The sequence below is a fragment of the Streptomyces sennicomposti genome (assembly GCF_019890635.1).
In the GTDB taxonomy this organism is placed as follows: Bacteria; Actinomycetota; Actinomycetes; order Streptomycetales; family Streptomycetaceae; genus Streptomyces; species Streptomyces sennicomposti.
Genome location: NZ_JAIOAB010000018.1, coordinates 1 through 55,782, shown reverse-complemented (window position 1 = coordinate 55,782; position 55,782 = coordinate 1). Strand labels below are relative to the sequence as shown.

At 70.6% G+C, this 55,782-nt stretch carries 54 protein-coding genes, 1 tRNA gene and 4 pseudogenes; 32 read left to right on the top strand and 27 right to left on the bottom strand.

Annotated elements, in window-relative coordinates; genetic code table 11:
* The first annotated feature begins 106 nt into the window (after positions 1-106).
* Positions 107-760, top strand: coding sequence for an RraA family protein (locus K7787_RS13210; protein ID WP_223001508.1), 654 nt, complete (start codon positions 107-109; stop codon positions 758-760).
* A gap of 61 nt (positions 761-821) precedes the next feature.
* Here the strand turns inward: K7787_RS13210 and K7787_RS13205 are convergent, their stop codons facing one another.
* From K7787_RS13205 to K7787_RS13195, 3 genes are all read right to left on the bottom strand, one after another.
* Complete coding sequence (locus tag K7787_RS13205) at positions 822-2,858, bottom strand: trypsin-like serine peptidase (protein WP_247720839.1); 2,037 nt, start codon at positions 2,856-2,858, stop codon at positions 822-824.
* A 179-nt stretch (positions 2,859-3,037) separates the two neighbouring features.
* The gene (locus K7787_RS13200) at positions 3,038-3,925 is read right to left on the bottom strand and encodes a hypothetical protein (protein WP_247720838.1); all 888 of its coding nucleotides are present in this window, start codon (positions 3,923-3,925) and stop codon (positions 3,038-3,040) included.
* 196 nt (positions 3,926-4,121) lie between these two features.
* A complete protein-coding gene (locus K7787_RS13195; RefSeq protein ID WP_223001507.1) occupies positions 4,122-4,988 on the bottom strand; it encodes a hypothetical protein in 867 nt (288 codons plus the stop codon).
* 368 nt (positions 4,989-5,356) lie between these two features.
* Here K7787_RS13195 and K7787_RS13190 point away from each other — a divergent pair, with 368 nt between their 5' ends.
* The 3 genes from K7787_RS13190 (at position 5,357) to K7787_RS13180 (ending at position 7,392) form a co-directional block, all read left to right on the top strand.
* Entirely contained in the window at positions 5,357-6,010 is a 654-nt protein-coding gene (locus tag K7787_RS13190; protein ID WP_223001506.1) for a helix-turn-helix domain-containing protein, read from the top strand.
* Between the two features lie 123 nt (positions 6,011-6,133).
* Positions 6,134-6,856 (top strand): hypothetical protein, encoded by a 723-nt coding sequence (locus K7787_RS13185; protein ID WP_223001505.1) that lies wholly within the window; start codon positions 6,134-6,136, stop codon positions 6,854-6,856.
* A 188-nt stretch (positions 6,857-7,044) separates the two neighbouring features.
* Positions 7,045-7,392: a DUF2516 family protein gene (locus K7787_RS13180; protein ID WP_037725164.1), complete on the top strand. Its 348-nt coding sequence runs from the start codon at positions 7,045-7,047 to the stop codon at positions 7,390-7,392.
* 116 nt (positions 7,393-7,508) lie between these two features.
* Here K7787_RS13180 and K7787_RS13175 read toward each other — a convergent pair whose 3' ends face one another.
* From K7787_RS13175 to K7787_RS13165, 3 genes are all read right to left on the bottom strand, one after another.
* Positions 7,509-8,930: a PP2C family protein-serine/threonine phosphatase gene (locus tag K7787_RS13175; RefSeq protein WP_372456642.1), complete on the bottom strand. Its 1,422-nt coding sequence runs from the start codon at positions 8,928-8,930 to the stop codon at positions 7,509-7,511.
* 178 nt (positions 8,931-9,108) lie between these two features.
* Complete coding sequence (locus tag K7787_RS13170; protein WP_223001504.1) at positions 9,109-10,254, bottom strand: C40 family peptidase; 1,146 nt, start codon at positions 10,252-10,254, stop codon at positions 9,109-9,111.
* A gap of 252 nt (positions 10,255-10,506) precedes the next feature.
* Positions 10,507-11,328: a class I SAM-dependent methyltransferase gene (locus K7787_RS13165; protein WP_223001503.1), complete on the bottom strand. Its 822-nt coding sequence runs from the start codon at positions 11,326-11,328 to the stop codon at positions 10,507-10,509.
* Between the two features lie 291 nt (positions 11,329-11,619).
* Here K7787_RS13165 and mshA point away from each other — a divergent pair, with 291 nt between their 5' ends.
* A complete protein-coding gene (gene mshA / locus K7787_RS13160; RefSeq protein ID WP_043260996.1) occupies positions 11,620-12,957 on the top strand; it encodes a D-inositol-3-phosphate glycosyltransferase in 1,338 nt (445 codons plus the stop codon).
* Positions 12,958-12,961: 4 nt separating this feature from the next.
* A complete protein-coding gene (locus K7787_RS13155) occupies positions 12,962-13,468 on the top strand; it encodes a type III secretion system chaperone family protein (RefSeq protein ID WP_009189333.1) in 507 nt (168 codons plus the stop codon).
* A gap of 114 nt (positions 13,469-13,582) precedes the next feature.
* On the opposite strand, the gene K7787_RS13150 is transcribed toward K7787_RS13155, so the two are convergent.
* Positions 13,583-14,470, bottom strand: coding sequence for an AraC family transcriptional regulator (locus tag K7787_RS13150; RefSeq protein WP_247720837.1), 888 nt, complete (start codon positions 14,468-14,470; stop codon positions 13,583-13,585).
* Here K7787_RS13150 and K7787_RS13145 point away from each other — a divergent pair.
* Entirely contained in the window at positions 14,469-14,939 is a 471-nt protein-coding gene (locus K7787_RS13145) for a DUF2000 domain-containing protein (protein ID WP_223001502.1), read from the top strand. The genes K7787_RS13150 and K7787_RS13145 overlap by 2 nt on opposite strands.
* Before the next feature lie 179 nt (positions 14,940-15,118).
* On the opposite strand, the gene K7787_RS13140 is transcribed toward K7787_RS13145, so the two are convergent.
* Positions 15,119-16,453 carry an MDR family MFS transporter gene (locus K7787_RS13140; protein WP_223001501.1) on the bottom strand — a complete coding sequence of 445 codons (1,335 nt, stop codon included), beginning with the start codon at positions 16,451-16,453 and terminating at the stop codon, positions 15,119-15,121.
* 219 nt (positions 16,454-16,672) lie between these two features.
* Here K7787_RS13140 and K7787_RS13135 point away from each other — a divergent pair, with 219 nt between their 5' ends.
* The gene (locus K7787_RS13135; protein WP_009189329.1) at positions 16,673-17,434 is read left to right on the top strand and encodes a phosphoglyceromutase; all 762 of its coding nucleotides are present in this window, start codon (positions 16,673-16,675) and stop codon (positions 17,432-17,434) included.
* 78 nt (positions 17,435-17,512) lie between these two features.
* On the opposite strand, the gene K7787_RS13130 is transcribed toward K7787_RS13135, so the two are convergent.
* Positions 17,513-18,301 (bottom strand): GntR family transcriptional regulator, encoded by a 789-nt coding sequence (locus tag K7787_RS13130; RefSeq protein WP_223001500.1) that lies wholly within the window; start codon positions 18,299-18,301, stop codon positions 17,513-17,515.
* A gap of 110 nt (positions 18,302-18,411) precedes the next feature.
* Here K7787_RS13130 and K7787_RS13125 point away from each other — a divergent pair, with 110 nt between their 5' ends.
* The 4 genes from K7787_RS13125 to K7787_RS13110 all read left to right on the top strand — a co-directional run bounded on the left by K7787_RS13125 (position 18,412) and on the right by K7787_RS13110 (position 20,587).
* Complete coding sequence (locus K7787_RS13125; RefSeq protein ID WP_223001532.1) at positions 18,412-18,819, top strand: NUDIX hydrolase; 408 nt, start codon at positions 18,412-18,414, stop codon at positions 18,817-18,819.
* A gap of 46 nt (positions 18,820-18,865) precedes the next feature.
* Complete coding sequence (locus K7787_RS13120; protein WP_223001499.1) at positions 18,866-19,294, top strand: ATP-binding protein; 429 nt, start codon at positions 18,866-18,868, stop codon at positions 19,292-19,294.
* Entirely contained in the window at positions 19,288-19,665 is a 378-nt protein-coding gene (locus K7787_RS13115; protein ID WP_223001498.1) for a hypothetical protein, read from the top strand. Before K7787_RS13120 ends, K7787_RS13115 begins: the two co-directional genes overlap by 7 nt.
* Positions 19,666-20,062: 397 nt before the next feature.
* Positions 20,063-20,587: a hypothetical protein gene (locus tag K7787_RS13110; protein WP_223001497.1), complete on the top strand. Its 525-nt coding sequence runs from the start codon at positions 20,063-20,065 to the stop codon at positions 20,585-20,587.
* Between the two features lie 181 nt (positions 20,588-20,768).
* Here K7787_RS13110 and K7787_RS13105 read toward each other — a convergent pair whose 3' ends face one another.
* From K7787_RS13105 to K7787_RS13100, 3 genes are all read right to left on the bottom strand, one after another.
* Positions 20,769-21,947: a DUF2326 domain-containing protein gene (locus tag K7787_RS13105; protein ID WP_223001496.1), complete on the bottom strand. Its 1,179-nt coding sequence runs from the start codon at positions 21,945-21,947 to the stop codon at positions 20,769-20,771.
* Between the two features lie 541 nt (positions 21,948-22,488).
* On the bottom strand, positions 22,489-22,734 hold the full coding sequence (locus K7787_RS32430; protein ID WP_372456641.1) for an ABC-three component system middle component 6: 246 nt from the start codon (positions 22,732-22,734) through the stop codon (positions 22,489-22,491).
* Entirely contained in the window at positions 22,712-23,506 is a 795-nt protein-coding gene (locus tag K7787_RS13100; protein ID WP_223001495.1) for an ABC-three component system protein, read from the bottom strand. The genes K7787_RS32430 and K7787_RS13100 overlap by 23 nt, the downstream gene beginning before the upstream one ends.
* 570 nt (positions 23,507-24,076) lie before the next feature.
* On the opposite strand from K7787_RS13100, the gene K7787_RS13095 reads away from it, so the two are divergent.
* Positions 24,077-24,448, top strand: coding sequence for a GIY-YIG nuclease family protein (locus K7787_RS13095; RefSeq protein WP_247720834.1), 372 nt, complete (start codon positions 24,077-24,079; stop codon positions 24,446-24,448).
* A 230-nt stretch (positions 24,449-24,678) separates the two neighbouring features.
* Here the strand turns inward: K7787_RS13095 and K7787_RS13090 are convergent.
* Both K7787_RS13090 and K7787_RS13085 read right to left on the bottom strand, forming a co-directional pair.
* A pseudogene (locus K7787_RS13090) lies at positions 24,679-25,056 on the bottom strand (UTRA domain-containing protein); the annotation flags it as partial.
* A 35-nt stretch (positions 25,057-25,091) separates the two neighbouring features.
* Positions 25,092-25,505, bottom strand: coding sequence for a hypothetical protein (locus tag K7787_RS13085; protein WP_247720833.1), 414 nt, complete (start codon positions 25,503-25,505; stop codon positions 25,092-25,094).
* A 226-nt stretch (positions 25,506-25,731) separates the two neighbouring features.
* Here K7787_RS13085 and K7787_RS13080 point away from each other — a divergent pair, with 226 nt between their 5' ends.
* Complete coding sequence (locus K7787_RS13080) at positions 25,732-26,142, top strand: VOC family protein (protein WP_009189313.1); 411 nt, start codon at positions 25,732-25,734, stop codon at positions 26,140-26,142.
* A 40-nt stretch (positions 26,143-26,182) separates the two neighbouring features.
* Here the strand turns inward: K7787_RS13080 and K7787_RS13075 are convergent, their stop codons facing one another.
* The 4 genes from K7787_RS13075 to phoU form a co-directional block, all read right to left on the bottom strand.
* Positions 26,183-26,563: a hypothetical protein gene (locus K7787_RS13075; RefSeq protein WP_223001493.1), complete on the bottom strand. Its 381-nt coding sequence runs from the start codon at positions 26,561-26,563 to the stop codon at positions 26,183-26,185.
* Between the two features lie 222 nt (positions 26,564-26,785).
* Positions 26,786-27,331 (bottom strand): lamin tail domain-containing protein, encoded by a 546-nt coding sequence (locus tag K7787_RS13070; protein ID WP_050790737.1) that lies wholly within the window; start codon positions 27,329-27,331, stop codon positions 26,786-26,788.
* A 566-nt stretch (positions 27,332-27,897) separates the two neighbouring features.
* Positions 27,898-28,053: a hypothetical protein gene (locus K7787_RS13065; RefSeq protein WP_169439427.1), complete on the bottom strand. Its 156-nt coding sequence runs from the start codon at positions 28,051-28,053 to the stop codon at positions 27,898-27,900.
* Between the two features lie 209 nt (positions 28,054-28,262).
* Positions 28,263-28,973, bottom strand: coding sequence for a phosphate signaling complex protein PhoU (phoU, locus tag K7787_RS13060; RefSeq protein WP_009189310.1), 711 nt, complete (start codon positions 28,971-28,973; stop codon positions 28,263-28,265).
* Positions 28,974-29,482: 509 nt separating this feature from the next.
* Here phoU and phoR point away from each other — a divergent pair.
* Together phoR and phoP are read left to right on the top strand one after the other, a co-directional pair.
* Positions 29,483-30,760, top strand: coding sequence for a two-component system sensor histidine kinase PhoR (phoR, locus tag K7787_RS13055; protein WP_043260991.1), 1,278 nt, complete (start codon positions 29,483-29,485; stop codon positions 30,758-30,760).
* Between the two features lie 5 nt (positions 30,761-30,765).
* Positions 30,766-31,437 carry a two-component system response regulator PhoP gene (phoP, locus tag K7787_RS13050; protein WP_465201975.1) on the top strand — a complete coding sequence of 224 codons (672 nt, stop codon included), beginning with the start codon at positions 30,766-30,768 and terminating at the stop codon, positions 31,435-31,437.
* A 267-nt stretch (positions 31,438-31,704) separates the two neighbouring features.
* Here the strand turns inward: phoP and K7787_RS13045 are convergent, their stop codons facing one another.
* Positions 31,705-32,400, bottom strand: coding sequence for a copper chaperone PCu(A)C domain-containing protein (locus K7787_RS13045; protein ID WP_009189307.1), 696 nt, complete (start codon positions 32,398-32,400; stop codon positions 31,705-31,707).
* A 912-nt stretch (positions 32,401-33,312) separates the two neighbouring features.
* Here K7787_RS13045 and K7787_RS13040 point away from each other — a divergent pair.
* The 7 genes from K7787_RS13040 (at position 33,313) to K7787_RS13010 (ending at position 40,709) form a co-directional block, all read left to right on the top strand.
* The gene (locus K7787_RS13040) at positions 33,313-33,795 is read left to right on the top strand and encodes a CarD family transcriptional regulator (RefSeq protein ID WP_003953493.1); all 483 of its coding nucleotides are present in this window, start codon (positions 33,313-33,315) and stop codon (positions 33,793-33,795) included.
* Positions 33,796-34,325: 530 nt separating this feature from the next.
* On the top strand, positions 34,326-35,090 hold the full coding sequence (ispD, locus tag K7787_RS13035) for a 2-C-methyl-D-erythritol 4-phosphate cytidylyltransferase (protein WP_043260990.1): 765 nt from the start codon (positions 34,326-34,328) through the stop codon (positions 35,088-35,090).
* Entirely contained in the window at positions 35,080-35,601 is a 522-nt protein-coding gene (gene ispF, locus K7787_RS13030; protein WP_223001492.1) for a 2-C-methyl-D-erythritol 2,4-cyclodiphosphate synthase, read from the top strand. Before ispD ends, ispF begins: the two co-directional genes overlap by 11 nt.
* A gap of 104 nt (positions 35,602-35,705) precedes the next feature.
* On the top strand, positions 35,706-36,110 hold the full coding sequence (locus tag K7787_RS13025) for a PPOX class F420-dependent oxidoreductase (protein ID WP_009189305.1): 405 nt from the start codon (positions 35,706-35,708) through the stop codon (positions 36,108-36,110).
* Between the two features lie 154 nt (positions 36,111-36,264).
* Positions 36,265-37,665 carry a cysteine--tRNA ligase gene (gene cysS, locus K7787_RS13020; RefSeq protein ID WP_223001491.1) on the top strand — a complete coding sequence of 467 codons (1,401 nt, stop codon included), beginning with the start codon at positions 36,265-36,267 and terminating at the stop codon, positions 37,663-37,665.
* A gap of 122 nt (positions 37,666-37,787) precedes the next feature.
* Positions 37,788-38,732, top strand: a complete 945-nt coding sequence (rlmB, locus tag K7787_RS13015) for a 23S rRNA (guanosine(2251)-2'-O)-methyltransferase RlmB (RefSeq protein WP_164393666.1) — start codon at positions 37,788-37,790, stop codon at positions 38,730-38,732.
* Between the two features lie 207 nt (positions 38,733-38,939).
* A complete protein-coding gene (locus K7787_RS13010) occupies positions 38,940-40,709 on the top strand; it encodes a DoxX family protein (protein WP_223001490.1) in 1,770 nt (589 codons plus the stop codon).
* 132 nt (positions 40,710-40,841) lie between these two features.
* On the opposite strand, the gene K7787_RS13005 is transcribed toward K7787_RS13010, so the two are convergent.
* The 3 genes from K7787_RS13005 to K7787_RS12995 form a co-directional block, all read right to left on the bottom strand.
* A complete protein-coding gene (locus tag K7787_RS13005) occupies positions 40,842-41,576 on the bottom strand; it encodes a nucleotidyltransferase family protein (protein ID WP_164393455.1) in 735 nt (244 codons plus the stop codon).
* A gap of 116 nt (positions 41,577-41,692) precedes the next feature.
* Positions 41,693-42,142: a hypothetical protein gene (locus K7787_RS13000; RefSeq protein ID WP_043260988.1), complete on the bottom strand. Its 450-nt coding sequence runs from the start codon at positions 42,140-42,142 to the stop codon at positions 41,693-41,695.
* Between the two features lie 228 nt (positions 42,143-42,370).
* Positions 42,371-43,507 carry an ABC transporter ATP-binding protein gene (locus K7787_RS12995; RefSeq protein ID WP_223001489.1) on the bottom strand — a complete coding sequence of 379 codons (1,137 nt, stop codon included), beginning with the start codon at positions 43,505-43,507 and terminating at the stop codon, positions 42,371-42,373.
* A 232-nt stretch (positions 43,508-43,739) separates the two neighbouring features.
* Here K7787_RS12995 and K7787_RS12990 point away from each other — a divergent pair.
* Positions 43,740-43,813: transfer RNA gene (locus K7787_RS12990), tRNA-Thr, on the top strand.
* A gap of 45 nt (positions 43,814-43,858) precedes the next feature.
* Here K7787_RS12990 and K7787_RS12985 read toward each other — a convergent pair.
* Together K7787_RS12985 and K7787_RS12980 are read right to left on the bottom strand one after the other, a co-directional pair.
* Positions 43,859-45,532, bottom strand: coding sequence for a site-specific integrase (locus K7787_RS12985; RefSeq protein ID WP_223001488.1), 1,674 nt, complete (start codon positions 45,530-45,532; stop codon positions 43,859-43,861).
* Complete coding sequence (locus K7787_RS12980; protein ID WP_223001487.1) at positions 45,529-46,212, bottom strand: helix-turn-helix domain-containing protein; 684 nt, start codon at positions 46,210-46,212, stop codon at positions 45,529-45,531. The genes K7787_RS12985 and K7787_RS12980 overlap by 4 nt, the downstream gene beginning before the upstream one ends.
* A 141-nt stretch (positions 46,213-46,353) precedes the next feature.
* Between K7787_RS12980 and K7787_RS12975 the strand changes: the two genes are divergently transcribed.
* From K7787_RS12975 to K7787_RS12950, 6 genes are all read left to right on the top strand, one after another.
* Positions 46,354-46,548, top strand: a complete 195-nt coding sequence (locus tag K7787_RS12975) for a hypothetical protein (protein WP_360084043.1) — start codon at positions 46,354-46,356, stop codon at positions 46,546-46,548.
* A gap of 311 nt (positions 46,549-46,859) precedes the next feature.
* Positions 46,860-48,113, top strand: coding sequence for a DUF3631 domain-containing protein (locus tag K7787_RS12970; protein ID WP_223001485.1), 1,254 nt, complete (start codon positions 46,860-46,862; stop codon positions 48,111-48,113).
* Positions 48,114-48,602: 489 nt separating this feature from the next.
* Entirely contained in the window at positions 48,603-49,403 is an 801-nt protein-coding gene (locus tag K7787_RS12965; protein ID WP_223001484.1) for a DUF2637 domain-containing protein, read from the top strand.
* Positions 49,404-49,748: 345 nt separating this feature from the next.
* Positions 49,749-50,309 (top strand): plasmid mobilization relaxosome protein MobC, encoded by a 561-nt coding sequence (gene mobC / locus K7787_RS12960; RefSeq protein WP_223001483.1) that lies wholly within the window; start codon positions 49,749-49,751, stop codon positions 50,307-50,309.
* Positions 50,306-52,021, top strand: a complete 1,716-nt coding sequence (locus tag K7787_RS12955; protein WP_223001482.1) for a relaxase/mobilization nuclease domain-containing protein — start codon at positions 50,306-50,308, stop codon at positions 52,019-52,021. Before mobC ends, K7787_RS12955 begins: the two co-directional genes overlap by 4 nt.
* A gap of 295 nt (positions 52,022-52,316) precedes the next feature.
* Positions 52,317-53,246 carry a hypothetical protein gene (locus K7787_RS12950; protein WP_223001481.1) on the top strand — a complete coding sequence of 310 codons (930 nt, stop codon included), beginning with the start codon at positions 52,317-52,319 and terminating at the stop codon, positions 53,244-53,246.
* A 161-nt stretch (positions 53,247-53,407) separates the two neighbouring features.
* Here K7787_RS12950 and K7787_RS31715 read toward each other — a convergent pair.
* Positions 53,408-53,521 (bottom strand): annotated as a pseudogene (locus tag K7787_RS31715) (transposase); the annotation flags it as partial.
* 279 nt (positions 53,522-53,800) lie between these two features.
* On the opposite strand from K7787_RS31715, the gene K7787_RS12945 reads away from it, so the two are divergent.
* Together K7787_RS12945 and K7787_RS12940 are read left to right on the top strand one after the other, a co-directional pair.
* Positions 53,801-54,256: a hypothetical protein gene (locus K7787_RS12945; RefSeq protein ID WP_223001480.1), complete on the top strand. Its 456-nt coding sequence runs from the start codon at positions 53,801-53,803 to the stop codon at positions 54,254-54,256.
* Between the two features lie 85 nt (positions 54,257-54,341).
* Entirely contained in the window at positions 54,342-55,325 is a 984-nt protein-coding gene (locus K7787_RS12940; RefSeq protein WP_223001479.1) for a DUF4238 domain-containing protein, read from the top strand.
* Between the two features lie 22 nt (positions 55,326-55,347).
* On the opposite strand, the pseudogene K7787_RS12935 reads toward K7787_RS12940, so the two are convergent.
* A pseudogene (locus K7787_RS12935) lies at positions 55,348-55,506 on the bottom strand (transposase); the annotation flags it as partial.
* A 2-nt stretch (positions 55,507-55,508) separates the two neighbouring features.
* A pseudogene (locus K7787_RS12930) lies at positions 55,509-55,726 on the bottom strand (transposase); the annotation flags it as partial.
* Positions 55,727-55,782: the final 56 nt, after the last annotated feature.

Sequence of the window (55,782 nt, the reverse complement as noted above, 5' to 3'; positions counted from 1 at the left end):
GGTGGCCGTGGGGTCCTTAGAGTCCCGGTAGCCGCAGTCCTGCAGGGACGGTAGTGGCGCGGGCGGGCCTGGAGCAACGGGATTTCGCCGCACTAGGGTCGCGGACGTGATCACTTCGAGCACGGGAACCGGCCCCGCCGTCGGCGGCTTCCGGGACGTCCCCACCACGACCCTCGCCGACCTGCTGGGCCGCGCCCACGTCATGGACATCGGCATCCGCCCGCTGTGGGGGCCGGTGCCGCGCGTGGCCGGACCGGCGTTCACGGTGCGGTGCCCGCCCGGCGACAACCTGATGCTGCACGCCGCCATCCACCGGGCCGCCCCCGGCACGGTGATCGTGGTGGAGTCCGGCGACCTCGACTACGCGCTGGCCGGCGGCAACGTGTGCGCGGTGGCGCAGCGCCGGGGCGTGGCCGCGTTCGTCGCCGACGGCCTGATCCGCGACCTCGGCGAGGTACGGGACGCGGGCTTCCCCGTCTTCGCCCGCGGGATCATCCCCATCCCGGGCGCCAAGTCGGCCGTGACCCCGCTGAACGAGCGGGTGCGCTGCGGCGGGGTCGAGGTCGAGGCGGGTGATGTCGTGGTGGCCGACGAGGAGGGCGTCGTCACGGTCCCGGCGGCCCGCGCCGAGGAGATCCTCACCGCCGCCCGCACCCGCCTCGCCAAGGAGGCCACCCAGACCCTGGACGACTGGGAGACCTCCCACCGAGCCCGCATCGACGCCCTCCTGAGCGAGGGCGGCCACGAGGACAAGGCCTGACGCGTCGACGCGGGCGGTTCGCGGCCGCCCCCGGTGATGCCGGGGGCGGTGCTGAGCGCGGTTACTTCGGGGCGACGAGCATGTGTTCGGCGCCGAAGGTGGCGCCGGTGTGGGTGTACATGGTGGTCTCACCGTCGGACCAGCGGACGACCAGGTCGTCAGGCCAGCCGTTGGAGTCGTAACTGCCCGCCGTCATCACCGAGTCGTGGGACCAGATGCTGCCGGACGGAGCCATCCGGACCTCCTTGCCGACGCCGCCGGGGCCGGTCTCCTGGAACTGGGAGATCCTTCCGTCGGACCAGCGCACCAGGGTGTCCCAGTTGTTTCCGCCGGTGAAGTCGCCCGCGGTCACCAAGGTGGCGTCCTTCCAGGCGCTCTTCGGCTTCATCAGCTGGTGTTCGGTGCCGAAGCCCTTGTCGCCGACGGCGGTGTAGTCGGTGACCTCACCGTCGCTCCAGCGCACGAGCAGGTCGGAGACGTACTTCGCCGTTCCGAAACTGCCCCCGGTGATCTGGTCGGCATGGCTCCAGACGGATCCGGCGCCGGCCAGTTCGATCCCGCCGTCGACTCCTCTGGCGCCGACGTCGGGCAGGAGCCTGACCTCGCCGGAGTCGAACACCACCAGCAGGTCCGAGCCGTTGCCGCCGGAGAAGTCCCCGCCGGTGAGGGACTTGGCGTCCTTCCACCTGCCGTGGGGCGCGGCCAGCCGGCGCTCACCGGTGAAGCCGCCGTTGCCGTCGCCCGTGTACAGGGTGACCTCACCGTCGGTCCAGACCACGATCAGGTCGCCCTTGCCGTCACCGGTGTACTCGCCCGAGGCCATCAGCTTGGCATGGGACCAGGTGTCACCGCCGCCCATGGAGTACGGCAGCGGCGGCTGGACGTAGGGGGTGTCGCGCCGGACGGGACGGTCGTTCTTCGCCTCGTCGTAGAGGCGGAAGAACCAGTCGCCGTGCATCGGGCTGTACGTGAGCCAGTCGACGTTCGCGTCGTTGCCGCCGCCGTTGTACCCGCCGACGTTCCCGATGATCTCACCGGTGCCCTTCGCCCAGTCCACCTTGGAGAACCAGGGGCCGCCGGAGACGCCGCCCCACATGCCACGGCACTTGGCCTGGATCTGGTAGAAGCCGGGCAGCGCCTCCGTCTGCGTCGGGCAGCGGACGGGGTGGTCCTCGGGGTCGTGGCTGGAGGGGTAGCCGACCATCGTGACCTTGTTCAGGTAACCGGGCGTGCGCACCAGTGTGTTGGCGCCCACCACATCCTGTGCCTGCTTGCCGCTGCTGGACTTGGCGAGCCGGCCGAAGGCGAAGTCCAGGTCCGAGACAGGCTTCTTGGTGTTGTGCTCGTACCGGTTGTCGGAGAACCAGCCGGTGATCCGGTAGAAGCCGAACGGCTGCTTGTCCAGGGTCCGTTCGGCGGTGTACATGGGAACGAAGACGGCCTTCTTGCCCCCGGAGCAGTGCCCGGCGGTCAGGATGAGGTCGTGGCCCGGGCTCTCCACCACGCTGGCGGAGCAGGAATGGGCGTGCATCGTCTCGGTGGTCGGGTCCGTCGTGTACGAGAAGGTCGCGCCGACGGACTTCAGCCCGAGGACGTGCTCCGCGGTCGGCATGGCGGCCGCCGCCGCGGCGGCGGAGCCGGCCGGAGCGGATCGGCGCGGCGGGGCCTTGGGGCTCTGGCGCAAGCCGTGTGCGGGCAGGGCCGGGTCGGTGGCCGAGGCCATCCGCTCAGGCGTCCAGAAGCGGACGGCGTCCGCGTCCGACCAGTCGCCGTCGCCGCCCTCCGCGCCGTCGCCGTCCTCCGCGCCGGTGGGGCCGCCGCTCGGGCTCGCCGACGCGGACGCGGAGGCGGAGGGGGAGGGGGAAGCGGTCTGGGCAGTGGAGGGCGCGTGCGGGGCGGCGGAAGCGGTCCGGGCGGTGGACGGGGCGTCCGCCGAGGGGGGAGCGGTCGGGTTGGTGGACGGCGCGTGCGAGGAGGCGGCCGACGGGACGGCCGGGGGCGTGGACGCCGCGGATGACCGCGGTACGTCCCCGGGCTGGGCGTGGGCGACCGCCGTTCCGCTCGTCAGGAGCAGGGCGACTCCGGCCGCCGTGGCCATCAGACCCGGTATTCGTCTGGGAAAGGTGTGCAAGAGAACGCTCTCTGGATCATGGGACGACTACAGCCCGCTCCGGATCGCGAAGACCGGGGCGGGCGAAGGAAGGCCGAGCGGACCGGCGCGCCCCGGAGGACCGCGGGAACCGGCGTCCCGGCGGCGGGAAGCGGCCGGAGACCGCACTACGCGGTGGCTTCGGACCTGCGGGCGCGACGACGGAGCACGAACGCGCCGCCGCCCATGACGAGGGCCGCGCCCCCGGCCGCGACGGCGCCGATGACCGCCGGGGAGGGACCTTCGGCGACGGGATCGCCCACGATGGTGACGTGCTGCCGGGTGGTCTGCCGGCCGTGATGGCTGACCACGGTGAGCGTGTAACGGCCCTGGGGCACGTCGGCCCGCAGCCGGGCGTGACCGGCGTAGACCGTGCCGCCGTCGTCGCACTTGCATCCGGGGTCGTCCGCGCTGTGGGTCCGGATGGTCACCGGAGCGTCGAAGAGGGGCGAGGTGACGGTCAGCGAGTGTTCCCCGTCATCCGCCCTGAGGTCGGTGAGGACCAGCCGGACGTCACTGCCCGGCCGCAGGGAGGCGGGGGTGTCGCCGCCGGGGAAGGCGTCCGCCGGGCCGATGACGAACCGGTGGATCTCACCGGTGCCCTCGGCCGCGACCTTCATCCGCGCGGTGGCGACGACACGACCGTGGCTGGTCGCGGTGACCGGGTAGGTGCCGGCGCGCAGGCCGGAACGGACGTGGTGGTCCGATCCCACCTGGGCGGCCTGCGCCGAGCCCTTCTCCACCGGGACCAGGGTGATCGGCTCCCGCAGCGCCGGGGAAGTGACCTCGACCTCGTCCCACCCCGGCGGCATTCCCCGGACGCTGAACGCGACCGAGTCGCCCGCCTCCAGGATCCTGTTCTGGGGCGTGAAGTAGGTCAGGCGGACGGCTGCGGACGCGTCTCCGTCCCGTACCGGGCCCGCCTCCGCGGCCGACGCCCCCGAGGCCGCTCCGCCCAGCAGGGCGGCTGAGACGAGACCGGCGGCGCCCACAGCCCGCACTGCGTTCCGGAACAACGTTCCCCCTTCGACTCCCCTGGGACCGAGAAGCGGCTGAGTTGGTCCGGCTCATCGCTCGCACAGTCGCCCAGGAAGAGGGCGAAAGCCCCCCGAGGGTTGCCCGCGAACACGGGCCGGGCGGCAGGACGCGGCCGACCCGAAGGCCCTGTCGGCGGCCGACCGCCACCCCCCGTACACGATCGGTTGCCGGCTATCAGCTGCTGAGGTCGAACACGCCCCACGCGGTGAACGGCTCGGCCTGGACGTAGATCCTGCTTCCTCGGCTGACGACCCGGCGGTGGCCGGGAGCGGGGCCGTCGGGCAGGGTGAGCAGGCCGACGTCCGTCGGCTCGACAGAGGTTTCGGTGAGTTCTCCGCGGGCGAGCCGGTCCCGCTCCTCGCGGTAGCCGCCGTAGAAGGCGACTCGCTCGCCGTGGACGGCCACCGCCTTGGCGCCCCGTACGCGGTTCGCCCGCACGGTCACGGGCCGGTCGGGCCGGTCGGGGCGTATCTCGACGAGCGGGAAGTCCGTGTAGGGGCACGCCCAGGCGGCGGTGCCCGACACGTTCAGGGCGTAGCAGTCGTAGAGACCGGGGATGTGGGCGTCGTCCGACGTCCAGGTGAGCCGGCCCGTGGAGCTCCAGCGGCGGATTCCCTCCGGGTTCTCGTCGAAGTGCCCGACCCAGATATGGCCGGCCTCGTCGACGAGCAGGTGCTCGATGGCGTCCCCGACGGAGAAGGACGAGGTCTCGCGCCCGAGCGCGTCGAAGACCTGGACCTGGTCCGCGTCCTCGTACCGGCGGGTGCGGGACGTGGCGACGACGAACCCGCCGTCCGGCAGGCGGTCCAGGTGCGGCCAGCGGGCGCGCACGGCGCTCAGCTCGGTGAGTTCGACGTCGCCGCCCGGATGGACGGAGACGACCAGCGCGTCGAAGGGCGCGACATCGCCGCCGCGTTGCGGAGCACGTTCGGCAAGCAGCCAGTGTGCGGCGCCGAAGACGTCGACGGTGCTGGTCAGGACGTGGCGGTCGTGGTGCGCTCGGGGGAGGTGGGCGTAAGGGATTAGGGCGGTCTTCTGCACGGGCGGGCTCTCCTTGGTGGGCGGTCACGGCCATCGGGTTGCGGTGAGCGGCGGCCGGCGGCCCGCGAGGGGTGGAGAGCGGGGCGGGGCGCCTAGACGGCATGGCCCTTTCTGATCGTCATGGGCTGATCATCGCCAACCTCCGAGCCCATGACAAACCCTTTCAGCGCCCGCCCTCACCGATCGACGAAACCGCCCAGGTCAGCCCGACGAGCGCCGCCCTGCCCGCCAACTCGGATACACAGCACGACAAGTCCCGTGCTGCTCGGACAGAGCCGGTGCTCAGTCACAGGCCGGCCGTGTGCGGGCGCGCGCTGTTGCAAGCGGTGTGCTTGCAATTGTTAGCGGGGTGGGTGCATGGTGGAGGCATGGCATCGCTCAACGTCGGCAATCTCGGTGAGTACCTGCGCGAGCAGCGGCGCAACGCGCAACTGTCGCTGCGGCAGCTCGCCGACGCCGCCGGCGTGTCCAATCCGTACCTGAGCCAGATCGAGCGCGGGCTGCGCAAGCCGAGCGCGGAGGTGCTCCAGCAGGTCGCCAAGGCGCTGCGGATCTCCGCCGAGACGCTGTACGTACGGGCCGGCATCCTCGACGCCGAGCGGGACCGGGACGAGGTGGAGACGCGCGCCGTCATCCTCGCCGACCCCACGCTCACCGAGGGGCAGAAGCAGGTGCTCCTCCAGGTCTACGAGTCCTTCCGCAAGGAGAACGGGTTCGGGGCCGGCAAGGCCGCCCGCGGCGACGGCGACGGCGCGGCCGGGACGGGCGCCGCATCGCCCGGCGTTCCCGGCGCCGTCCCCGGCGATGCCTCCGTCGGCGGCGACGGCGCCACCGACGGCGACGTGACCGGCGTGACCGGCGTGACCGACGACGTGACCATCGAGAGCGGCGGCGACGGTCGCGGCGGCGTCATACGGTCCGCCGCCGTCCCCGAACCGGACGGCGGCCGTTCCGGGGCCGGGGCCGGGCGCCGGGACCGTAGATCCGGCGGCGGCGCCGGGCCGCGGGAGGCCGCCGGCTGATCCGCCGGCCCGCCCCGCCGAGGCGGCCGGTGCGGCGGCCGGGCGGACCACCACGGCAGACCACCGCAGCGCACCACGCAGACCACAACCCTCAGCCGAAAGCGATCCGGGAGGATCATCACCATGGCCATCACCGACGACCTGCGCAAGACCCTCAGCGACCCCAAGCCGCTCTACTTCGCCGCGGGCACCGCGGACCTGGCCCTGCGACAGGCCAAGAAGGTGCCCGCCCTGGTGGAGCAGCTGCGCGCCGAGGCCCCCGCGCGGATCGACGCCGTGCGCAACACCGACCCGAAGGCCGTCCAGGAGCGGGCCGCCGCGCGCGTCAAGGAGACGCAGGAGACCGTCCAGACCCGGGTCACCGGCTTCCTGAACTCCCTCGACACCGATCTGAAGAAGTTCGGCACCAACTTCGACGCCGACCTGAAGAAGCTCGGCGAGACCGCCCAGGATCTCGCCCTGCGCGGCGTCGGCGTCGCCGCCGAGTACGCCGTCAAGGCCCGCGAGACCTACGAGAAGCTCGCCGAGCAGGGCGAGCAGGCCGTGAAGACCTGGCGCGGCCAGGCCGCCGAGGGCATCGAGGACATCGCCGAGGGCGTCGAGGAACTCGCCGTCGCGGTCGAGCCCGAGCGCGAGCCGAAGCCGCGCCCCGCGGCCGCCGCCGCCCCGGTCCAGCCGGTCAAGGCCGAGGAGTCCAAGGCCGCCGCGGCCAAGGTCACCGAGGTCAAGGCCGCCACCGCCCCGACGGCGAAGAAGGCCGCGACCGCGCCGGCGGCCAAGAAGGCCCCGACCCCGCGCAAGAACGCGGCCCCGGCCGCGAAGAAGACCACGCCGCCCGCGAAGTAGGCGCCGGTCCTCGCCCGGCCGCGGGGACGGTGCGTCCCGGGCGGTCGGGGGCGGCGTCTCCCCGGCGGTCGGCGGGGGCGCGTCACCCGTACGGGCGACAGGTGTGCGGGTCGGGCACCCTCGGGGTGCCCGGCCCGTTCTACGGGTACGGTGACGGGACGAGTCGGAGAGAACGGGCGGTGGACGGCATGCTGATGTTGGGCTTCGCGGGGTTCCTGGGGATCATCAAGATCGTCCTCATGGCCCTGGCCGCGTTCGGGCTGTTCGACGCGGCGTTCCGGCGCGAGGACGCCTTCCGCGCGGCCGACAAGCAGAACAAGGTGTTCTGGCTGGTCATCCTGGCGCTGGCGCTGCTCGTGAGCTATCTGTTCTCGATCATCGGCATCCTGCCGGCCATCGGCGCGGTCGCGAGCATCGTCTACATCGTGGACGTACGCCCCGCGCTCAAGCAGGTCTCCGGCGGCGGCAACCGCTGGGGCCGCAGAGGCGGAAGCAGCAGCGACGGCCCGTACGGCCCGTACAACGGCGGTCGCTGAGCCGGCTCGTACGAAGCCCGTACGGGCCGTACGACGGCGGTCGCCGCCACCCCCGCACGGGCGGCGACGGCGACCCGAGCCGGCCCGCCCCGGCGACCCTGCGGGAGCGGCTTGCGCTACGGCTCCCGGTCCAGGAGGACCACCGCCACGTCGTCGGTGAGTTCGCCGCCGTTGAGCGCGCGGGCCTCGTTCACCGCCTCGCGCAGCAGTTCCTCGCCGCGCAGGCCCTGGTCCAGCTGGCGGCGGACCATCTCCAGCATGCCGTCCTGGCCGAGCCGTTCGCCGTCCACGCCGCTGCGGCCCTCGATCAGGCCGTCGGTGTAGAGCATCAGGCTCCACTCGGCGCCCAGCTCCACCTGGGTCCGGGGCCAGCGGGCGCCGGGCAGCAGGCCGAGGGCGGGGCCGTTGTTCTCGTACGGCAGCAGCCGGGCCGGCCGGCCCGGGGTGATGACCAGCGGGGAGGGGTGACCGGCCAGGCACAGCCCGGCGCGCCGCCCGTCGGGCGCGATGTCCACCGTGCACAGCGTCGCGAAGATCTCGTCGTCGGCGCGCTCGTGCTCCAGCACCTGCTGCAACGTGTTCAGCAGCTCGTCCCCGCACAGCCCCGCGAGCGTCAGCGCCCGCCAGGCGATCCGCAGCTCCACGCCGAGCGCCGCCTCGTCGGGACCGTGCCCGCAGACGTCGCCGATCATGGCGTGCACGGTGCCGTCGGGGGTGCGTACGGCGTCGTAGAAGTCGCCGCCGAGCAGCGCGCGGGAGCGGCCGGGGCGGTAGCGGGCGGCGAAGCGCAGCGCCGCGCCGTCCAGCAGCGGCGTCGGCAGCAGCCCGCGCTCCAGCCGGCGGTTCTCCTGCGCCCGCAGCTTGCCCTCGGCGAGCCTGCGCTCGGCGGTGTCGGACCGCTTGCGCTCCACCGCGTACCGGATGGCCCGGCTCAGCAGCGGCCCGTCCAGCTCGTCGCGCAGGAGATAGTCCTGCGCGCCCACCCGGACCGCCTCGGCGCCCCGCTCGGCGTCGCCGGACGCGGTGAGCGCGAGGACGGCGTGCCGCGGCGCGAGTTCCAGCACCTGCTTGAGCACGGCCAGCTCGTCGTCCGCCCCGCCCGCCCGGCCCGGCGCGGGCAGCGCGAGGTCGAGCAGGATGCAGTGGACGTCGTCGGTGAGGAGCCGCCCGGCCTCGGTGAGATTGCGGGCGGTGCGGATGCGGATCGGCTTGCCGGAGGAGTCGATCAGTTCGGGCACGATCGGCGAGCCGCCGGGATCGTCCTCGATCAGCAGCAGGGTCAGCGGTGCGCTGCCGTGGGCATGGTGGCCGCCGGTGCGGCTGTCCTTCTCTACCGTGGTGTCCTTCGTGGCTTCCCCGTGCGGGGCCGGTGCCGCGGCGGGGCCGGCGGCGCCGTGGGACACGGTCTGCGCCTGGCCGCTCTCCGCGGCCGGGATCGCTCGCTGCCGGGGTACGGGCACGGGCATCGTCCTGGGTTCCTTCCCTCCCCCCGAGGGCGTGGTGGGCACGAGGGACCTCGCCCCACCGACGGGGACCATAGCGGTAGTCGGCGCCGCAGCGGAATGGTGTGAGGCACGTCGCTCCCGCCACGGCCGCTGTCATATGCCGCGATCCCTACCGGAGTTGGACAGCGCGACCGCCGCCACGGGATGACGTAGGTCACGCCCGCCCCGGGTTTGCCGGGGACTTGGGGTGCGGTGCGTCACATGGTCCAGGTCACCGGGTGGCGGACGCCTTGGAATCCGCCCCCGCGTCCGGCCGTACCACGCCCAGGATCGGCATCTCGCCCGCGCCCGCGAGGGTGACCGTGCGGCCGGGGCGCGGGGCGTGCACGATCTTGCCGCCGCCGACGTACATCGCGACATGGCTGGCGTCGCCGAAGTAGATGATCAGATCACCGGGGCGCATGTCCTGCACGGCCACGTGCGGCAGTTGCCTCCACTGCTCCTGCGAGGTGCGCGGGATGGGCCGCCCCGCCGCCGCCCAGGCCTGCGAGGTCAGCCCGGAGCAGTCGAACGTCTTCGGCCCCTCGGCGCCCCACTCGTAGGGCTTGCCGATCTGCGCGGTGGCGAACCCCACCGCCTTCGCGCCCGCCTCGGTCGCCTTACCGCTGACGTCCTTGAGGACGCCGGTGCCCAGCCAGGCCGTCTGCGCCTGCGCCGCGGCCTCCTTCTCCAACTGCGCCAGCCGCTCCCGCTGCCGCTTCTCCAGCGTGTCCTGGAGCTTCTCCGCCTCCTTGATCCGCTCCTGGATGCGCTTCTGCGCGGCGGCCTTGGCCTCGCGGCCCGCCTCCAGGTCCTTCAGGCGCTCGGCGGCGTCGTCGGCGTACTGCCGCAGATCCTGCTGGGTGCGGGTCATGTCGTCGATCAGGCCGCTGGTGGCCCGCTGCCCCTGGATCATCAGTCCGGCGCTGTCGAGGAACTGCTGCGGGTCGCCGCTGAGCATGAACTGCACCTGGGGCGGCAGCCCGCCGGTGCGGTACTGGTCGCGGGCCGCCGCGCCGGCGCGGTCCTTGAGGCCGTCGAGCCTGCGCTGCCCGGCGGCGATCTTCTCGTTCAGATCGGCGATCTCGGCGGACTGCTTCTTCGTCTTCTCCTCGGCCGCGTTGTAGGCGTCGGTGGCGACGGCGGCGTCGTGGTACAGCTTGTCCAGTTTCGTCCGGACCGCTTCCAGGTCCTTGTCCGGCGGGAGCGTGACCGAGGGAGCGGGGGAGGGCGACCCGGACGGCGAGGCCGCCGCGGTGGACGCCGGCGTCGGGTCGGGCTGCACGCTCGCGAACGCCGTACCCGATGCCCCCAGCAAGGTGACCGCGCAGACCACGGTCACGGCTGTCGCGAGCACAGTGCGCCTGCCCCGTCCCATACCCCAGCCCCCAAAAGCTGATTTACCGTCAGTAACTTAACCGCGTCTGGGGGATCGTGCCATGCCGCCGCGCAAAACGACAGAGGCCGTCACGATCCGGGTCCGCCAAAGCCCCACCCGCGCCCCACTCGTGACGATCTCCCGCCTGTGTGACGAAGGACGCACAAAGATCGTTCCCCGCAGGTCAGGGCGACGGCGAGACGCGGCCCACGGACGCGTGTCCCGCCCATCCCGCCGCCCGCGCCGCCCCCTTCAGCCGCGCGGCGCCAACGCCCCCCACGCCACCGTCACTTCGCCCTGCCGCCAGCGCGCCGGCCCGTCCGTCACCGGCCAGTCGGTCGTCAGATCGCGCACCGCGCGCAGCCAGCGCTGCCGGGCGCCGTAGGAGGCGTAGGGCGCGGCGGCGGCCCAGGCGCGGTCGAAGTCGCGCAGGAAGGCGTGCACCGGCTCGCCGGGGACGTTGCGGTGGATGAGCGCCTTGGGGAGGCGTTCGGCGAGGTCGGAGGGGCGGTGCAGGGAGCCGAGGCGGGTGGCGAAGGTGACCGTGCGGGGGCCCTCCGGGCCGAGCGCGACCCACACGTGCCGCCGCCCGATCTCGTCGCAGGTGCCCTCCACCAGCAGCCCGCCGCGCGAGAGCCCGTCCGCCGGGGCGAGCCGCGCGCACAGCCGCTCCCAGACGCCGGCGACCTCGGCCTCGTCGTACTGGCGCAGCACGTTCGCCGCGCGGATGAGGTGCGGGCGCGGGGTGACGGGCACCTCGAAGCCGCCGTGCCGGAAGACCAGCCCGTCGCGCTCGTAGGGCAGGGCGGCGGCGACCCGGGCCGGCTCGATCTCGACGCCCACCACGCGCGCGCGTGGCGCCGCGGTGCGCAGCCGGTGCAGCAGTTCCACCGCCGTCCAGGGGGCGGCGCCGTAGCCGAGGTCGACGGCCACGGGATCGGCGGCGCGCCGCAGCTCCGCGCCGTGCACCGCGGCTATCCAGCGGTCCATGCGGCGCAGCCGGTTGGGGTTGGTCGTCCCGCGCGTCACCGTTCCCACGGGGCCTGTGGCGCGGGTCGCTGCGCGGGATGTCATGGATACGAGGGTATGGGGGCACTCGGTGAAGGGCGTACGGCGCGGAGGACGTACGGCGGGAAGGACGTAGGGCGTACGGCGGGAAGGACGTACGGCGTGGAGGGCGTACGGCGCGGGCCCGCCCCGGCGGGGGCACGCGCCCCGGCGTCGAACGGTTGACCGACCTTCGGCAATGATTCGGTAAAGGTACCGGCGCCGGGATGGAAGTGGACCCGTCCGGCGTTACTTCCGGAAGGGCGCGCCGCGACCCCTGTCGGGCATGTCCGCGACAGCAGCAGAGAGGAACGCCACGTGAGCCAGTACGTCAGCAGGCTCGGGCGTCGCTCCGCGTCGGCTCCCGCACGGCTGCGGCTGTACCGTCGCCCCCGGCGCGTCGCCATGCTCTCCGTGCACACCTCACCCCTGCACCAGCCCGGCACCGGCGACGCCGGCGGCATGAACGTCTACATCGTGGAACTGGCCCAGCGGCTGGCCGCGCAGGGCGTCGAGGTGGAGATCTTCACCCGCGCCACCGCCGGCGGCCTGCCGCCCGCCGTGGAACTCGCCCCCGGCGTCCTGGTCCGGCACGTGGACGCCGGCCCGTACGAGGGGCTGGCCAAGGAGGACCTGCCGGCCCAGCTGTGCGCCTTCACCCACGGCGTCATGCAGGCATGGGCGGGCCACCGCCCCGGCTACTACGACCTCGTCCACTCCCACTACTGGCTCTCCGGCCACGTCGGCTGGCTCGCCGCCCAGCGCTGGGGCGTCCCCCTGGTGCACGCCATGCACACCATGGCCAAGGTCAAGAACGCCAGCCTGGCCGAGGGCGACACCCCCGAACCGGCCGCCCGCGTCATCGGCGAGACCCAGATCGTCGCCGCCGCCGACCGGCTGATCGCCAACACCGACGAGGAGGCCGAGGAGCTGGTCCGGCACTACGCCGCCGACCCCGCCAAGGTCGCCGTCGTCCACCCGGGCGTCAACCTCACCCGCTTCCGTCCCGGCGACGGCCGCGCCGCCGCCCGCGCCCGCCTCGGCCTGCCCGAGGACGCCCTGATCCCCCTGTTCGCCGGCCGCATCCAGCCGCTCAAGGCCCCCGACGTCCTGCTGCGGGCCGTGGGAGTCCTCCTCGACGAACGCCCCGACCTGCGCTCGCGCATCGTCGTCCCGATAGTCGGCGGCCCCAGCGGCAGCGGCCTCGCCAAACCGGAGGGCCTGCAGAAGCTGGCGGCCCGGCTCGGCATCGCCGACGTCGTACGGTTCCGCCCGCCCGTCGGGCAGGACCAGCTCGCCGACTGGTTCCGGGCCGCGTCCGTGCTGGTCATGCCGTCCTACAGCGAGTCCTTCGGCCTGGTCGCCATCGAGGCGCAGGCCACCGGCACCCCCGTGCTCGCCGCCGCCGTCGGCGGCCTGCCGGTCGCGGTGCGCGACGGCGAGACCGGATTCCTCGTCCAGGGCCACGACCCGGCCGCCTACGCGCGCGTGCTGCGCGACTTCGCCGACGCGCCGCACCTCGCCGACCGCATGGGCGCCGCCGCCGCCCGGCACGCGCAGTCCTTCGGCTGGGACTCCTCGGCCGCCGCCACCGCCGACGTCTACACGGCCGCCCTGCACGCCCACCGCCGTCGCGTACGCTCCCCCCATGGGTAAGGCGATGGGCGAGAGCGGGCAGCAGCGGGCGGCGCAGGTCATCGAGGCCGCGCTGAAGGACGCCGAAGTGGAGTGGGAGAGCCCCGAGTCGGGCACCTACGTCGTCAAACTCCCCGGCACCCGCAAGCTGTCGACCACCCTCCAGATGATCGTCGGCCGCCACTCCCTGTCCCTGAACGCCTTCGTCATCCGCCACCCCGACGAGAACGAGGCGGGCGTCCACCGCTGGCTCCTGGAGCGCAACCTCAAGCTGTACGGCGTCGGTTACGCCGTCGACCACCTCGGCGACGTCTACGTCACCGGCCGCCTGCCGCTGGCCGCGGTCACCGCCGACGAGGTGGACCGCCTCCTCGGACAGGTCCTGGAAGCCGCCGACGGCAGCTTCAACACCCTGCTGGAACTGGGCTTCGCCTCCGCGATCCGCCGCGAGTACGCGTGGCGGGTGTCGCGCGGGGAGTCGACGCGGAACCTGGAGGCGTTCGCGCACCTGACGGAACGCCGGGGGGACTGAGGCGGGGGCTACGCCCCGACGCGGTCTCCCGCCCCGACGCGGTCTCCCGCCCCGTCAGCGGGCGCGGCAGCGCCCCGGTTCAACGGGTGCGGTAGCGCCCCGGCGTGGCTCCGATCAACGGGCGCGGTAACGCCCCGGTGTGACCCCGACCAACTTCCGGAACTGCCGGGTCAGATGGGCCTGGTCGTAGAAGCCGGTCGCCCCGGCCACCTCGGCCGGCGGCATCCCCGCCAGGAGCAGCCGCCGGGCCCGCTCGACCCGCCGGGACATCAGGTACTGGTGCGGCGCGATGCCGTACGCACCGCTGAACGCCCGGACCAGATGCGCCGGATGGGCGTGCACGGCCGCCGCCGCCTCGTCGAGGGTGAGGCCCTGCGGCACCCGCTCGTCCAGCAGCTCCCGCAGCCGCCGGGCCACACCGGGATCCGGCCGCGGGTCCTCGGGCGCGGCCTTGGGCCGCAGCCGGGCGCGCAGCCGTTCGCCGACCAGCGTCAGCCTGCTCTCCGCCTCCAGCTCCTCGCCGGGCAGCGCGAGCGCGGTGTGCAACTGCGCGACCCGCCGCCGCAGCACCGGGTCCCGCAGGCCGGGGCCGTCCACGGCCGCCCCGATGAGATCCTCGCCGAGCCGGCTGGAGTCCAGGTACAGCACCCGCTTGCGGAAACCGTGCGCGGTGGCCGGGGAGCCGTTGTGCGGCACATGCGGCGGCAGCAGGGTCACCGTGTCGAGCGGGGTGCCGTGCTCGTGCCGGTCCAGGTCGTACCGTACGGCCCCGTCGTCCACGATCAGCAGCGTCCAGGCGTCGTGGACGTGCATCGGATAGGCGTACCCGGTGAACTGCGCGTGGAAGACCTCCACCACGCCCGGAACGCGCGGACGCCAGGCGGAGACGCTGTTCGAAGAGCCGGAGGCGCTGCTCGAAGCAGAGGAGGCGCTGCTCGAAGCGCCACTCCGGGACGGCGGGGCGGACTGGGCGGCGGGGGCGGCGGCGGACTGGGCGGCCATGCAAAGAACGTACAAGACCACGCCGCGGGCCGTCCGCGAGGCTTCCGGCATGCCTGACATGCGTTTCGACACGAAGATCGCCGTACTGCTGCGCGAGGACCTGGAGTCCTGGCAGCGCCTGAACGTCACCGCCTTCCTGGTCAGCGGCCTCGGCACGACGGTCCCCGAGGTGATCGGGGAGCCGTACGCGGACGCCGACGAGGTGTCGTACCTGCCGATGTTCCGCCAGCCGGTGCTGGTCTTCGAGGGCGCCAAGGAGACGCTGACGGCGGCCCACGGACGCGCGCTCGCGCGCGCCCTGCCGCGCGCCGTCTTCACCGCCGACCTCTTCACGACGGGCAACGACACGGACAACCGCGCGGCGGTGGCGGCGGTCCCGACCGCCGACCTGGACCTGGTGGGCCTGGCGGTGTACGGCCCGCGGAACGCGGTGGACAAGGTACTGAAGGGAGCACGGATGCATCCGTGAGGCGGGGGCGCGTTTCAGGTGGTGTGTTTCGGGGGGTGCGTTTCGGGTGGTGCGTTTCAGGGGCGCGGGGAACTGCGCACAAGGGGGTCTGGGGGCGAAGCCCCCAGGGACGGGAAGGGTAGGGGCGGCGGGGGCGAAACACCCGCCCCGCCCCACCCCTGGGCGCAGCCCGCCCCGGCTCAGACCGCGTCGGCCCCGGCTGCCGCCGGAGCAGAGGTCCCGGAGGCCGGAGCCCCGGAGGCAGGGACCCCGGAGGCCGGGGCCCCGGCATCCTTGACCACCGCGGCGGCAGCCGTTCCCTCCGCCGGCAGCCGCCGCATCAGCACCCCGTACCCCACCCCGGCCGCCGTACCGACGACCGCGCACATCCCCCACAGCCACGCCGCGCCGAGCCGGTCGATGACCGCGCCGGACATCAGCGGGGCGATGAGCGCGGCCAGCGACCAGGACAGGGTGTAGACGCCCTGGTAACGGCCGCGCCCGTGGGCGGGGGAGAGCCGCACGACGAGCCCGGTCTGCGTCGGGGCGTTCACCATCTCGCCGATCGTCCACACGCACACGGTCAGCGCGAAGACGCCGACCGACCCGGCGAAGGCGGTGAGCCCGAAGCCGTACCCGGCGAGCAGCGAGGAGACGACGAGCAGCCGCCGCGGGTCGCGGTGCTCGATGAACCGGGTGACGGGGATCTGCAGGGCGACGATCAGGACGCCGTTGACGGCGATGGCGAAGCCGTAGTCGGCGGGCGTGAACCCGGCGCGCCCCATGGCGACCGGCAGCCCGACGGACCCCTGCTGGAAGACGAGCGCGACCAGGAAGGACAGCCCGACGACGGCCATGAACCGCCGGTCGCGTAGCACGGTGCCGAGCCCGACGCGCTCGTCCACCCCGCCCCCGGGGGCGCCGCCCCCGGGAGCCTTGTCCGGCCGGGACTCGGGCAGCTTGAGGAAGACGACGAGGGCGCAGGCCAGGGTCATCCCGGCCTCGATGAGGAAGCCGGCGCGGTAGCTGAACTCGGCGATGAAGCCGGCCGCCATGGAGGAGACGGCGAAGCCGAGGTTGATCGCCCAGTAGTTGAGCGAGAAGGCCCGCACCCGGTCCTCGGGCCGCACGATGTCGGCCATCATCGCCTGCACGGCGGGCCGGGAGGCGTTGGAGGCCATGCCGACGAGGAAGGCGACGGCGGCGATGGAGACGGGGTCGCGCACGAAGCCGAGGAGGGCGACGAAGACGGCCGTGGAGGCCTGCGCGACGAGGAGGGTGGGCCGCCGCCCGAGCCGGTCGGCCATCACCCCGCCGCCGAGCGAGGAGACGACGCCGCCGAGGCCGTGCAGGGAGGCGACGAGACCGGCGTAGGAGGCGGAATAGCCGCGGTCCAGCGTCAGGTACAGCGCCATGAAGGTGGCGACGAAGGCGCCGAGCCGGTTGACGAGGGTGCTGGTCCACAGCCACCAGAACTCCCGGGGCAACCCGGAGACCGTCTCGCGAGCGGCACGTCTGAGCGCGGAGACGGACATGGAGGACCCCCGGATGTAAGTGGCTGCGGCGATGCGCACAACTTACGAGCGACCGCTCGGCGGGGGCTACTCAATTAACAGAACCAGTCAACTGTCGAGGTCGCGGCCGGAACGGGGCGAGGGGGCCGCCCGGGACCGGCCGCCCACGCTCGAGCGGGCCGTCGTCCGCCCACCGGGCACACGGGCGGTGCGCCGTATGCGTGGATTAGGCTCGGAGGCATGGCCGACGCACCGTACAAGCTGATCCTCCTCCGCCACGGCGAGAGCGAGTGGAACGAGAAGAACCTGTTCACCGGCTGGGTGGACGTCAACCTGACCGCCAAGGGCGAGAAGGAGGCGACGCGGGGCGGCGAGCTCCTCAAGGACGCCGGCCTGCTGCCCGACGTGGTCCACACCTCCCTCCAGAAGCGCGCGATCCGCACGGCGCAGCTCGCGCTGGAGTCCGCCGACCGCCTGTGGATCCCGGTCCACCGCAGCTGGCGCCTGAACGAGCGGCACTACGGCGCGCTCCAGGGCAAGGACAAGGCGCAGACGCTGGCGGAGTTCGGCGAGGAGCAGTTCATGCTCTGGCGCCGCTCCTACGACACCCCGCCGCCGCCGCTGGACCGCGACGCCGAGTACTCCCAGTTCTCCGACCCCCGCTACGCGACCCTCCCGCCGGAGCTGCGCCCGCAGACGGAGTGCCTGAAGGACGTCGTCGTCCGGATGCTCCCGTACTGGTTCGACGCGATCGTCCCCGACCTCCTGACCGGCCGCACGGTCCTGGTCGCCGCCCACGGCAACAGCCTGCGCGCCCTGGTCAAGCACCTGGACGGCATCTCGGACGCCGACATCGCGGGCCTCAACATCCCGACGGGCATCCCCCTCGCCTACGAACTCGACGCCGACTTCCGCCCCCTGATCCCGGGCGGCACCTACCTCGACCCGGACGCGGCAGCCGCAGCCATCGAAGCGGTCAAGAACCAGGGCAAGAAGAAGTAACCCCTGCTGTTCTTCCTGAGGCCCCCTGCCCGCGACGGCTCGCGGCGGGGGGCTTCGGCATACCAGCGCGCTGCGCCGTCACGTCGCCGGGAGCTGGTAGGCGAGGACGTAGGCGTCGGCGGCCATGACGGTGTCGCACACTTCGACGGCCCGCCCCTCGGCGTCGAACGCGGTGCGGATCAGGTGGATGACGGGGACGCCGGAGGCGAGGCGCAGGGTGCGTACTTCGTCCGGGGAGGGCATCCGGGCGCGGATCTCCTCTTCGAAGTGGTCGAGGCGGTGGCCCAGTTCTTCGAGGCGGGCGTAGATGCCGCCGGGCCCGGGGTTCGGCTCGGCGATCTGCGTGCCCCGCGCGATGTCGAGGGGCAGGTAGGAGGCGGCGAACTCCACGGGCCGCCCGTCGAGCAGGTACCGGCGCCGCCGCGCGAGCACGCGCCGCACGCCTCCGAGCCGCGCGGACACATCCGGACCGGCCTTCTCCTCCTTCACCTCCAGACCGTCGACCTGGGGATGACTGCCGGCGGCGTCGGCCTCCACGAGGAAGGCGGACTTGCCCTCTTCCCGGTGACGGCGGGCGAAGCGGTCGGAGGCGAGCCGCCGTACGGGCGGCCGGGGCCGGACGAAGACGCCCTTGCCGTGCTCGGCGTGGACGAGTCCTTCGCCCTGGAGGATGGAGAAGGAGTGGCGGACGGTCATGCGGGAGACGCCGTAGTGCTCGACGAGTTCGGCCTCGGAGGGCAGCTTCTCGCCCTCGCCGAACCGTCCGCGGCCGATGGCGTCGCGCAGGTGGTCGGCGATCTGCCGGAAGACCGCACGATCACTCGTGGGGTCGAGTTCGCCGAGGAGGCCGGACTGGAGGGGGCTCACGTCGCTGTACTCCTTTAGATATCTAGACAAGTGGACGGCGCTCGTTGCTACCGTGGAAGCCTAGTCAGCCGGGAGGGCCGAGGAACGTGAGCTTGGAACGTCCGCACTCCGTGAGTGTGGCCGGGGTCGTCGTGGACGGCCGGGGCCGTGCCCTGCTGATCCAGCGCCGGGACAACGGCAAGTGGGAGCCGCCGGGCGGTGTCCTCGAACGCGAGGAGACCATCCCCGAGGCGCTGCAGCGCGAGGTGCTGGAGGAGACCGGCATCAAGATCGCACTTCCGGCGACCCTGACCGGCGTCTACAAGAACATGAAGGGCTTGATCGTCTCGCTGGTCTTCCGCTGTGAAGCCGCCGACGGTGTGCCCACCACCGGTGACGAGACCCGCGCGCTGCGCTGGGCCACCCGCGAAGAGGTCACCGAGCTTGCTGACGAGGCGTACGCGATCCGCGTCCTGGACGCGCTCGACGCGACGACCCCGCCGGCCATCCGCGCCCACGACGGCGTGAAACTCGTCTAGCCCGAACCCGCTGCACATGGCGGCCTACCAGCACGAAGGAACTTGTATGCACGAGTATATGAGTACAGCCCGGGTCTGGGGACTGAGTTGCCCAGGATTCCCCGAAGAAGTGAGCCGGGCCCGCCGCTGGACCCGCGACATCCTGCGCGGCTCCCCCTTAGCCGAAGACGCCGAACTGATCGTGAGCGAGCTGAGCGCGAACGCGATCCTCCACACGGCCAGCGGCCGGGAGTACGGCGGCTTCCACCTGGCGGTCGCCGTCTCGGCTCAGGTGGTCGCGGTGTCCGTCACGGACGACGGCGGCACGGCAACGGCACCGAAGGTCGAGCACCAGGACCAGGACGCCGAGCACGGTCGGGGACTCGGCATGGTCAGCGCCATCGCCCACCGGGTCGTCGTGCACGACAGCGACCAGGGCCACACGGTGACCGCGGAGCTGTACGCGGACGGTCGGCTTGGAGGCCACCCATGCTGAAGCCGCAGCAGGGCTACTGGTGCGAGTGCTGGACCGAGGACCTGACCGAACAGTGGGGGCCAGCGCTGCTGGCATCGTTCGACGCGTACTCGGCGCCCCAGGCGGACCGTTGGGTAGCGGTCGCACTGCGCACGATCTCACCGGCCCTAGATGCGGACGCCTCCGATGAGGCGTGGGAGTGGTTGTACGAGGGCCGCATCCAGACCCGTCGAGCCTTGTTGCGCGCCGAGCCGTGCACGGTGTCAGTGACCCACGCCAAGACCTGCATCACGTGGACGATCCGGCCCGTGCTCTTCCTGCCACTCGCGCACCGCCAGGCAGCCGAACTCCCGCCGTGTGCGTACGACTTCAAGCCCCGCCAGACAGACTGAGTTACAACTTTCTCTACTGGTTCAAGCACCCGTCGTCGCTTCGCTCCTCCGGGCGGGCGCGGGCGGCCGGCGGCGCCCGCGCTCATGTCTCCGCCCCGCTCGGCACCGCCGGCCGGCCGCTCCCGCCCAAGAGGCAGGCACGTTGTGCATGAGGTCAGAACACGTCGTGGCTGGGGCGGTCGGCTCCACGGCTTTAGGCAGCCACCTTGGCGCGAGCCTCGAAGATCATGGCCCCAACGTCGTGCTTTACCGGGCAGGTCCACAGACTGCCCGACGCGCCGGAAGCTTACGGGGCCGTGATCACTCGCGCCAAGGCAGCTCCAGCCCAAAGCCGTTCCGCCGACCGCGTGGGCCGAGTGCGAAAACCCGGAGCGGAGGTTGTGATTCAGGAGCTACCTTGTTCAACGTGGAGAACTCTGGTACGGAGCGAAGAATACTTTCGGAAGCTGAGCAGAAATCGGCCCGCGAGCGGCGCTGGTCCTTGGTTGGACGGGTAGCCCAGGAAAGTGCATCTGTCGAGATGTGTCTGCGGTCCTTGATGGTCAAACTGCTCAATTCGAAGTACGCAGACATCATTGCCGCAGGTCAGAGCGCAACGGATCTGATCGAAAACTGCATCGCTCTGGTTCAGGCGAATGAAGAGATCAATGACCAGACACGCGAGCGTGGCCTAGAGCTACTGCGGTCATTGAAGCCGTTGTTTGCCCAGCGGAATAACGTAGTCCATGCGCCCTGGTTCGCTTCTTCGTACGAGGAATCCCTTACTGAGGCGCTTTCGTTGGTAAGCAAACGACGGGCATTGCCTCGAGCAACAGTCGTGAACTACGCAGAGGTGGAAAAGCTCTGTAACGACCTAAATGCGAAACTTCCGGAGATCTGGTCTATAGAGCGGGCAGTGCGGCGCGCAAACGACAGCCTGTGAGTCGGCCACAGGCCACATGTGTGTATCCCAATCGAGGGGCACGCCGCGACAGCCCTAGCTCGGGCCGTCTCTGGGCCGTGCGGGGACGCTCAACGACGACCAACGCTGACAAACGTCGACGGCTCCGCCGCTGGTCAGAACGTTGACCGATGGCGGAGCCGCAGCTCGCAGGCATGCGATTTCAGAACTTACAGCCAAAGATTCCGCCGACTTCAGTATCGAGAACCTTCCGGCAAATAGCAGAGATGAACCAATCCTCCGTTAGAGTCTCGGAGGTAACCTCGCTACTATTAAGGGTGCAGATATACTGCGTCGATTCCTCACGGCAAATGTCACGCGCCAACTCAAGCGCTGAGGAAACCTGCCTGGGATCAACCCCATCGAACATTGCGGAGTCGTAGACAAGAAATCCTGGATGGCGTTGCTCTTCGAATCCTGTACTCATCAAGGCGAAATCAAAGGCGAGAACCTGAGTTTTCGCTGTGCCTTTACTTTTGGGGCCTTCGATGTCCAAGGAGAACCCAATTCCATAGTCGTCAACCTTCGCAACGACTACTCCACGCCGATTATACAACTTCATCATGAATTTGCTGAGGACCCGGGACGCTTTATCCAAGATTTCCTCAGCAGCGTTTGTCTCTGAGACCGCCGTCTGCCTCATCTGGGCGCGCCGAACCTTGGCGTTCTCTCTGGCCTCACCCACCTCTTTAAAGCGGTGCAAGGAGGCATCGGCGGCTTCCACACGCTTTGCCGCCTGGATAGCGCTGTTTTGCAAAGCTGCCAGTTCTTCGAGCGCACCGCCGGCACGCAGAACGGCCATCACTGATGATCGCTGCGTCTCGACTTCGGCAATTTCGAGGGCGCGTTCTGCTCGCTGCCTTGTCAGGCGATCAATTTCTGACTGCAAGAACGAACGCCTATTACTCATCAGTCTCTCATGGAAAGTGGCGACATCGGCGAAGCGCCTAACTGCATCCGGTGAGAAGGTCAGTTCTAGGCTCTCGTAGAGACGCTGGAGATCTTGGGCGTCATCTCGCTCGGTGTCACGAACCTCCAATGACTCCTCATACAAAGCAATCATTCGACGGTCGGCGACCTCTTGGTTTCGGAGTTCCCTGAGCTTCTCGGTCAGTCTGTCTGACTGCTCAATCACCCCCTCTCTATCGTCCAGAAGCTGGAACCCATTGATTCGCGCCGTTATTGAATCGAGCTCCTCTTGGGCCTGTTGCCGCTCGATGCGCAACTGGCCTTCTTGGCGAGGCCCACCGATTAGTCCCTCTTCCGTCGCATAGTCAATGGCGTCATAGGCCTTAATTTCAGTGTCAATCAGCGTTGCGTCACGAGTAACCTTCCAGTCCATCCCCAAGAGGTAAGAAACGTGTTCCCGAGAGCTCCATCCCGGTTGGACGGAAAGAATCTTAAACGGACTATTGGTTATGTCGACGCGCACGATATAGCTGAGCAACGTACGGACCGATAGGCTGCGAGGTCCTTTCCCCTCACCGGGATCGATCAGGTCGAATAGCTGCTCTCCGAGAATTTGCTTCCAGTCGTCTACCCTGACCTTTCCCTCTTCATCGACGTACGGGGCGATTTGCCGAGGAAGCGAACCGTCACACTCAACACTCACCTTCCCGGGACGCGCGAGCTCGCGAGTGACACGGAGGTTGGCGCCGCACATTTCGAGTTCAAGCGTGAACGTCCACCCGTCCGATGCGAGCGGTCGCAACTGCGACGAGAGATTAGCGGCGAGGCAAAAATTAATCGCTTGAATAAGAGCGGTCTTGCCTCGCGCATTCCGGCTATGCTGACGCGTGGCTCCAGGGGCTTGCTCCGCTAGAACCACGTTAAGCCCGGGGGTGAAATCTATGGGCTGAAATGATTCTTTGTTTGCGCTGAATCTACGGAGCATAGGATCCCATTTTCATCAATACGTCGCCGTCGAGCTCAATTAGCCCCAAGGCCATGAGTGTATCCATTGCCAAGACAAACCGCGGGTAGCTGTATTCCGGATATTTTTGCTTACATGCTGACCACGCTTGCGCAACGGACGAGCGGGGGCGCATAGCCTCAAGGATGCTTGCGGATTGGGCGAGCAGACTCTCTTTCGTCCGCACATGCTTGTTAGGCAGCAGTATGTTCGGCATGCTCAAATATCTCGCAGATCTCGAAGAGGTACGTTACGGTCGCTACAGCTGCCGCTCGCAGAACCGGGGTGTCCCTGGGGCCGCTGTTTTCATAGGCGACTCCACACAGGTATGAGAAGATTTCATCCCCTTCCAGGCCCTGCCCTAGCGCCTTGTAGTACTCGGCTTTGAACTTAACCGCCAATTTAGTACCGAACCCAGGGTGCTTGGTCTCTTCGACGAAACGAATAAAGCTCCGCACTTCCAGGACTTTTGCTATGCCTGCGTTGATCATTTCGCGCGAGACATCCGTCAGCCTATTTAGTTCAATCTTCTCCTCGAGGGAAATATCCAAAGCGATCTCCTCGGCGAGATCAGTGTCTCCATTGATGCTGAGATAGTTGCAAACCGATTCGAGCTCTTCGAAGCCTACTGCGCCCATACTGTATGGCACGCCTCGCGCTACTGCCATCTCATGCTTCTCTTTGGCTTCGCGCAAGAAATCGACCGTGTGATAATGCAACTGGCTGTCTATCGCATCGTGGTGAGTCCCGCAAAGGTATATAAGGTTCGATGCCTTGCCGCGTTCTTCCTCCGACATGCTGGGGTCAAAGCGCGGCCCGCCTTCTGATGCGGCGCATATATGCGCGACCTTGCCAACTGCTTTGTCTTTGTCGCCAGCATGACGGGCGTTCACTACCAACTCGGCTTTGCATTCTGGATAAGCGCAGATATTTCCGCTGCGCTGAATGACGACCTTTTGTTGACCCGCTGGCGCTTCAATTCGAGCCACGCTCGCCCCCTCCCGCCCCCATCTCCCACACCTTATCAACGCGATGTGATGCAAGCTACACCCTGTGCAACAGTTTGATCGGGTCGCCTAGGCTGCGAAGCCCTGGTGGTGTGCTGATACCGCCGATCATGCGGCGTGCCAGTCTCTTTTCGGTATGACTGTCTCTCGCCGTTCGGCTGTTGTAGAGCCATGCCGGGGTGTCGAGGGGCCGCAGAGCGCGACGAACGCTTGGAAACGAGGGAACGCATGCACTGCTGTCATGCTGGTCAGCCCAGGCACTTAGCTGCCATCGCCTGGGCTTGCCGGGCCGGTTCACGCAGTTGCGTAGGTCAGAGACGTTGGATCAGCGTCGATCAGTAGCCTGCGACTATCAGCCGTAGTACGCCTGGAGGCTTCGTGGAGGCTACCGCTCTCGTCAGTCCCGATCGGTTGTGGTCGGCCCAGGAGGTTTTGGTGCGTCCGAGCCCTGTCCCGGCAGCGGCAGGGGTCTACGGATGGCACTTCAAACAGCCGCCCCACCAGGACCTGGACGCTGGGCGCCTGCTGTACGTCGGGATAGCACCGCGGTACATGGCGAACCGGACCAGCACGCAGAACCTGCGCAATCGGGTGCGCTACCACTACCGGGGCAACGCGGCCGGCTCGACCCTGCGGCTCACCCTCGGGTGCCTGCTCGGACTTGAACTGCGCCGCGTGGGCAGCGGCAAGCGGATGACTTTCGGCAAGGCCGGCGAAGCCACCCTGAGCCAGTGGATGGCGGACAACGCGCGAGTGTGCTGGATCGAGCAGAACGAACCGTGGGACCTCGAGTCACAGCTCATCTCCCGACTCGACCTCCCGCTGAACCTCGACCAGAACCGTCGCAACGCGTTTCACAGCCGCTTGAAGGAACTACGGGCCCAAGCTCGCCAACGAGCCCGGGAGTTGCCCATCGGCTCCTAGGCCGCCGGGTCGCTTTCTGGGCCGTCCGAGGTCGCTCGACAGTGGCCAATGACGACCAACGACGACCACCAGGCGCGCGAGCCCACCCTCTTCGACCAGCAAAAACCCAGCTCCCCAAGATCCCCGGCAACACCCAGGGCAAGAAGAAGTAAGCCCTACTGTCCTTCCTGAGGCCCCCTGCTCGCGACGACTCGCGGCGGGGGGCTTCGGCATACCAGCGCGCTGCGCCGTCAGGTCGCCGGGAGCTGGTAGGCGAGGACGTAGGCATCGGCGGCCATGACGGTGTCACACACTTCGACGGCCCGCCCCTCGGCGTCGAACGCGGTCCGGATCAGGTGGATGACGGGCACGCCGGAGGCGAGGCGCAGGGTGCGTACTTCGTCCGGGGAGGGCATCCGGGCGCGGATCTCCTCCTCGAAGTGGTGGAGGTGGTGGCCCAGTTCTTCGAGTCGGGCGTAGATGCCGCCGGGCCCGGGGTTCGGCTCGGCGATCTGCGTACCGCGGGCGATGTCGAGGGGCAGGTAGGAGGCGGCGAACTCGACGGGCCGGCCGTCGAGCAGGTAGCGGCGCCGCCGCGCGAGGACACGCCGCACGGACCCGAGCCGCGGCGGTGTCGTGGTGGATGACCGGCACACCAGGCGGCTCAGGTCTGGAGGCGGGTTCGTCGGACGCCGGTGCACGTGATCAGCCTGGTGCCGTCCTCGGTGAGGAACAGCAGGAACGTCCAGGAACCGTCGGCGGCCCTGATCTGCCCTAGGCGAACCGGCTGCTGGTGTCGGCGGAGTGACTCCACGGCGTGTTCCAGGTTCGTGGTCTCGATGCCCCGGCGACGCGTGTGCCGCAGCCGACGTCCATAAATGAGGGCCAGTGACTCAGTAGGTGTAGTCCCGGGCCAGACCACGTGGGAGCCGCCGCACCGCAGCGCGGCCAGCGCGGCCACGGACGCCTCGTCGTCGCCGGCCAGTAGTCGTTCGAGCAGGTTCCGCTCCACGTCGTCACCCCCAGCAGCATCCTGCTGTACGGGATCGGTGTTCTGCCAGGCCCGGTTCGGAGTCATCGAGATTCGGCTGCGCGAGGCGGTGTGCGGCCTCCGCGCTTGGGTGTGCGCCGTCGTCGCTGAGCACCGCCGCCACGCCCCGGCGCCGACCGCGACCCGTCGTCACCCGAGTTGTACGCCGGCCCCCGGCAGATGTGCGCGGCCGCGTGTCTCGCGGATGAGGTCGCGGCCCGCCCGCGTTAGCGTGGCCGGGTGTCCACTGGTCGGTGGCGGAGGGGACTGCGCTATGGAGATCGTGTCGTCGCGGAAGATCACCACGTTCCTGATGTTCGAGGGGCGGGCGGAGGAGGCCATGGGCTTCTACGTCTCGCTCTTCGACGACGCCGAGATCGTCAGCATCACCCGCTACGGCGCCGAAGGGCCCGGCGCCGAGGGGAGTGTGCAGCACGCGACCTTCTCGCTCGCCGGGCAGGAGTTCATGTGCATCGACAGCCCCGCCCGGCACGAGTTCACCTTCACGCCCGCCATCTCCCTCTTCGTGCAGTGCGCGGACGAGGCCGAGATCGACCGGCTCTACGCCGCCCTCGGGCAGCAGGGCGCGGAACTCATGCCGCTCGGGGACTACGGCTTCAGCCGCAAGTTCGGGTGGGTCAACGACCGGTTCGGTGTGTCCTGGCAGTTGAATCTGCCTGCGTGAGCCGTCGCCCCTCGTTCCTCGGTGACGAGGCGTCCGGTCGTCACGGGGTCGCCGTGGCGTCCGTCTCCGCCCCCGGCAGCAGCCACACCCCCGCCCAGCAGCACGCCCGTACGACGGCGGCCGCCGTGATCGCCCAGCCCACGCTCGCCACCTCGACGTCGCTCAGCCACGTGATCAGGTACCAGACCAGGGTGTCCTGGGCCACGCCCACGACCGCCAGGATGAGCAGGAGCGCCGGCGCCTGGCGGGGGTTCCTCGGGGTGGACCAGATCGCCGTGCCGACGCCCGCGAAGATGACGAAGGAGAGCAGGTAGCCGAGCAGTGGGCTGCCGTCGGCTTCGGCGAGGGTGATGCCGGGGAGCGCCGCGGCCAGGGCGACGCCGGGCAGCAGGCCCAGTTGCTGTCTTCTGGTGTCTTTCATGATCCGGACTCTGGCAGGTGCCGTTTTCGGCCGGAAGAGCCGCGGACCGGGCTGGAGCCAGGTTGTTACGCCGCCGCCGCCTTCATCAGCGGGGGCGCCTTCGCCCGTACCGGGAAATCCTGCCAGGGCGCGGGCGGGCACGGGGGAGCCCCCCCGGGGCAGGAGAAGGCCCCCTCCCCGTGACAGGACGGCGGGGAGGGGGCCCTTCGGGGCCGGCTGGGGTCAGCGCCGGCCGTCGTGGTGCTCGAGGTGACGCGGACCGGGGCGCTCGGCGTGACGGGCACCGGGGTGCTCCGCGTGGCGCGGGGCCGGGCGGTTCACGTGGCGCTGGCCGCCCCAGGCGAGGGAGTCCACGAAGCGGTGGTTCGCGTCGCGCAGGGTGGCGGTGTCCGCGTGCTTGTCCCAGACCGCGGTGCGGCGGTCCTGGTAGAGGTCGGTGCGGGTGTCGTTGCCGTAGCCGGTGTGGACGCGGACGGTGGTGTGGCCGCCGAGGCGGTAGTGGCGGAAGGTGTAGGTGTGGCCCTGCCGGTCGGACAGCGTCCAGCCGCTCAGGTTGACGTCGCGGCGGGTGTTGTTGCTGATCGTCACCCACTCGTTGTTGAGGGAGCGGTTGGAACGGTGGGCGCGGGTCTCGTTGTCGAGGTGCAGACCGCTGATCACCACACCCTGGCGGTGCGGGGCGTGGTCGGCCGCGGACGCCGGCAGCGTCGCCATCCCGACCAGCGCTCCGGCCGTGGCGGCGGCTGCGGTCAGGCGGCGGGCGGTCACAGAGACGGAAACGGACACAGGCTCTCCCTGCTTGGTGCGAGCGCGCCCCCGGGTCGCGGATCTCGCCGCGTCCGTGGGTGCGCTGTGTGCGGGTGGCGGCCGGGTTGGCCGCGCCCTCACACTGTGTCCGTCCCGCAGCCGGATACGTCCGGTTCCCGCCCTGTGTTACCTGTTGTGCATATTTCTGTGACTCTCGGGTGTAGTGCCCATTTACGTGGTGTACGAGCGGTGTTGACGGGCCGTCGGGAGCCTCGGCCTTGTGCGCTCTGGGATCGGCGCGGCGGTCGCCAGGGCGCGCCACCCCGGGCCGGTCGGCGCCGTCACCCCTGAGTGGGTAACGCGCCCTGCCGGGCAAGCGTCCCCCGGACGGGTGCCGGGCCGGCGCGGGGAAGCGGACGGGGGCGTACGCGGCGCAGGGCCCCGGCGACATGCGCCGGAGCCCTGCGATGACCTGCGACGGCGTACGGGCGGGCGTAGGCCTACGACGGCGTACGGGTCGTACGCGCCCCTACGGGTCCTGCGAGTCCCTACGGGTCGTACGCGCCCCTACGGGCGGCGTGCTCTCGTCAGCCGCACTGACAGGCGCCGCCCGACTGGCAGCCGCAGCCGCAGCCCGAGCCGCAGCCGCAGGCCGCCAGGAGCGGGAGGATTCTGGGCTCGGCGGGCTGCTCGGTCTCTCGGGTCTGGGTCGGGTCGGGAGCGGTGCTGGGGGATTCGGCCATGGGTCCCTCCTAGAGGCTGAGTGCCTTCGCCCATTTCATGCCCGCCGCGCCGGGCGCATCAACGGCGCACAGTGGCTCGCGCCCGCCCGCGCCACCGCGACCCGCACCGCGGCGACCCGCGCCAGCCACCGTGGTCCGCGCCGCCGCGACCCGCATCCCCCGCGACCCGCACCTCACCGGAGAGCACCGCCCCCAGAACCGCCGGAGGCCTACGCCCCCTCCACCCCCGTCCCGGTTCCCGTCCCCGCCACCGGCGGGATCTCCTGCTGCTGCAACTCGTCGGCGTGTTCGCCCGTGACCAGGTAGACCACCCGCTTGGCGACCGCGACCGCGTGGTCGGCGTACCGCTCGTAGTAGCGGCCGAGCAGGGTGACGTCCACGGCCGTCTCGATGCCGTGCTTCCAGCGGTCGTCGATCAGGTGCTGGAACAGGGTGCGGTGCAGCAGGTCCATCTCGTCGTCGTCCTGCTCCAGCTGGAGCGCCAGGTCGACGTCCTTGGTGACGATCACCTCGGCCGCCTTCGCCATCAGGCGCTGCGCGAGCTGGCCCATCTCCAGGATGGTGGCGTGCAGGTCGTGGGGGACCGCCCGCTCGGGGAAGCGCAGCCGGGCGAGCTTGGCCACGTGCTGGGCGAGGTCGCCCGAGCGCTCCAGGTCGGCGGACATCCGCAGCGAGGTGACGACGATCCGCAGATCCGTCGCCACCGGCTGCTGCCGGGCCAGCAGGGCGATGGCCCTGGCCTCCAGGTCGTGCTGGAGCTCGTCGACCTTCTTGTCGGCCTCGATCACGTTCTCGGCCAGCTTCAGATCGGTGTCGAGGATGGCGGTCGTGGCGCGTCCGATCGCCGACCCGACCAGCCGGGCCATCTCCACCAGGCTGTCGCCTATCGAGTCCAGTTCCTCGTGGTACGCGTCCCGCATCTTCGGTTCCCTCTCGTGCGTGCGTCTTCGTCCGGGGTTGCAGGGGCTGCAGGATTGCAGGGGGCTGCAGGGCGTGCGGGGCGGCGGCCCGCCGGTCACGGCCGGCGGAACCCGCGCTGCCGGCCGACGGCCCCGGCGTCCGCCGAGACGACGGACGGCCCCGGCGCCCGTCAGAGCGACGGACGACCCCGGCGCCCCCTACGGCACCAGTGGCTCCGGTGCCCGCTACGGCGACCCGTGGCCCCGGCGCCCGCCAAGGCGAGCTGTGACCCCGGCGCCCGCTACGGCACCGATGGCTCCGGCGCCCGCCAAGGCGACCCGTGGCCCCGGCCCCCGCTACGGCGACCGGTGGCGCGAACCCCACGCTCCCACGGTCCGGCCTCCACGCGTCCGTTTCCGTCACCCCAAATGAACCATCACTGGCCCCAAGGTGAACTCTGGGCGACGAGTGTTCGAGGTCGCACTCGGATGGGTGCGGTCTCGTCGTACCCCGTGCCTAACCTGGTGGCATGGACGTGAACGCGGCGGTCGCCGCAGCGGCAGCGATCGCCGGAGTGCTCACCGGTGTCATCGCCATGCTCGCGTTCCGCTTCAGCGAGCGCGAGCAGAAGCGTCCCACCCGCACCTCCCTGCACACCGACGCGGTGCTGCCGCCGGGCGTGGACACGGTCCTGTCCGTGCTGCGGTCCTCCGCCGTCGTCCTCGACGAGGGCGACGCCGTCGTCAAGGCCAGCTCCGCCGCGTACGCCCTCGGGCTCGTCCGCGGCGGCAAGCTGGCCGTGGAGCCGATGCTCCAGATGGCCCGGGACACCCGGCGGGACGGGGAGATACGCCAGGTCGAGCTGGACCTGCCGCGGCGCGGCACCGGGCGCGGCGAGGCCCTCGCCGTCTCCGCGCGGGTCGCCCCGCTCGGCTCGCGGCTGGTGCTGCTGCTGGTGGAGGACCTCACCGAGGCCCGGCGCATCGAGGCGGTACGACGCGACTTCGTCGCCAATGTGAGCCATGAACTGAAGACCCCCGTGGGCGCCCTCTCCCTGCTCTCCGAGGCCGTCATGGACGCCTCCGACGACCCGGAGGCCGTGCAGCGGTTCGCCGGGCGGATGCAGATCGAGGCGACCCGGCTGACCAACCTCGTGCAGGAGCTGATCGACCTGTCGCGGGTGCAGAACGACGACCCGCTGGAGGACGCCGAGCCGGTGCGCGTGGACGAACTGGTCGCCGAGGCCATCGACCGCTGCCGCCACCAGGCGGGCACCAAGCAGATCACCATGGCCGCCGGAGGCACCGCGGACCTGCATGTGTGGGGCAACCGCGGCCAGCTCGCCGCCGCCCTCGGCAACCTCGTCGAGAACGCGGTCAACTACTCACCGGCCCGCACCCGCGTCGGCATCGCCGCCCGCCGGATCACCGCACCCGGCGGCGATCTGATCGAGCTGGCCGTCACCGACCAGGGCATCGGCATCTCCGACAAGGACAAGGAGCGCATCTTCGAGCGCTTCTACCGCGTCGACCCGGCCCGCTCGCGCGCCACGGGGGGCACCGGGCTCGGGCTCGCGATCGTCAAGCACGTGGTCGCCTCGCACGGCGGGGAGGTCACGGTGTGGAGCGCCGAGGGTCAGGGCTCCACCTTCACCCTGCGGCTGCCGGAGGCCGCCGCGGCCCGCGCCGCCCGGGACCGCGTCCGCGACCGGGCGCAGCAGCACCCCGCCCTCGACGACGAGGCCGGGCAGCCCCCCACCGACACATCCCCGTACGAACCGCTTCCCGCCCCGGAGGTCCTTCCGTGACCCGTGTGCTCGTCGTCGAGGACGAGGAGTCCTTCTCCGACGCCCTGTCGTACATGCTCCGCAAGGAGGGCTTCGAGGTGGCCGTGGCCGCCACCGGGCCCGACGGACTCGACGAGTTCGAGCGCAACGGCGCCGACCTCGTCCTCCTCGACCTGATGCTGCCGGGCCTGCCCGGCACGGAGGTGTGCCGGCAGCTGCGCGGCCGCTCCAACGTCCCGGTGATCATGGTGACCGCCAAGGACAGCGAGATCGACAAGGTGGTCGGTCTGGAGATAGGAGCCGACGACTACGTCACCAAGCCCTTCTCCTCGCGCGAGCTGGTGGCCCGCATCCGCGCGGTGCTGCGCCGCCGCGGCGAGCCGGAGGAGGTCACTCCGGCCGCGCTGGAGGCCGGCCCGGTCCGCATGGACGTCGACCGGCACGTGGTGACGGTGTCCGGCTCCAAGGTCGATCTGCCGCTCAAGGAGTTCGACCTCCTGGAGATGCTGCTGCGCAACGCCGGCCGGGTGCTCACCCGGATGCAGCTGATCGACCGGGTCTGGGGCGCCGACTACGTGGGCGACACCAAGACCCTCGACGTCCACGTCAAGCGGCTGCGCGCCAAGATCGAGCCGGACCCGGGCGCGCCGCGCTTCCTGGTCACGGTGCGGGGCCTCGGCTACAAGTTCGAGCCGTAGGCCGCACCCCGGACCGACCGGACCCGGACCCCTGACCGGCCCCGGACCCCGGACCGACCGGACCCCGGACCGTCCGCACCGGACCCCGGGCCGACCGATCCCGGACCGGCCGGCCCCGGACCGGCCCAGTCGACGCCGAAGGGCGGCGCGCTCCCCGTGGGGAGCGCGCCGCCCTTCGGCATACGAGGTGTGCGCAGGCGTACCTCTGCGCACGTGGACGTACGCAGGCGCAGGCAGGCGTACGCAGGGGCCGTCAGGGCCGCCCGGTCAGTGGCCGGCGACCGACTGGGACGCCGAGTCGCTCGGAGCGGCCGGGCTGCCCGAGGCCGTCGACGAGCCGGACGGCGACTCGTCCGTCTTCGGCTGCCCCGCGGCGCCGGTGGAGGCGCTCGCGGAGGCGCTCTTGGAGGCGGACGCGGAGGGCGAGGCGCCCGGCGCGGCCGGCATGTTGCTCGGGCCCCACTTGTCGAAGTAGCTCTCGGCCGGCACGACGAAGGCGCGCAGGCTCACGTCACCGGTCTTGCTGAAGGTGAAGGTGATCTTCTGCGCGTTGCCGTCGGCGACATTGCCGCCGGGGGAGGGCAGCGCGGCGGAGGCGTTGCCCTTGCCGCCGATGATCAGGGAGCCGCCGGCCGGGACGGTCAGCTTGCCGTTGCCCTTGCCCTGCGCGGGGGTGAGCTGCGCGGTGCCGTCGCCGTCGACGCGGATGGCGTCGAGGGTCTGGGCGTGGTCGTCGTTGTTGAAGATGGTCGCGGAGATGACGGCCGGGCCCTTGGTCTGGGTGCCGGGCTGCGTGATGACCACCGCGTTCTGGACCTTGATGGTCCCGACGGTGACGGCCGCGTTGTCCGGCTTGACCTCGAGCGTCTGGGCATCGTTGCCGGCGCCGCACGCGGCGAGCGAGGCGATCGAGAACGCGATGGCGGCGGCGGCGAGGGCGCCGCGTCGAAGGCTGCTGCTCACGGCGGCGGCAACTCCTTGAACGTGGGCGGTACAGGGCGACTCCCTTATAAAGCCGCCCTAAGTGTCTGTCAGCGGCCTTAGGTTACCGAGCCGTTCCCGAGCCCCCGCACCCGACCCGCCCCACCGCGCCCCGGGGCACCCGGACACCCCTCCCGCGACGCCTTTCACGAGGCCGTTCGGGGGCCCTGCGGGTGTCTTGCGGGTGTCCTCCGCGGGGGCCGTTCGACGGACGGCGCGAGGGCCGTTCGGCGGACGGGACGCCGTCCGGGGACGGCGCGCACCGTGCCCGCAATGCCTCTCACCACGCATTGGCCGCCCCGTAGCACGCCATTCGCATAAGCGCCGTCCGCCGGCCGGGCGGAAAGCGCCGTCCGGCATACCGGACGGCATACCGGACGGCATACTCGCCGGTATACCCGGCGCCAAAGCCGCCGCCCTTACCCGCGCCCTTCCGTCGCGCGCCCCCTCATGGATTTCCGGGCACGGAATGCGCGCCCCGTACGGAACCCGGTGGGGAAGCGACCGCTGAACCCGGTGAGGGAAGCGACCGGCGAAATTGATCACGCCCCATCGGACCGCCCCGCGCCATGGCGTGATCAATTCCGGATTCGTCCCGAACGCGACGTGGCTCACCGAACGGAGTAGCGGAAGTCGGACACAGGGAACCGGACAAATCAGGACGTTCGGCCGTTTGGAGGGGCGGCCGGATGTGTGTAACGTGTGCGTTTCTCCCTGTGCGGGAAGCCCCTCCGACCTGCGGATACCCGCCCCGTCCCGGCCCGGCGGCCCCTGCCGAAGCACGTTCCGGTTGCTGTTGTCAAGCCCCGAGATATGCCCTGACCTGCGAAAACGCCATTCAGAAGACGCCGTATCCGTGTTACTCTGGATAGCCACGGAAGGGGTACCTGTCACATGACGTTCAAGGTTGGCGACACCGTGGTCTATCCCCATCACGGGGCCGCGCTGATCGAGGCCATCGAAACTCGCCAGATCAAAGGCGTGGACAAGACCTACTTGGTGCTGAAGGTCGCCCAGGGTGACCTGACGGTACGTGTGCCAGCGGACAATGCGGAGTTCGTCGGCGTGCGTGATGTGGTCGGTCAGGACGGGCTGGACCGGGTCTTCGAGGTGCTGCGCGCTCCGTACGCCGAGGAGCCCACGAACTGGTCCCGTCGCTACAAGGCAAATCTGGAGAAGCTCGCCTCCGGCGATGTCATCAAGGTCGCGGAAGTCGTGCGTGACCTGTGGCGTCGTGAGCGCGAGCGCGGTCTCTCCGCCGGTGAGAAGCGCATGCTCGCCAAGGCCCGCCAGATCCTGGTGAGCGAACTCGCCCTCGCGGAGAACACGAACGAGGACAAGGCCGAAGCCCTGCTCGACGAGGTTCTCGCGTCCTGACGCGCGAGGTGCCCTGACACGGACCCGGGCGGGCCACGACGACCGCCTCCGTCCAGCGCAGCACAGCACTGCCGCGGTGCCCGATGACTCGACCGCAGTCGCCGGGCGCTGCGGCATGTCCGCATCCACCGCCGAACCCCACGGCGCCCGGAACGCCCAGGGACACCTGAGCCACCTGGAGTACCCCGGAAGCCCCGGAGCACACCGGCGCAGGAGTCCGCCGGCGCACCACTCGGCGCGGCGACCCGGCGTACGACGACTCGTCGTCCCGGCGACGCGCCTCGCGGCGTGATGAGCGGCAGGTACCCGCACGCACGGCGGACATGCCGTACGGCGAGGGAATCCCCCCGATACTGTGTGCCGGGCCCGGGCAGTCGGCTCGACCGGGGTCACGGAAGGGTCCGGTCAAGGCGTCGCGCCCGGCACGGTGTGGCCATACCCACGTAGGCACCGCCGCCAAACCGGCGTCTGACGGGCGGACGACGCGGACCGGCGGCACGGCCTCCAGCACACGACCCGGACAGGAACCGATGTCTGACGAATCGCGCCCCGCACCCGCGGGCGGGCGGCCGGGAACCCCCGTCGCCGCCGTGATCCCGGCCGCCGGCCGAGGGGTACGCCTCGGCCCGGGCGCGCCCAAAGCGCTGCGCACGCTGAGCGGCACGCCCATGCTGATCCACGCCGTGCGCGCCATGGCCGCCTCCCGCGCCGTCTCTTCGGTGGTCGTCGTCGCCCCGCCCGACGGCGCCGCCGAGGTCAAGTCGCTCCTGGACGCGTACGCGCTGCCCGAGCGGACGGACTTCCTGGTGGTGCCGGGCGGGGAGAGCCGGCAGGAGTCGGTGCGGCTCGGCCTGGAGGCGCTGCCGCCGGGCCACGACATCGTCCTCGTGCACGACGCGGCCCGCCCGCTGGTCCCGGTGGACACCGTGGACGCGGTCATCGAGGCCGTACGGGACGGGGCGCCCGCCGTCGTGCCGGCGCTGCCGCTGGCGGACACCGTCAAGCAGGTCGAGCCGGCCGCCGCGCCGGGCGGGCCCGAACCCGTCGTCGCCACGCCGGACCGCTCCCTGCTGCGGGCCGTGCAGACCCCGCAGGGCTTCGACCGCGCCACGCTGGAGCGCGCCCACCGGACGGTCACCGACGACGTCACCGACGACGCGAGCATGGTCGAACAGCTCGGCGAGCGGGTCGTGGCCGTGCCCGGTCACGAGGAGGCCTTCAAGGTCACCCGCCCGCTCGACCTCGTCCTCGCGGAGGCGGTCCTGGCCCGGCGGAGGCTGAACGATGGCTTCTGACCACACCCCGGACGCGGACGTCACCGCCCCCGTCGTGCTGCCCCAGGTCGGCATCGGCACCGACATCCACGCCTTCGAGGACGGCCGCGAGCTGTGGTGCGCCGGACTGAAGTGGGAGGGCGAGGGACCGGGACTGGCCGGCCACTCCGACGCCGACGTCGTCGCGCACGCCGCGTGCAACGCGCTGTTCTCCGCCGCCGGACTCGGCGACCTGGGCCGGCACTTCGGCACCGGACGCCCCGAGTGGTCGGGCGCCTCCGGCGTCACCCTGCTGACCGAGGCCGCGCGGATCGTGCGCGCGGCCGGCTTCCGGATCGGGAACGTCGCAGTGCAGGTCGTCGGCCCCCGGCCGAAGATCGGCAAGCGACGCGAGGAGGCGCAGAAGATCCTCTCCGAGGCGGCCGGCGCGCCGGTGTCCGTCTCCGGCGCGACCACCGACGGTCTCGGCTTCCCCGGCCGGGGCGAGGGACTGATGGCGGTGGCCACGGCTCTCGTGGTGCGCGTGGACTGAGGGCGTGCGAGGGTACGCGCTAAGCGACCAGTGATCGATACCGCTGAGCGAGCAGTGATCGTGACCGCTGAGCGACCAGTGATCGAGGACCGGAGGGTGCCCCCATGTCCGCCGTACTGTCCGACCGGCTCAAGAACCTTCTCGACGGCCCCGTCTTCATCGTCGTCGGCACCGTCCAGCCCGACGGCAGCCCGCAGTTGTCGCCGGTGTGGGTGAAGCGGGACGGCGACGACCTTCTCGTCTCCACCACCGTGGACCGCCGCAAGAAGAAGAACCTCGACCGCGACCCGCGGGTGAGCGTCGTGGTCCAGAACCCCGACAACCCCTACGAGTACGCCGAGATCCGCGGCACCGTCGAGATGACCACCGAGGGCGGCCAGGCGCTCATCGACGAACTGTCCCTGAAGTACACCGGCAAGAAGTACGCCGAGTTCAACCCGTCCTCGGCGCAGGACGCCGAACGGGTGGTCGTCCGCATCCGGGCGCGCAAGGTCGTGGGCAGCCTGTAACCCCGCGGCGACGCCTCGCCCGGAGACCTCCGGACCTCGCTGGCGCGGGCCCGGAGGCCTTCGCCCGTCCCGGGCGGCCCGCGCCGGGACACGAATACACGCCCTTGTGCCGAAGGGGCGCGAGGCACTGTCCGCGGCCCACTACCCTGGAGTGGTGACTATTCGCCTGTACGACACCAGCGCCCGGCAGATCCGTGACTTCACCCCGCTCAAGCCGGGCTGTGTCTCGATCTACCTGTGTGGTGCCACCGTGCAGGCGGCCCCGCACATCGGTCACATCCGGTCGGGGCTGAACTTCGACATCATGCGCCGCTGGTTCTCCCACCGCGGCTACGAGGTGACGTTCATCCGCAACGTCACCGACATCGACGACAAGATCATCACCAAGGCGCACGAGCAGCACCGCCCGTGGTGGTCCATCGGCTACGAGAACGAGCGCGCGTTCAACGACGGTTACACCGCCCTCGGCTGCCTGCCGCCCAGCTACGAGCCCCGCGCCACCGGCCATGTGCCGGAGATGGTCGAGATGATGCGGCGGCTCATCGAGCGCGGGCACGCCTACGCCGCCGACGGCAACGTCTACTTCGACGTGCGCTCCTTCCCCGGCTATCTGGAGCTGTCCCGCCAGGAGCTGGACAACCTGCTCCAGCCCTCCGGCGAGGGCGAGACCGGCAAGCGCGACCCGCGCGACTTCGCCATGTGGAAGGCCGCCAAGCCGGGCGAGCCGACCTGGCCCACCCCGTGGGGCGAGGGCCGGCCCGGCTGGCACCTGGAGTGCTCGGCCATGGCGCACAAGTACCTCGGCAGCGCCTTCGACATCCACGGCGGCGGCCTGGACCTGATCTTCCCGCACCACGAGAACGAGATCGCCCAGGCCAAGGCCTACGGCGACGAGTTCGCCCGGTACTGGGTGCACAACGCCTGGGTCACCATGGCCGGCGACAAGATGTCCAAGTCGCTCGGCAACAGCGTCCTGGTCTCCGAGATGGTCAAGCAGTGGCGGCCCATCGTGCTGCGCTACTACCTCGGCACCCCGCACTACCGGTCGATGATCGAGTACAGCGAGGAGGCGCTGCGCGAGGCGGAGTCCGCGTTCGCGCGGATCGAGGGCTTCATCCAGCGCGTGGTGGAGAAGGCCGGCCCGGTGGAGCCCGCCGCCGAGGTGCCGCCCGCCTTCGCCGAGGCGATGGACGACGACCTCGGGGTCCCGCAGGCGCTCGCCGTCGTGCACACCACCGTCCGGCAGGGCAACAGCGCGCTGGCGGCCGACGACAAGGAGGCCGCCGTGGCCCGGCTCGCCGAGGTGCGGGCCATGCTCGGCGTCCTCGGTCTCGACCCGCTGGACGAGCAGTGGGCCGGTGAGGGCGGCGACCGCGGCGAGGACCTGCACGGGGTGGTGGACACCCTGGTCCGGATGGTGCTCGACCAGCGCGAGGCCGCCCGGGCGCGCAAGGACTGGACGACCGCGGACGCCATCCGCGACCAGCTCGGCCAGTCCGGTCTGGTCATCGAGGACAGCCCGCAGGGCCCCCGCTGGAGCCTCGGCCCCCGCTGAGCCCGCCCGCGGTCCGCAGGACCGCCGTGCCGCCCGGTCCCGCCGGGCGGCACACTCCACAGACGTGACAGACGTACGCGATGACGAACGTGCGTACGACGCTTTCGACAGACAGGTAGATCATGGCCGCGAACAACCGCCGCATGTCCGGCAAGAAGGGCGCGCAGGTCGGCAGCGGCGGCAAGCGGCGCCGTGGCCTGGAGGGCAAGGGCCCCACGCCGCCCGCCGAGATGCGCAAGGGACACGTCAAGCAGCGCGCCGCGCAGGCCAAGGCCCGCCGCGCGCAGGGCGGCCGTCCGCAGCAGCGCCGCGGCGGGGGCCGTTCGGCCTCCGAGCTGGTCGTCGGCCGCAACCCGGTCGTCGAGGCGCTGCGCGAGGGCGTGCCCGCCACCACGCTCTACGTCCAGCAGTTCATCGACAACGACGAGCGGGTGCGCGAGGCGCTCCAGCTCGCGGCCGAGCGCGGCGGCATCAACCTCATGGAGGCGCCGCGCCCCGAGCTGGACCGGATGACCAACGGGCTCAACCACCAGGGCCTGGTCCTCCAGGTCCCGCCGTACGAGTACGCGCACCCCGAGGACCTGGCGGACGCCGCCGCCGACGCGGGCGAGGACCCGCTGATCGTGGCGCTCGACGGGGTGACCGACCCGCGCAACCTCGGTGCCGTCGTCCGTTCCGTCTCCGCGTTCGGCGGGCACGGCGTGGTCGTCCCCGAGCGGCGCGCGGCCGGCATGACCGCGGGCGCCTGGAAGACCTCGGCCGGCACCGCCGCCCGGACGCCGGTGGCCCGCGCCACCAATCTGACGCGCGCGCTGGAGCAGTACCAGAAGGCGGGCCTCACCGTCGTCGGCCTGGCCGCGGACGGCGAGGCCGAACTCGGCGACCTGGACGCCCTGGAGGGGCCGGTCGTCATCGTCGTCGGCAGCGAGGGCAAGGGCCTGTCCCGGCTCGTCGGCGAGACCTGCGACGTGCGGGTGCGCATCCCGATGCCGGGCGGCGCGGAGTCGCTGAACGCCGGTGTGGCCGCGGGCATCGTCCTGTACGAGGCGGCGCGCCGGCGCGGCTGATCCGCCGGCGGCGGCCGTCCGTTCCGTACGGCGCGGCCGCCCGCTCCGGGCGCCCCCGTCGGCGTACGACGCGCCGGTACGGGCGTCCGAACGGATGTTCTGGCGTTCACCTGCTCGGGTAAACGTGGCAGGTCGCCGCGTCCTTGACGCGGTCCGGACAGATCCGCCGGGTCACGGCAGTGTCCTAACTCCACGTCACTCGGTTAGATGAGTGTGGACACCAGAACACCCCGCACACCCACGGGGGACCGCTCGTCGGGATACGACGACGCTCCCGCGCTGAGCATGGTGAAGGTGCCGAGCGATCCGGCGCAGGTCATCGTCTCCCACGCGAGCTTCCGCGTGCAGTTGGGCGCCGCGTCGTGGCGCGCCCGGTCCCCTCGGCCCGCCCCGTCCCAGGGCGCCGCCGACACCGCCGCCCGGGTGCCCGCCGCCGGCCTGGCCGGGACCGCCGCCCCCCGCCGCCCCCTCGTCTGGAGCGGCCGGTCCGCCCCCGACGACACCGGCGCCCACCGGCTGCTGCAGGCCGTGCGCAGCGGCAGCGTGGGCCACACCGAGGAGTCCGCCGCCGACGCCGGGGCCACCCAGGTCATCCCGCGCATCGACGCCGGCTCCGGCCGGGGCGCGGGCGGCGGCTCCTACGACACCCTCGACCAGACCGTCGGGATGCCCGTCGTCGGCGGCCCGCACGGCCCCGACTCCGGCGAGACCCGGCTGCTCCCGCACATGCGCACCGCCGAGTCCGGCTACGACTCCGGCGGATACGGCGGCCACACCGGCGCCGGCTACGCCACGCCGGGCGGCGCACCGCCCCACACCCGCCCCGGCCACCCCGACGGCTATGCCTACGACGGCCGGGCGTACGGCGGCCAGACGTACGACGACGCCTACGACGACGAGCCCTACGGCCCGGACGAGACCGTGGCGGACGGCCGCCGGCGCGGCCGGCGGCACAGCGACGACCCGGCCCGCCACGCCTACTACCCCGGCCGCCGGATGAACCTCGGCGTGGTCCTGCTCCCGCTGCGGATCTTCCTCGGCTTCGTCACCATCTACGCCGGCATGGGCAAGCTGTGCGACCCGCTCTACTTCGACGGCGGCAAGCGCGGCTCCATGGTCAAGTGGCTCAACTCGCTGCACCCCTGGGAAGCCGCCGAGCCGCTGCGCCAGTTCGCCCTCCAGCACCCGGTCGGCTCCGGGCTGGTCATCGCCTTCCTCCAGGTCATCGTCGGCGTGCTGACCATCCTCGGCTGCTGGCAGCGGGTCGCCGCGGTGTTCGGCGCGCTGCTGTCGGCCGCGCTCATCGTCACGGTCAGCTGGCGCACCCTGCCCGTCTACGACGCGCCCGACATCATCTACCTCGCCGCCTGGTCGCCGCTGATCATCGCCGGCGCGCCCGTCTACTCCGTCGACGGCCGCCTCGCCGCGTCCGCCTGGCGGCGGCTGGGACCGCGCGCCCACATCTGGGACCTGCGCCGGTACGTGCTGCGGCGCGGCGCGCTGCTCACGGTGGTCGTCACCGGGCTCACCCTGCTGACCGGGTCGCTGCTCGGCGACGCGGTGCGCGACGCCGACCAGGTGGTCGCGCCCCGGCCGGGCGAGGCCCCGCGCAACGCGCTGCCCGGGTCGCCGCTGCCGCGGCACTCCGACGGCAAGCGACAGGACAAGTCGCCGACCGCCCCGGCCGCGCCCAGCCGTCGCGGTACGACGACCGGTCCGTCCGGCGGCCCCGCGACCACGCCGGGCACGGCCCGCGAGAGCGGCGGCGCCACCACCGGCGCGCCCAGCCAGACCCAGGGCACCACGGGCCGCACCACGCCCCGCCAGTCCGCCCCCGTACGGCAGGCGCCCAGCACCAGCGCGGGCCCGACCTCGGGCGGCGGCGCGAGCGGCGGTTCCGGCTCGGGCGGCGACTCGGGCTCCGCCGGCGGCACGTCCTCCGGGCGGCCGGGACTGGTGGGCGGCCTGCTGGGGTAGCCGCGCACGGCCGACCGCGCCACTCACGAGAACGCGCACGGCCGACCGCGCCACTCACGAGAAGGGGTCCCGCACAGAACCTGTGCGGGACCCCTTCTCGTTGGTCGTGCGCTGTCGTGCGGTGGCGGGGCGTCAGGCGCGGCCCAGGGCGGCCAGTTCCTTCGCGGCTTCGGTGAGGTCCTTCGCGGTGTCGATGGCCCGCCAGTAGGCGCCCTGCGGGATCGGGAAGCCGGCCAGGCGGAGTTCGCGGGCCAGCCGCGGGAACGTGGTCCGCTCGTGGTCGCCGCGCTCGGGGAGCAGATCGGCGAAGCCGGGGGAGAAGACGTAGACGCCCGCGTTGATCTCGAACGTGGAGGGCGGGGCCTCGATGAAGTCCGTGATGTGGCCGAAGCCGTCCGTCTGCACGGCGCCCCACGGGATGCGCGGCCGGGCCAGCGCGACGGTCGCCAGCGCGTCGCGCTCGGTGTGGAAGTCCGCCATGTCGCGCAGCGAGAAGCGGGTCCAGATGTCGCCGTTGGTGGCGTACCAGGCGCGGTCCGGGTGGGGGAGGTGGGCGGCGGCGAACTTCAGGCCGCCGCCGCGGCCGAGGGGCTCCGTCTCCACGGCGGTGGTGACGTTCACGGGCAGAGCGGCCGACCGCAGCCACTCCTGGAGGACCTCGGCGAGGTGCCCGCAGGAGATCACCACGTCCGTGACGCCCTCCTCGGCGAGCCAGGCGAGCTGGTGCCCGATGATCGGGGTGCCCGTGCCGGGGATCTCGACCATCGGCTTGGGCCGGTCGTCGGTGTAGGGCCGCAGCCGGGACCCTTGGCCTCCGGCCAGGACGACGGCTTGAGTGGGGCGCGAAGCCGCATTCGGATGGGTCATGGGGGCACTGTACGTGCCCGTACGCGACCGCTGTCCGGGGGTGACGGGGTGGGCGAGGACGGGATGCGAGGGGGCGTACGAGGGTGTGCGGGGGCCGGGGACCCGACCCCCGGCCCTCAGCTGTGCGTGGCGAGGACGCCCGAGGCGAAGGAGGTGTCGCAGACCGGGCGGGCGTAGGACTGGGCGCGGGAGGCGCCGTAGAGGCGGACCGCCGCGCGGCCGAGGGTGCGGGCGATCGACGTGCAGTGCCGGGCCAGGGACGGGCGGTCGTCGACCGCCTGCTGGAGGTGGGTGAGCGCGACGCCCGGGTCCTTCTCCTGCAGCTCCGTCAGCAACTGGTCGCGCAGCACGTCCTGGGGGGCGCGGGCGCGGGCCGGGGCGCCGGCCACCGACGTGTCGGACGCGGTGAGCACCGAGGACGAGGAGTCCCCAGACCAGTCGACGCGGGTGACCGCGAGGGTCCCGGAGAGCACCAGGACGACGGGCAGGACGAGGGCGAGGGAGCGGCCGATCCGGCGGGCGGGGCCCCGGCCGCGTCGCGTGGGGTGGGTGGTGGAGTGCTTCACGCGTCGCAGCGTAGCCCCCGGTAATGATTTGGCGACATTTAGTCACCCCTTCGAGGGATCGGGATGGGCGGCGCGCCGGGCGGCATGTTGACGAACATCGCTCGAAATGTCCGGTGCCGTGGGGTATTCCGGGGAAACGGGAAAGGGCCCCGCGCCAGTTCGCGGGGCCCTTCTCGTCAACCTGAGCGAATCGCCCCGGGGTGACCCGAGGTTTCAGCCGTACGAGTGTCAGTCGGAGAGACGCTCGCCCGTGGACGTCGAGAACACGTGGGTCTCGCCCGGCCGCGGCACGACGTGCACGGTGGCGCCCTTCTCCGGGACGGCGCGGCTGCTGACGCGGACCACGAGGTCCCTCTGCTCGCCGCCGACGGTGACGGTGCCGTAGATGTAGCCGTCGGCGCCGGTCTCCTCGACCACGTTCACCGAGACGGCGAGGCCGGCCGGCTCGTCGGTGGTGTCCTTGGACAGCGAGGCCGCGGCGCCGCCGCCCAGCTCGACCACGTCGAAGTGCTCGGGGCGGACGCCCACGGTCACCGTGCGGTCGCCCTTGTCGGCGGCGGCCTTGAGCGCGTCCCGGTTGACCGGCACCACGCTGTTGCCGAACTTCACGCCGCCGTCGATGATCGGCACGTCGATCAGGTTCATGGCGGGGGAGCCGATGAAGCCGGCGACGAAGACGTTGGCGGGCTTGTCGTACATGTTCCGCGGCGAGTCCACCTGCTGGAGGATGCCGCCCTTGAGCACGGCCACCCGGTCGCCCATCGTCATGGCCTCGACCTGGTCGTGGGTGACGTAGACGGTGGTGATGCCGAGGCGGCGCTGGAGCGAGGCGATCTGCGTACGGGTCGACACGCGGAGCTTGGCGTCGAGGTTCGACAGAGGCTCGTCGAAGAGGAACACCTGCGGGTCGCGGACGATGGCGCGGCCCATGGCGACGCGCTGGCGCTGACCGCCGGACAGGGCCTTCGGCTTGCGGTCCAGGTACTCGGAGAGGTCCAGCATCTTCGCGGCCTCTTCGACCTTGCGCCGGATCTCCGTCTTGTTGACGCCGGCGATCTTGAGCGCGAAGCCCATGTTGTCGGCGACGGTCATGTGCGGGTAGAGCGCGTAGTTCTGGAACACCATGGCGATGTCCCGGTCCTTGGGCGGCAGGTGGGTGACGTCGCGGTCCCCGATGCGGATGGCGCCGCGGTTGACGTCCTCGAGCCCCGCGAGCATCCGCAGCGAGGTGGACTTGCCGCAGCCGGACGGGCCGACCAGGACGAGGAACTCACCGTCCGCGATGTCGATCTCCAGAGCGTCGACGGCGGGCTTCTCGGAACCCGGGTAGATCCGGGTCGCCTTGTCGAACTGCACAGTGGCCATGGTGAATGGGCCCCCTTCTACCGGCAGGAACGTGCCGGACGATCCGTTGTAGGAAGGTGGTCGCCACTACGGATGTTCCGTTGTGGGTGTCTGTGGTCCACACGAGTGAACTGGATCAGGACGGTACCCGGCGTTCACCTGCTCTGTCAGTAGGTCGAGGGCTGTGAACTTCGCGGAAATTTTCGAGGTCCCGGTCTGCTGCCCGGGTACACTGCACGGGCGTGACCCCGTCGCCTCCTTAGCTCAGCTGGTCAGAGCGCCGCTCTTGTAAAGCGAAGGTCGTCGGTTCGAATCCGACAGGGGGCTCTTCTAACACCGCGCTGACCTGGGGTCTCTCCTCAGGGAGGCGCTTTACTCGGCCTCGGACTCCTCGTCCGGGGCCGATTGCGTGAGCGGTGCGTGAGCGGATGCGTCACCAGTGCCCGACTGGGCTGCGGATTCCCCGGCATCCGCCGGCATCTCCTCGGCGCCTGACTCCACGCCGTCAGGCGCCTCTCGCTCGGCTTCCGCCCCCTCGGCATCACCCGTTCGGCGTGCGCGCGGGACAAGGCGGGCGGCGGCCTCTGCGATCGCGCGGTCGGCTTCCGGGAGCAGGCTCGTGTACGTGTCCGCTGTGATGGCGATCGAGGAGTGGCCGAGCATCTCCTGGATGTCCTTCAGGTCGGCACCAGCCGCGTGGGCGAGCGTCGCCGCGCCGTGGCGGAGGTCGTGGAGCCGGATCGGCGGGAGGCCGATCTCCTCGTACAGCTCGATGAAGCGTCGGGTGACGTTGGCGGGGTGGAGCATCTCGCCGTTCTCCTTGGTGAACACACGGGCGGTCTCCACCCAGGCGCTGCCCCATTCCTCTCGGTCCTTGTCCTGCTGGACGCGGTGCTGCTTGAGGGCCTGGACCGTGTCGGAGTCGAGCGCGATGGTGCGGGCGCCGGCGTCGGTCTTGGGATCGTCCTCGTACACCTCCCAGCCGCTGACGACGAGCTGCTTGGCCACGGTGATACGGCTCTCATCGAGGTGAGTGTCGGTCCACCTCTGCCCGCACGCCTCGCCACGCCGCAGCCCACGGAAGGCGACCAGGTGCCACAGCGCGTACAGGCGGTCCTCCGCGACGTGGTCGAGGAAGAGGCCGGTGTGCTCCGGCGTCCAGACCATCACGGGTGATGGCTTCTCGCCGGTGCGCTTCCAGTGGAGAATGCGCTCCTCGGTCCACACCAGCGCCTTGGGGCGCTTGCCCGCCTCCATCGGGACGTGCGCCGCCGGGTTGAAGGTGATGAGCTGCTGGGCGATCGCGGTGTTCAGCGCGGCCCGCAGAGTGGAGCGGATGCGCTGACGCGTGGCCGGAGTGACCATGCGGCGGAAAGGATCCATCTCGGCGATGGCGGCCTTCAACACCTTGCGGCGGGCGCGGTGCTCGCGCCCCTTCCAGGGGATCTCGGCAAGGTCCTCGATTGCCCTGCGGCGGGCGGCGTTGGCCTCCTCGATCTCGACGTTCGCCTCTGCGATGGCCTCGAACATCTCCGACAGGTGGCTGACGCGCAGGCGGTCGAGCCGGATGTGCCCGATCCGCGGTTTGAGATGGACGCGGATGTTGCTCTCATCTCGGCTGATGGCGCTCGGCCGTCCCTTCTTGGCAGCCAGCCACATGTCCAGCCACTCGCCGACGGTGAGTCGGCTGGTCAGATCCAGGCCGTGGCTGAGGCGCCGCCGCGTCTCCTCGACGTTCGGGAGCGGGGCCTTCTCGTCAGCCACCTTCTCCAGTAGCTCGGCGATATGCGCCAGCCCTTCGGGATCGTCGGATTCGGCGAGCCCGAGGAGGGCGCGGACGTGGTCGAGGTCGGCCTGGGCGGCTTTGAGGGAGTCGTAGCCGGCGCGGCTGAATGAGCGGCGGGTGCCGTCCTCGCGGGACGGTAGCTCCTGGCGTATGGAGTACGAGCCGTGCTTGCGGCTGGAGAGCTTGGGGCAGTTCTTGCCGAGCGGCTTGCCGGTCTCGGGGTCGCGGCAGTAGCAGCGGCGGTGGGTGGAGCCCTTCAAAGGCGTTCCTCCGAGGTGTCGGTATCGGGTTCGGGCAGGTCTACGTCGCCGAGTGCGGGCGGTAGCGGGGGTGGGGTGGCCCCCTCGTCGCGGAGGTCGCGGCGGAGGTAGCGGAGCCTGTACTTGGCCGAGACGGCCTGGTCGGCGTACTTGCTCCGCCTGCGCTCGGCTTCCTCCTTCTCGGCGCGGCTGGTGGCCGTCTTGGCTGCGAACCGGGCGCGTTCTTCCTCTTCGAGTGCGGCGATAGCGGTGCGGACGAGACTGGCGTGAAGCTCGAAGTCAGAGACCAGGCCCGCGTCGTGGCCGGGCACCTCCTCCTCACCGGTGAAGCGGCGCAGGGCGTCCCAGGTGGGCACGAGGTGCTGGAAGGGGAGTTCCTGGGTCTGCTCGACGTAGCCGACCGGGAAGATCAGGCAGACCGGGTACGTCTCCAGGGCGGCGGCCAGGACCATGACGTCCACGAGGGGGAGGACCGCCCGGCGCCCGGACTCCATGTTGGCGATCACGTTGCGCGGGATGGGATGGCCGAGCTGCTCGCACCGGTCTGCCAGTTCCTGTGCGCTCCACCCCATCTCCTTCCTTCTGCGTCGGACTTCGCCGGCCACGTTGGCCTTGATCCGGTCCGCCCACTCGGGGACGTCGTCCTCGTCGCTTCCATCATCGAAACCGGGTTGTGTCATAGAGACACATTAGCTTGGCCATCCTGGTTTATAGACGCCTGGAGCCGGACGTGATGACCGCGTTCGCCGAGGGCTGCATGGAAAGGGGCGCACTGTATGCGCGACGACGCGATGACCGAAGACTCGAAGGGCTTGAAGGGGATGAGTCGGGAAGAGGTGCTCGCCCTTCCCGTGGCGGTTGACCTGGACACGAGCAATCGAGCGCTGGGGCTCGGCCGGAGCAAGGGGTATGAGCTGGCGAAGCGGGGCGCCTACCCGTGCAAGGTGCTGCGCCTGGGCAACGCCTACCGGGTGGTGACCGCCGACCTGTGGGAGCTGCTGGGTCTGGCGGCGTGAAGGGGCGGGAACATAGCAGACGGTTCTGCGCTGAGCTGACACAGAAATGCTGGACTGTTGCCCAGGGCGGACGTACTGTCCGTGTTCCCTCGGGGAACCGAGCGAGTGTCCCGACTCGGGACAAAGCCCCTGTTCCGACTCGGGACACCGGGCGTGTTCCGACTCGGAACGCAGCGCGTGTTCCGTCTCGGAACGCAGCGGGCCTCCGGCGAGGCAACGCCGGAGGCCCGGGAATCCCCGTCGCCCGCATCCAACGAACGATCCGCGCCGCTGGGCCTGCATGCCCGGAGCCGCAGAAGAGGAGCCGCCCAGTGCAACCTGAGAACCCCGCGCCCTATTCCACCCCCGTACCCCCTGTCGCCGCTTGGCCGCCGGTCGCAGTGCCGGGCAAGTCCGGCCAGGGCGAATCCGAGCCCGCCGCGCCGGCCGAGGCTCCGCTGCCGGATCCGGAGCCGACCGCTGGGTCGATGCTGCTGGATGAACTGCGTGGGCAGATAGCGAAGTTCGTGATTCTGCCGTCGCCGGAGGCGCTGGATGCGGTGACGTTGTGGGTGGCGGCGACGCATCTGCAGCCCGCCTGGCAGCATGCGCCGCGGCTGGCGGTGGTGGGGCCGGCGAAGCGGTGCGGTAAGTCGCGGCTGCTGGATGTGCTGACCGAGACGGTCCACGAGCCGATGCTCACCATCAACACCACACCGGCTGCGGTCTTCCGGTCGATCACCGAGGAACCGCCCACGCTCCTGGTGGACGAGGCGGACACCATCTTCGGCACGCCGAAGCAGGCGGAGAAGAACGAGGAGATGCGCGGCCTGCTCAACGCCGGCCATCAGCGCAACCGCTACGTCATCCGTGTGGTCGGCAACGACCACACCCCGCACCGGTTCGCTACCTTCGCCATGGCGGCGCTGGCGGGGATCGGTGACCTGCCCGACACGATCATGGACCGGGCTGTGGTGGTCCGTATGCGCCGCCGGGCGGACGGGGAGCGCGTCAAGCCCTTCCGCTCCCGACGCGACATCCCGGCTCTGCACGACCTGCGCGACCGGGTCGCTGCATGGGCGAGGCCGCTGCTGGATGAGGCGGCGGATCTGGAGCCGGAGATGCCGGTGGAGGACCGGGCCGCGGACACCTGGGAGCCGTTGGTCATCATCGCGGACCTGGCTGCCGGATCCTGGCCCCGGCGCGCCCGCGAGGCGTGTGCACGGATGGTCGCCGCCGAGGTCGAGGCGGAGGAGGACCGGTCCGGCGGGGCCCGGATCCTCGCGGACATCCGCAGGGTGTTCGTGGCACAGCGCGAGCCCGACAGCCTCACCACGGACGAGCTGCTCCACCAGCTCCGCCTGGATGCCGAGAGCCCGTGGGCGGAGTGGGGACGCAACGGGCTGAACGCCAAGGACCTGGCAGCGATGCTCCGGGAGTTCGGCATCAGGCCCGGCAATGTCCGCCTCGCCGACGGAACCCAGCGCAAGGGCTACATGCGCAACAAGTTCCTCGACGCCTGGCGGCGCTACTGCCCCACCGTTCACTCGGTGAACGCCGAGCCTGCCGCCCCCGCTACAGGCTGAGCCCCGCACCCCCCGGGTGGCCGTCCCTGCCGTCCCTGCCGTGATCTCGCAGGTCAAACGGCACGCAGGCAAGACGGCAACCGGGGACAAGACGGCAGCACGATCATGGCGATCGCTGCTGCCGTGAGACGCCGCCCGGATCCGTCTTGTGCCGTCCCATGCGTCCGCGCCGTATCACCGCAGGTCAAAGCCCGGTCTGCCGGGACGGCACAACGGAGCGGTGCCGTCCCGGTCCGCAAGGGATAGGCCGAGACCCCACCGGCCGACCCTCGCCGCCAGGCCGCGCCTGCACACGCGGGAAGCGCCCGGACCCGGCCGGTACGGCACATCAAGGCCCCTGCCGTACCGGCCCTGACCTGCGCTTGCAACGGCCAAGACGGCAAGACGGATCACACCGCCACACCCCCAGGAGCACCCCGCTTGACCCTCCCCACCTCCAACCCCACACCCACCAGTCGTGGGCACCGCCCCGGCGGAGGGCGGCTGTCGATGACCAAGCAGGACATCGAGCGGTACACGCTCGGTGCGGCCGGCTTGGTCATCGTCGCCCTCACCATCAGCGGATTCTGGCTGTCGTACGCGCACCTTGCCGAGGTCGCCGGCCAGCACGGGCTGCGCAGCTCTCCCACCCGCCGCTGGGCCTGGCCTGCGACCCTGGACGCGTTCATCGTCGCGGGTGAACTGCTCATGCTCCGCGCGGGCCTGCGCAGGGTGACCGACAAGTGGGCAATCGCCCTCACGGCCACCGGGTCGGTCGGTTCCATCGCGCTCAACGTGGCCGGAGTCAACGGCACGGGCAGCGCGGGCACCGTGCCGCTGCTCGACTACGTGGTCGCCGCGGTTCCTCCGACCGCCGCACTGCTGGCCTTCGGTGTCCTGATGCGGCAGATCCACCAGCTCGTCGACCAACCCGCAGGCCATCCGGATCCCGCGCCGGTTCTGGCGCCGGAACCACCGGTCGCCGCCCCCGCCACGATCGGCGAGCCGCCGGCCGAGCCGGTCCGGCCCACCCAGCCGCTGGCCGCTGTGCCCAGCCAGCTAACGGAACCACCTTCCGGGATTGCGGAGAGCAGGCCGCGTGGTGGCCGTCCGCCCGGCGCCACGCTTGAGGAACTCGTGGAGATCGGCCGGATCACCCTCGCCGAGCACGGAACGCTGACCCGGTCACTGCTCCGAAAGGCCGTCAAGACCAAAGGGCTGACGATCAGCAGCGAGCGGCAGACCGACGTGATGACCACCCTCCGGCCCGAAATCGAATCCGCCGCCGAGACCGGTCCGGACAGCGGCTGACCGGATTCCCACCGGGGTGACCGGAACCCTTCCGGTCACCCCGGCCAGTCGATCCCCGGTTTCACTCGACGCCCGCTTATCCACATCCGTGGACGGGGCGGTGACCCCCCACTCCGCTGCCCTCTCCTGCGTGAACCGCCCGCCTTGCCCATCCCCCTTGGAGCGCCGCCAGTGACGCACGACCCGCACCACCCCGAAAACGCCCCAGACGAGCCGATGGCGCTGACGAAGTCCCCGACGCTGATGAACCGTCTGCGGCGTGCGTTCGGACGGGGTGCCCCTGGCGGAGCCAGTAGTACCCCGAGTCCGACTCAAGGCCGGACTTCGGGGATCTCCGCCCCGGGGGTGGCAGAGACGGCCCGGCGCCAGGGGGCGCAGGACCAGGAGGCCGTGGCCGAGGACGGCCCTGACCCGGACACGCTCCACGCCGTCCAGCGCCAGATCCTCCACCCTGTGCGTCAAGACGCTGCTATCGCCGGCGAGCCCGCCGTGCAGAGCGTCCAGCCGACGATCCGCCGCTTCACCGGCGACAAGCGTGATGACCGCGTCGGCCCCCTGCGCTTCACCGACGACGAGCGCACCCGGCTCAGGGAAGCCGCCGCCGAGCAAGGCTACAAGGGCGAATCCGGCTTCGCCGCGGACATCGTCCTGGCGTTCATCAGCGGCCGGTTCACCGCCAACCTGCCCCTGTCCGAGGACCGCCGCCGCACCCACATCTTCCGCGCGCAGGTCCTGCGCCAGCTCAACCGCATCGGCGTCAACGTCAACCAGATCGCCCGAGCCCTCAACAGCGACTACACCCCGCCCGACATCCGCCGGCACCTTGCAGAAGTCCAGGACTTGCTGGAGCTGATCGCCGAGGCCCTGCGCCAGCCCGCCGACCCAGAAACGGAGGCGTCCGCGTGATCGCCGCCATCAAACCGGCCGGGGCCAACACCCGCGGCCTGCTCGCCTACCTCTACGGACCCGGCCGCCACGACGAACACCTCGACCCGCACATCGTGGCCGGCTTCGCCATGCTCGGCATGCCCGACCCCGGCCGCGACGAGAACGCTACCCTCACCGAACTCGCCCGCCACCTCGACGAACCCGTAAGGCTGCGCAACAGCGAGTTCGGAAGGAAGGTCACCGACCACGTCTGGCACTGCCCCGTCCGCGCCGCGCCCGAGGACCGCTACCTCTCCGACGCCGAGTGGGCCGAGATCGCCCAGCGCATCGTCCAGGCCGCCGGCATCGCCCCCGCCGGCGACGACCTGGCCTGCCGCTGGATCGCCGTACGCCACGCCGACGACCACATCCACATCCTCGCCACTACCGTCCGCGAGGACGGCCGCCGCCCCAAACTCCACGACAGCGGCCTGCGCGTCGGCGACGCCTGCCGCGAGATCGAGAAGGACTACGGGCTGCGCCGCCTGAACAAGGGCGACCGCACCGGTACGCGCCGGCCCACCCAGGCTGAGATGCACAAGGCTGAAAGACTCGGCTGGGACCAGAGCAGCCGTGAATGGCTCCAGGACCGCATCCGCGCCGCCATCCCCCACGTGACCGGTGCCGAGGAATTCCTCGCCTACCTTGAAGCCGACGGCATCGAGGTCAAAGCCCGGCGCGGCCCGTCAGGAGACCTCCTCGGTTACGCAGCCGGCCGTCCCGGCGACCTCAACGAGGACGGTGAACAGATCTTCCACTCCGGAGGCAGGATCGCCCCCGACTTGTCCCTGCCCAAGATCCAGGCCCGCCTCGAATCCAGCCGCGTCGAAGAGCATCCCACCGCCCGCCGCAACCGCCCCAGCACCCCCTGGCACCAGGCTGCCGACGCACTCGACACCCTCCACAGCGACCTGGTCGACGACACTCGCGCCCAGGCCCACATCACCGCCCTCGGCGAACTGATCGAAGCCACCGCCCAGAAAGCACCGGCCAACCTGCGCGCCGAACTCCAGGCGGCCTCCAAGGCGTTCGCCCGGGCCCAGCGCTCCCAGATTCGCGCCGAAGACCGCGCTGCCCACGCCCTGCGTCTTGCGGCACGCGACATCGTCCACACCGCCACCGGCCCCGACGGCAGCGCGCTGGCCGCTCTGCTCGCCGGCCTCGTCTGGTCTGCCATCGTCGCCGGACGCTGGCACGAGGCGAAGAACCACGCCCACCAGGCCGAAGCGGCCCGCCAGGCAGTCCAGCACCTCCAGACCGCCGCCGACAACGCCCTCACCCCTACGCTCACCGAACTCGCGGCACGGCCCACCAGGGAGCAAGCGCTTGGCGTTCTGGCCAGCGACGTACGAGCGGCAGTCCCCGACCACGCCGAGCGGATCCTCACCGACCCGGTCTGGCCGGCACTCGCCACCGTCCTCGCCGATGCCCAAGCCCGCGGCTACCAGCCCCACCAGCTCCTCACAGAAGCCGCCGCACAGCGCGAGCTGACCACCGCCCGCCAGCCCGCCCGCGTCCTCATCACCCGCATCCAGCACACCAGCCGAAACCCGGCACCCAACCGCCGAGCCGAAGCCGCCCGCCGACGCTCAACCATCGCGGGTTCGGTTCCCGCCCGGCAGCACCCCAGCCCCCGGCCCTCGACGGTGGCGACGGCACCTGCCGAACAGCAACGCCTACAGCAGCGGTAGAAGCAGGCCGTCAGGCCGCTCGCGGGTAAACAGTGGCGCGCTCCACCTGGACGCCATGGACCAGGCTCGCTCCACGGTGTGTGGGGCGACGGCGGACGGGATGGGAGCTGGGGAGAGTGGTGGGTTGCAGTGAGAACGCATCCGTGCACCAACCGGAGATTGGGACGGGCAGAAGGGACCGAACCTTTGCTCTCGCCTTCAAGCGCTAGAGGTACCAACCCGAGTACGAACGCGGCGCCCCAGACTCCGGAAATCGGCTGCGGAACATTAGGCCCACAGGCGAACATCATTCCCTATGAATGAGATCCGCATAGATGCCGTATACCAGGCATCCAGTGAGCCGACCGTCGGCCGCATGTGCCACATCGACCCTGCCCTCGCCTCTGTGCCCCTCACGGCCACGGTCGATGCCTTCGATGTGGTGCTCGCCTTCCCCAAGTTCGAGGGCCAGCTTCCTGCTGAGGGATACGTCAGTTGGTGGGGCGACGGCAGCGCACCGGTGGCGCTGGGCCCGGCACGGTTCACCGCGCACACCGTTTTCACGCTCACTTCCGACCTTGATGAAGATGTCGTGCGAAGAGAGCTGAAAGCCGCCATCACGGCCATTAGGTTCGCCGCTGCACGCCTGTCCGACGCGCTGCGGGTCGAGCAGCCGAGCGTCGGAATGGTGGGAGAGATCCCGAAGATGCTTTCTCTCACAGTGAGAGACATCACCCAGGGTCTCGAACTGCCGGTGCCTGAACCACTCAATCCCGGATACTCCATGGTGGTGGGTCTGCCCGCACTCACCGTCGACACGGCCACGAGAGCACTGCGCGACGGTGTCTCGCCCGCACGAGCGCTGCTCGCGCAAGCGCGGTACCTGACGCAGTCGACCAACAGCCCACAGCCCGGGATGGCTATTCTGTTGGCGGCAGTCGCGGCCGAGACGCATGCCAAGGAATCCTTCAAGTCTTGCCGACCTCCCGGATCCACGCCCAGCCTGCGAACACTCCAGCAAGAGCACGGTACCGCCGTCGACCTCTACGGGCCGATTGCGAAAGCAGTGATTAGTCGATCCCTCGAAGCAGATGATCCTGCGCTCTGGTCGGATCTCGGAGCGCTCTTCAATGCGCGGAATAAGATGGCCCATAAGCTCAAGACTCCGACACATCTTGATGCGAGACAATTGGTCGTCGCTGGGATGAGGGCCATGGACTGGCTTTCCTCAGGTCTGCCCAAATAGCGGCCGGGCCAGCCTGTTAATTACTATCCGCCCACGCATTCAATTCGACAGAAGTCTTTTTGACGCGGGCCAAGGCGCAGTAGCACGAAGCCGGGCCTCCCCTTGGGGAGGCCCGGCTTCCAGGCGTTACTGAGGTTGAACTCGTGATGTCGTGCGGCTGGTCAGGCGGGTCTGATGGCCAGGCCGGCCTCCGTGAGGCAGCCGTCTATGAGATGGGTGCGGTACTGGAGGTGCCGTAGGCCGTGTCGGATGCGCTTGACGAGGTGTTCGGGAGTACGGCCGCAAGATGGAAGAGTCTGAGGTCCCCGGCGATGCGGAAGCTCGTCCAGGGCCTCGTGCGGCACCAGATGGCCTTCGTCGAGCGGGAGGGCCAGGAGGCCGCCTGGTGGAGCGGCAGTTGGCCACCGCGCCGCCGCTGACCGCCTACCAGGCCAAGATGCTTCGACGGGTAAAGCAGGACCTGATGCGCCTTGCGACGAAGAGCGCGACGTTGCGGCTTGAGGTGATCAGTGCTTCGGCCCGACACTGGCCGCTACACCAAGTAGGGGGACCCTGTGACGTATCCCATGGATGAGTACCCGGACGACGTCTGGAACACGGCGGCTTCGGTGTTCGGCCCCCAGGGCGACCTGGACCCTTATGTGGTCCAGCAGCAGGCGCAGCTCATGGAGGACATGCAGCGCGATCAGGTGTCAGGGGATGGCATTTTTGCCTCCACCCCCTCCCACTCATCTCCTGATTCGGCTCCCGTCTCGGCGGGGAACTCTGCCGCTCGGCAGCGGATGCCCGGTTCTGATCGCGTAGGTCGTGACACCGACGCGAAGGACCTGAGCGAAGTGCAGGACGAGGCCATCAGTCTTCTGTTCGATGGACTGACGAGAGACCAGCGTGATGCCTTGCTGATCCTGTCCATGGGGGATGGGGGAGCCTTGAGGGACCTGCTGGACGCCTTGTGGACCGAGTATGACGACGGCCTTGAGGATGGGGACCCTGGGCTCAAGGGCACCTGAGCTGGACGTCGCTTGGCCGCCACAGCCGGCCTGAGCCTTCGGAAAAGGCCATGACGGTGTCAGGGGCTGTCCGTATCGTCTCCCCATGAGCACGGACCCGGGCAAGCAGAAGCTGAAGCGCCATCACCACACGGTCCCTCGGCTGCTTCTGCGGCGGTTCGCGGACGGCAAACGGATCATGCGCGTCCCGCTGGACGGCAGCGGGCCCAAGCCCATCGGCATCGGTGACGCGACGGTCCGCAGCCACTTCTACTCGATGCAGGACAAGACCGGGCAACGCGACGACACGATCGAGAACCTGTTGGCCGACCTTGAAGACCAGACCGCCAGGGTGATCACGAAGATCGTCGCCGAGCATGTGTGGCCCCTGTCCATAGCCGACCGGGCGGTCCTGGGGGAATGGGTCGCAGCCCAGTACGCACGCATCCCGGCGGTTCGCCAGGCGAACAACGAGATCGCCGACCAGCTCTTGAAGATGGCGATCGCCATTGGCGGGAAGCCCGAAGCCCGCCGCCGTATGGAGGCCCAGAGCGATGGTCCGGTCTCGGACGAGGAGGTAGATGCCGCCTGGGCCGAGCTGAGCGACTTCTCCAGCTACTACGTCGAGCTGCCGGTCAATGACCACCTGATCACCATGGGGCAAGCGATGGCCACCGCCTACAAGATGGTGATGGCCCGCTCGTGGAAGCTCTGCCGCTTCGAGCGCAAGACCCTGCTGCTGCCCGATCACCCCGTCACCCTGCTCCGTGACGAAGAGGAACCGGAGTGGAGGGGCGTCGGCCTCGCCAACGCTGCCGCGATCATGGTGCCCATCGACCGCCGGGCGGCCATCATCATGACGGCGTCCGGTGGTCGGGACGGCATGTTCCCGGCCAGCACGGCGGTGGCGAAGGAGCTGAACCGCCGCTTCGCGTGGAACTCGCGCATCGAGCTGTTCCATCACCCCGATGACAACCCGCTCGCCGGGATCGAACTGCCTCCGGTTAGGTCAGTCGAAGCCGAGTTCAGCCAGACCGCCGGGAACTTCCTTCAGGCCGAGGGGTATACGGGGACCGCCTACTGGGGTTGAACTCGTGATGTCGTGCGGCTGGTCAGGCGGGTCTGATGGCCAGGCCGGTCTCGGCGAGGCAGCCGTCTATGAGGTGGGTGCGGTACTGGAGGTGCCGTAGGCCGTGTCGGATGCGCTTGACGAGGTGTTCGGGAGTACTGAAGGCGACGTTGGAGAGCCAGCCGCGTCGCAGGAGAGACCAGCGGTGCCGTCCGCGGACCAGCGTCGATGCCGGTCGTAGACCGTTTTCCACTTCCCGAACCGTCGCGGCAGGTCCGCCATGGGATTCCAGTCCGCTGGCGGAAGAGAATGCCGTTGATCACCCTGCGGTGGCTCTGCCACCGTCCGCCCCGCCCAACGTTCCGTGGCAGATGCGGCCTCAGCCGATCCCACTCTGCGTCGGATAGATCGCCCCGCTCCACGAGGAGCAGAACGACATGAACACCGCCCAGTCACCCGACCCGTCGGACACTGCCTA

Excerpts from the sequence above, each read along its gene's own strand:
- K7787_RS12950 (WP_223001481.1), top strand. The coding sequence starts at position 52,317 with ATGAATGAGATCCGCATAGATGCCGTATACCAGGCATCCAGTGAGCCG.
- K7787_RS13115 (WP_223001498.1), top strand. The coding sequence starts at position 19,288 with ATGCTGAAGCCGCAGCAGGGCTACTGGTGCGAGTGCTGGACCGAGGAC.
- K7787_RS13005 (WP_164393455.1), bottom strand. The coding sequence starts at position 41,576 with ATGACCCATCCGAATGCGGCTTCGCGCCCCACTCAAGCCGTCGTCCTG.
- phoU (WP_009189310.1), bottom strand. The coding sequence starts at position 28,973 with ATGCGGGACGCGTACCACGAGGAACTGGACTCGATAGGCGACAGCCTG.
- K7787_RS13040 (WP_003953493.1), top strand. The coding sequence starts at position 33,313 with ATGACGTTCAAGGTTGGCGACACCGTGGTCTATCCCCATCACGGGGCC.
- K7787_RS13180 (WP_037725164.1), top strand. The coding sequence starts at position 7,045 with ATGCTGATGTTGGGCTTCGCGGGGTTCCTGGGGATCATCAAGATCGTC.
- K7787_RS13095 (WP_247720834.1), top strand. The coding sequence starts at position 24,077 with ATGGCGAACCGGACCAGCACGCAGAACCTGCGCAATCGGGTGCGCTAC.
- rlmB (WP_164393666.1), top strand. The coding sequence starts at position 37,788 with ATGGCCGCGAACAACCGCCGCATGTCCGGCAAGAAGGGCGCGCAGGTC.
- K7787_RS13120 (WP_223001499.1), top strand. The coding sequence starts at position 18,866 with ATGCACGAGTATATGAGTACAGCCCGGGTCTGGGGACTGAGTTGCCCA.
- K7787_RS12995 (WP_223001489.1), bottom strand. The coding sequence starts at position 43,507 with ATGGCCACTGTGCAGTTCGACAAGGCGACCCGGATCTACCCGGGTTCC.
- K7787_RS13150 (WP_247720837.1), bottom strand. The coding sequence starts at position 14,470 with ATGGCCGCCCAGTCCGCCGCCGCCCCCGCCGCCCAGTCCGCCCCGCCG.
- K7787_RS12980 (WP_223001487.1), bottom strand. The coding sequence starts at position 46,212 with ATGACACAACCCGGTTTCGATGATGGAAGCGACGAGGACGACGTCCCC.
- K7787_RS13085 (WP_247720833.1), bottom strand. The coding sequence starts at position 25,505 with ATGACTCCGAACCGGGCCTGGCAGAACACCGATCCCGTACAGCAGGAT.
- K7787_RS13010 (WP_223001490.1), top strand. The coding sequence starts at position 38,940 with ATGAGTGTGGACACCAGAACACCCCGCACACCCACGGGGGACCGCTCG.
- K7787_RS13175 (WP_372456642.1), bottom strand. The coding sequence starts at position 8,930 with ATGGTCCCCGTCGGTGGGGCGAGGTCCCTCGTGCCCACCACGCCCTCG.
- K7787_RS13185 (WP_223001505.1), top strand. The coding sequence starts at position 6,134 with ATGGCCATCACCGACGACCTGCGCAAGACCCTCAGCGACCCCAAGCCG.
- K7787_RS13105 (WP_223001496.1), bottom strand. The coding sequence starts at position 21,947 with ATGGACTGGAAGGTTACTCGTGACGCAACGCTGATTGACACTGAAATT.
- ispF (WP_223001492.1), top strand. The coding sequence starts at position 35,080 with ATGGCTTCTGACCACACCCCGGACGCGGACGTCACCGCCCCCGTCGTG.
- K7787_RS13165 (WP_223001503.1), bottom strand. The coding sequence starts at position 11,328 with ATGACATCCCGCGCAGCGACCCGCGCCACAGGCCCCGTGGGAACGGTG.
- K7787_RS13075 (WP_223001493.1), bottom strand. The coding sequence starts at position 26,563 with ATGAAAGACACCAGAAGACAGCAACTGGGCCTGCTGCCCGGCGTCGCC.
- K7787_RS13135 (WP_009189329.1), top strand. The coding sequence starts at position 16,673 with ATGGCCGACGCACCGTACAAGCTGATCCTCCTCCGCCACGGCGAGAGC.
- ispD (WP_043260990.1), top strand. The coding sequence starts at position 34,326 with ATGTCTGACGAATCGCGCCCCGCACCCGCGGGCGGGCGGCCGGGAACC.
- K7787_RS13025 (WP_009189305.1), top strand. The coding sequence starts at position 35,706 with ATGTCCGCCGTACTGTCCGACCGGCTCAAGAACCTTCTCGACGGCCCC.
- K7787_RS12940 (WP_223001479.1), top strand. The coding sequence starts at position 54,342 with ATGAGCACGGACCCGGGCAAGCAGAAGCTGAAGCGCCATCACCACACG.
- K7787_RS12975 (WP_360084043.1), top strand. The coding sequence starts at position 46,354 with ATGAGTCGGGAAGAGGTGCTCGCCCTTCCCGTGGCGGTTGACCTGGAC.
- K7787_RS13080 (WP_009189313.1), top strand. The coding sequence starts at position 25,732 with ATGGAGATCGTGTCGTCGCGGAAGATCACCACGTTCCTGATGTTCGAG.
- K7787_RS32430 (WP_372456641.1), bottom strand. The coding sequence starts at position 22,734 with ATGCCGAACATACTGCTGCCTAACAAGCATGTGCGGACGAAAGAGAGT.
- K7787_RS13205 (WP_247720839.1), bottom strand. The coding sequence starts at position 2,858 with ATGGCCACGGCGGCCGGAGTCGCCCTGCTCCTGACGAGCGGAACGGCG.
- K7787_RS13155 (WP_009189333.1), top strand. The coding sequence starts at position 12,962 with ATGGGCGAGAGCGGGCAGCAGCGGGCGGCGCAGGTCATCGAGGCCGCG.
- K7787_RS12965 (WP_223001484.1), top strand. The coding sequence starts at position 48,603 with ATGACCAAGCAGGACATCGAGCGGTACACGCTCGGTGCGGCCGGCTTG.
- K7787_RS13140 (WP_223001501.1), bottom strand. The coding sequence starts at position 16,453 with ATGTCCGTCTCCGCGCTCAGACGTGCCGCTCGCGAGACGGTCTCCGGG.
- K7787_RS13145 (WP_223001502.1), top strand. The coding sequence starts at position 14,469 with ATGCAAAGAACGTACAAGACCACGCCGCGGGCCGTCCGCGAGGCTTCC.
- phoR (WP_043260991.1), top strand. The coding sequence starts at position 29,483 with ATGGACGTGAACGCGGCGGTCGCCGCAGCGGCAGCGATCGCCGGAGTG.
- K7787_RS13065 (WP_169439427.1), bottom strand. The coding sequence starts at position 28,053 with ATGGCCGAATCCCCCAGCACCGCTCCCGACCCGACCCAGACCCGAGAG.
- K7787_RS13170 (WP_223001504.1), bottom strand. The coding sequence starts at position 10,254 with ATGGGACGGGGCAGGCGCACTGTGCTCGCGACAGCCGTGACCGTGGTC.
- K7787_RS13190 (WP_223001506.1), top strand. The coding sequence starts at position 5,357 with ATGGCATCGCTCAACGTCGGCAATCTCGGTGAGTACCTGCGCGAGCAG.